Below are 56,076 nucleotides of genomic sequence, written 5' to 3'. Positions count from 1 at the left end.
GGGTTGCTCGGCATGATTCCGCGCAGCCAGGCCGCATATCGAGTCATTGCGACGAGCCGACGCCGTTCTTCTTGCGTTCGATATCGGCCAGCGCGGCCAGGTGGCGGGCCCGCTCCTCGGCGGCCGCGTCCCAGGCCTCCTTGCGGTTCTTGACCACCTTCGCGGGCGCGCCGACGGCAATGCTATAGTCGGGAACGTCGCCCTTGACCACGGCGTGGGCGCCGAGCACACAGCCACGGCCCACCCGGGTGCCGCGCAGCACCGTCACCTTCGCCGCGATCCAGGTGTCCGGGCCGATGCGCACCGGGCTCTTCACGATGCCCTGATCCTTGATCGGCATCGTGATGTCGTCCATCTTGTGATCGAAGTCGCAGATGTAGCACCAGTCGGCGACCAGGGTGGATTCGCCGATCTCGATGTCGAGGTAGGTGTTGACGACGTTGTCCTTACCGAACACCACCTTGTCGCCGATGCGCAGCGAACCCTCGTGGCAGCGGAGGGCGTTGCCGTCGCCGATATGCACCCATTTGCCGATCTCCATGCGGCCCATTTCGGGCGTGGCGTGGATCTCCACCCGGCGGCCCAGGAACACCATGCCGCGCAACACGATGTGCGGATTGGCCAGGCGGAACCGCAGCAACCGCCAATACCGCACCAGGTACCAGGGCGTGTACGCCCGGTTGGCGAGCACCCAGCGCAGCGACGCCAGCGTCAGAAACCGCGCCTGCTCCGGATCCCGGCGGCGCGAACCCCGCCAACGCGTGCGCAACGGCGCGCCCCACATGCTCGTCACGAACCTGCTCCTCGAGTCCCTCGGCCGACGGTGCCGTCCGGCGGTGTCGTCGTCGAGGTACCAGGGTACTTTCGGCCGATCCATCCCCCAGCGCTGCCCTCGATACCGCAAACGGCGCACTACCCGTGAGGCGGCGCTCCCCTCCCCGGAGCGGGGGGCTAGTCTCGTGAGGCCCGTACGAGCAGAGGGGAGAGCAGTCAGGTGCGTAGCAGCAGGCGGCGACCCGAGCGCAGCGTGCACGACCTGCCCATCGGCACCCGGAACCCGGTGCGGCGCCCGGGACTACGGGTGACCGCGGCGGTCGGGGCCGTGGGGCTGCTCGCCCTCACCGGGTGCGGCAGTACCACCCTCGACGATATTTCGGCCGGCTCCGGTAAAGGGTGGCCGTCGGCCTTCCACGACGCGCGCAACAGCGCGTCGAGCCCGGTCACCGGCTCGCGGCAGCTGGGATCGAAGTGGTCGCGGCCGATCGGCGGGCCGACCGCGGTGGCGACCACGATCGGGCCCGAGGGGCAGTTGTTCGTCACGACCCGGACCGAGGTCGACTGCGTCGGTAAGCGCGGCACCACCGGCCTGCTCTTCTCCTTCCAGATGGACACCGGGCGTAAGCGGTTCTGCAATGCGCTGGGGCCCAGCGCGATCGCCTCGGCCACGGCGGTGGACGGGGCCACGAACGTGTATGTGGGCGACGACGCGGGCGATGTCGGGGCGGTGAACTCGTTCAACGCGCTCGGGCAGCCGCGGTGGCGCACGCCGGTCGCGGGCGTGCCGGTGTCCATGCAGTTCACCGGAGACGGGAACGTGCTGTCGGTGACGCAGTTCGGGCAGGTCGACGTGCTCGCCCGGCAGACCGGCGACCGGGAAGCGGCGACGTTCCAACTGCTGGGTGAACCGGATTTCCTGAAGCAGCCGGATCTGCCCCGCCCACCCAACGGCCAGGGCATCGGCGACTGCGGGATCGGCGGGCCGCAGTGCCCGGTGGCGAACGTGTCGGCGATCGATAAGGATTCGGGCCGCTTCTACGTCACCGTCTGGCGGCCCGGCGCTCCCATTGCGTCGCTGGTCGCCCTGCGTTACGAAGGCAAGCAGATTCGGCAGGAGTGGAGTGCCGACATCCTCACCGGCGGCAGCGCCACCAGTCCGACCCTGTCGGCCGACGCCGAGACGGTGTATGTGGGCGACAACAGCGGTCGGCTGATCGCCGTCGACACCGCCGATGGGCATACGAAATGGACGCACCCACTGGGCTTCTCGCCGCGTGGGGCGGTCTCCGCGCGGGACGGACTGTTGATACCCGGCGGCGACGACGGGCATCTCATCGCGCTGCTCGACAAGGGTGACCGTGCCGAGATCGCCTGGGAGCGTAAGGATCTGGAGTTGCGTGGGCGTCCGGTGCAGACCGCCGGGGACACCGGTTACGTGGTCGCTCCCATCGGAGACGGCCTGCACCTGGTCACCTTCGACACCCAGAACGGCAAGACCATCGCCTCCACCCTGCTGCACGGTGCCCAGGGCACGACCTCCGGCCTCGCGATCGGTGCGAAGGGTGAAGTTGTGGTGACCACCCGCATCGGCGAGCTGTTCACCTTCGAACCGGAGAAGTAGCGACCCACCTCGCCCAGTTGCGAAGTGTCAAGTGGCGGGTGGGGTTTCGCAGAGGAAGGCCGTGGGGGTGCGGCCGATGCGGGTGATGATCAGGGTGTGGGGCGTGGTGCCGCGGGGTTTGAGGCGGGTGCGCAGGGCGTCCGGATCGAGATCTACGCCGCGGGTGAGGATTTCGAGGGGGCCGCAGTGGCGGCGGTGCAGTTCGGCGCGCAGGGGTTTTTCGCGGAAGTCGAGCCGGTCGAGGATGCGGAAGCCGCGGACACCGTCGGGGACGCGGTCGCCGGTGAGATAGGCGATGCGCGGATCCAATTGCCACAGGCCGTGTTTCGCGGCGTAGTGGCGGACCAGCCCGGCGCGGACCACGGCGCCGTCGGGGTCGATGATCCACTGTCCCGGCTCGCGGTCCGGGATCTCGTCGGGTTCGGCGTCGGTAATGGTCCAGGAGGTGCCGTCGGAGGACAGGACGCTGGCGCGGCGGGTGACGCCGAGTGCCGCGAGACCGGCGGGCCACAGGCATGCCTCGCGCACGGAGCCGTCCAGCGAGACGACCTCCACCTCTCCCTCCCGGGCCATGCTGTCGAAATCCAGACCGGGAGCGCACTTCACGACCAGTTCACGGCCCCAATAGGCCTCGATCAGATCGGGTAGCGGAGGTTGCAGTTTCGCCGGATCGTAGGTGCGGCGGCCGTCGGCGCGCCGGGCGGGATCGGCGATGACGACGGTCTCGGTGCTGCAGGGCTTCAACGCATCCGCCTGGGCCAGCAAGACGTTCCGGGCACCGGCCAGGTTGTGTGCCGCCATCGCCAAGCGCACAGCGTCCAAATCGCTGCCGATCACTGCGGGGCAGACCCGGTGCAGCTCTGCGATTTCCGCACCGATCGAACAGGTCACGTCGTGCACCGCCCGCCCCGCCAACCGCGCCGCCCGATGCCGCGCCACCGCACTCGGCGTCGCTTGCTGCAGCGCATCATCGGTGAACAGCCACTCCCCCGCCGCAGCCAGCTTCGTCCCCGCACGCCGCCGCAACCGCACCGTCTCCACCAGGGCCCCGGCCCGCTCACCATGCTCGCGCCGCACCCGATCGAGGTCCCGCACCAGCGTGGCGGAGGTCAGTGCCAGGCGATCCACTTCGGCCAGCGCCGCCTCCCCGGCCGCGCTACCGAGATAGGCAACATCGTCTCGCGAAAACCGGTAGGCCATTACGGCTTCCGCTCCCCGCACCGATGACCGGCCGGTGAACCCCGGTGGAAATGGCTACAGCACACTACTTTTCGGCGGAGCCGGGCTTTACGCCGGTGATCATGGCGTTGTAGAAGAACTGGCGGGGGACGACATGCTTCATGACCTTCTCGTCGAGCCAGCTCAGGCCCAGCCAGGCGCGGTACTGGGCCATGCGGTAGCGCCAGGTGAGCTTCTCGGCGGGGACGGCGGCCTCGAAGGTGCGCACCGGCCAGCCCCACAGGGCGGCGGCGAACTCCTCGGTTTCGGCGTGCACGTCGACCGCACCGGCCGAGCGGGCCATCGCCTCCAGATCGGTGGGGTCGAAGGTGTGCAGGTCCACGACGGCCTCGAGGGCGGCCGCGCGCGAGGATTCGTCCAGTTCCTCCTGCGGACGCCGCCATTCCCGCAGGAACGGCAGCTTGGTGACCTCGGTGGTGGCTTTCCAGGTGTACTGGCCCAGCTTGCGGGCGTAGAAGTTGCCGATGGTGGTCGGCTCGCCGGCGAAGACGAAACGCCCGCCCGGCTTCAGCACCCGCAGGCATTCCTTCAGCGCCAGCTCCACGTCCGGAATGTGGTGCAGCACCGCGTGCCCTACGACGAGGTCGAAGGTGTCGTCCTCGTACGGGATGGTCTCGGCGTCGGCGACGCGGCCGTCGACATCCAGGCCGAGGTGTTCGGCGTTGCGCAGCGCCACCTTCACCATGCCCGGCGACAGGTCGGTGACCGAACCGCGCTTCGCCACCCCCGACTGCATCAGGTTCAGCAGGAAGAAGCCGGTGCCGCAGCCGAGCTCCAGGGCCCGCTCGTAGGGCAGCGGGGCGTCCGGCACGACGGCGTCGAAGCGGCCGCGGGCATAGGCGATACAGCGCTCGTCGTAGGAGATCGACCACTTGTCGTCGTAGGTCTCGGCTTCCCAGTCGTGGTAGAGGACCTGGGCGAGCTTGTTGTCGGCGAGCGCGGCCTGGACCTCCGCCTCGGTGGCGTGCGGGTTCGGCGCGGGGTCGTCAGGACGTGCGGTCATGGTGGCACAGCGTACTCGAGCGGCAGAGAACGCCCGCTCAGCGGCCCATGAATTCGGCCGCACCCGGGCCGTCCGCCAGATAGGAACGTGTTCCTATGCTGCGATCTTCGGTGGTGAACAGTTCCGCCCATTCGGTGCGGGCCCGATCGTGGCCGTGCGGACCGGCCTCGAAGACGCGCTTGGCGGCGGCGAGGGCCCGCGCGGGGCCGTCGGTGAACTGACGGGCCCACCGCAGCGCTGCGGTGTAGACGTCGTCGGGTGCGACCACCTCGTCGGCCAGGCCGATGGCGGCCGCCTCGTCCGGATCGACGAACCGCCCCGTGTACACCAGGTCCTTGGCCCGTCCGGGCCCGACGAGCAGGCTCAACCGCCGGATACCGGCCAGCGGGATCAGCCCTACGCGGATCTGCGGCAGGCCGAGCTTCACGTTGTCACCGATGATGCGCCGATCCGCACCCAGCGCCAGCTCCAGCCCGGCTCCCAGGGCGTAGCCACTGATCGCGGCGACCGTCGGCTGCGGTAGCCGGGCCAGGCAGCCCAGCGCGGCCTGGAAGTCGTCGGCCATCCGCTGGGCCTGCTCGGGCGTCACGCGAGCCAACTCCGCCACCTCATCGCCCGCGCTGAACACGCGCTCGTCGCCGTAGACGATGACCGCACCCACCTCCGCGTCCCGCCCGATCCCCTCGGCCGCCTCGGCCAACTCCCGCGCCACCTGCAGATCGATCAGATTCATCGGCGGCCGCGCAAAACGCAGCACGGCAATCCCCGCCTCGACGCGGTCCACGGTCACGAATTCGGCCACGACGGACGAGCCTAGCGGTCCCGGCATCCGCCGGGACGACAGGAGGTTGGGCGGCGGGATGACAGGAGGTTCGACGTATCTCGCCATCCCAGCGGAGTCACCACCACTTCCGGTCCCAGCGGAGCGACCACCGCTTCCCGTCCCAGCGGAGCGACCACCACTTCCCGTCCCAGCGGAGCGACCACCACTTCCCGTCCCAGCGCAGCGACCACCACTTCCCCGTCATCCCGGCCCCCAGGGCCGGGATGACGGGGTCTCGCCGTGACAGGAGGTCGTCAGTTCGGGGGCTGGGAACCGCGCAGGCGCATGTCCTTGGGGAGGTCGGTGAAGTAGCGGGTGCTGTTCGGGAACTGCAGGCGCGGGGTGCCGTCGACGGTGGCCAGTTCGGGCATGATCGGTTCGATCGTCGGGGTGGCGGCGAGAATGTCGGCGGTGGAGGTGAATTCGGACAGGGCGGTGAGCTGGGACCAGGTGGGTGGGAGTAGGACGTCGAGGCCGGTGCGCCAGCGGTTCAGGGCCTCGGCGGGAGTGCACCAGCGGACCTCGTGCGCCTCGGAGGTTGCGCCGTCGGCGCGTTGGCCTCGGGGCAGGACGGCGAGGAAGAAGCGGGTGTCGTAGCGGCGTGATTCGACCACCGGGGTGATCCAGTTGGCCCAGGGGCGCAGCAGATCCGCGCGCAGGACCAGGTTTTCCCGGGTGAGGAACTGGCCCAGCGACAGCTCTCGGCGTTCCAGTTGCTCACGGGCCCGGCGATAGGCGGCGGTGTCGGAGACCACGGTGTCGGCGGTGGGTCCGGCCAGCAGCACGCCACATTCCTCGAACGTCTCGCGCACGGCGGCACAGACATGTGCCTGCGCCCGCGCCGCGTCGATTCCGAACCGCTCCCCCCACCACGCGGGACCCGGCCCGGCCCAGGCGATCTCGGCCTGCGCATCCGAGGCGTCGACGCCACCACCGGGGAATACGGTCATCCCGGCCGCGAACGCCATCCCCTTGACCCGCCGCTGCAGAAACACCTCCGGCCCCGATGCGCCGTCGCGCACCAGCATGACCGTCGAGGCATCCTTGGGCACAGCAGGCACCGAATCGGTCTCGGCCACAGTCTCGCTCACACCTCGCACCCTAACGTGTGCTTGGTTGGATGGCCGCTCGCGCCGCTGCACAAAGCTAGGCGAGCAACGCTAAGACACCCTTAGCCACGCTAGAGGCCGAGGTCGGCGCGATCATGTACGGCGGTGGCGGCCGAAGCGGTGGGATCGGCGGGCGAAGTAGCGGCCGTCGATGCGGTCGAGAGTGATGGATTGGCGGAACGCCTCGCTGAGATTTTCGGCAGTGATCACGTCTTCGAGCAGGCCCTGGGAGACGACACTGCCTTCGTTGAGAAGCAGAGCATGGGTGAAGCCGGGCGGGATTTCCTCCACGTGATGGGTCACCAGAACCGTGGCGGGGGCGTCGGGGTCGGCCGCGAGATCGCCGAGCTTCTCGACCAATTCCTCGCGACCCCCGAGGTCCAGGCCCGCGGCGGGCTCGTCGAGCAGCAGCAGTTCCGGATCGGTCATCAATGCGCGCGCGATCAGCACCCGCTTGCGCTCCCCCTCGGACAGGGTGCCGTAGGCGCGGTCGGAAAGATGTTCGGCACCCAGGCTTTCCAGCATGTCGATGGCGCGATCGGTATCGATATCGTCGTATTCCTCGCGCCAGCGCCCCATCACCGCATAACCGGCCGACACCACCAGATCGCTGACCTTCTCGTCCAGCGGCACCCGGCTCGCCACCGCGGCCGAGGACATGCCGATGCGCGGGCGTAGCTCGGTGACGTCGGTGCGGCCCAGCGTCTCCCCCAGCAGATTCGCCGAACCGGAGGTCGGATGCATTTCGGCGGCGGCCATGCGCAGCAGGGTGGTCTTGCCGGCGCCGTTGGGGCCGAGCACGACCCAGCGTTCGTCCAGCTCCACCTGCCAGGTAACCGGACCGACCAGCGTATGGCCCGAACGCCGGACGGTCACGTCGTTGAAATCGATGAGCAGATCGGGATCGGGTTGCGGCACGGGCTCCATCTTGGCCCACGCGCGGGAATCGCTGCCAATGTGGTCGGTTTGCACGATACGTGTCATAACCTGCCGCGGCGCTGTCCGGGCGCGAATTCGTTGTCCGGCCGGTGTGATTCGTCACGCTCGCCCGGAGGCGGCGAGCGGAACAGCCGCCCCAGCACCAGCGCCGCCGGAATCGAGCACACGACCCATACGCCGAGCACTATCCACAGTGTCGTCATCTCCGTGGCACCTCCGGAAATCGTGCACCCGATACTCCTCCACGACGGGCCCCGCGTCGACCACGCGGCGCAGGTGCGTCACCGATAGCCGGGAGCAACCGCGATCACCGTCATCGAACCGGGCGCGACCTCGGTGAAACCGGCATCGCGGACAGCGGTCGCCGAGCCGTCGCGGACCCGGTCGCACCATGTCGTCCACTGCCGCGGTGCGGCATCGCGGACCGCGCACCGGTAACCACGCAGCGACCATGCGTAGGCGTCCTCCGCCGACAACGCACCGGCCAACAGCATGCTCGCGTGCCCGACCTGCGCGGCCGCCTTACCCAGTGTCATACCCAATGCCGAATTCACCCACAGTGTCGGCAGATCGGGGCCGATCGGATCGGGCTCGTCGTGTTCGAGGTCGGTGCCGCCGATCTGCAGCTTCCGGATGCGGGAGTCGACCTCGCCCACCGGGCCGGGCACCAGCGCCCGCGCCTGGGCACCGGCCACCTCGACGGTCACCCCGTCGACCTCGGTGGCGGCCAGCCATTGCGCGCCGCGGGCCCGCCGCGCCACCTTCCGGATCCGCGACCGCTTCCAGGTCAGATAGCGCTGCTCCCATTCCCCGTCCGGCCCCACCCGCGGATCCAGACACAGCGCGACCACGGCGGAGGCGGCGGCCTCGAGCAGCGCACTGCGCCGCGGCGGGTCGGCCCTGGGAATGTGCAGCACCATCTGCATGGCCTGCACCTGGGCGGGATCGTCGGGATCACCCCCACCCCCGTAGCCGCGCGCCAATTCGGCATGCCGCGCAAGGAATCCCGCGTCCATGCCGGTTGCCACTTCGGGGGTCGGACTACTCACCGCCCCAGCCTATCGTTCCCCCGGCGAACGACCGGCTACCCCGTGATGTGGAGGGTGACCGCGAAGGTTTGGGAAGGTTCGACGCCCTGTTCCCAAGGGCGGAGGTAGCCGAGAGAGAGTTTGGTGGTGCCGGGGGTGGTGGCGGTGAAGGTCCAGACCGAGGTGCCACCGACCCCTACCGCGTTGTTCGGATTCGGGTCGGGGCGGTAGTCGGGGTCGTCGTTCTGTTTGACGATCTTCTGGTCGAGTTCGCGGACCTGCCACTGATATCCGGTGGTCGGGTTGGTGGGCAGGGAGACCGTCAGCTGCTGGCCGACCGCCAGGGAGATTTGTTTGCCGTCGGAGTCCGCGCCGAGATGGACCGGTCCGGCCGCGGCGGAGCTGCTCGCCGCCGCGGAAGACGATTTCTCGTCGGACTTCCCGGAATCGTTGTTCCCGCAGGCCACCAGCGTCAGACCGAGCACAAGCACCAGCAGAGGGGCACGCATCCTGTCCTCCCGATCGTCGGAGCCGAGCACGCTGCGCTCACCCTACCGACGGAAGCTGCGGCGATCCGGGATCGAGGAGGGCTTGCCCGTCGTGTCTCAGTTCAGCGGGACCCGCCGCAGCAGGCCGTCGCGGGCGTCGGCGGCCTCGACCTCCTCGCGGGTGACGCCCAGGATGAACAGGACCGCGTCCAGAAAGGGGTGCGACAGGGCGGCGTCGGCCACCTCGCGCAGGGCCGGTTTGGCGTTGAACGCGATTCCCAGCCCGGCGGCGTTGAGCATGTCGATATCGTTGGCCCCGTCGCCGACCGCGACGGTCTGCTCCATCGGCACCCCGGCCTCGGCCGCGAAACGGCGCAGCGCCACCGCCTTGCCCGGGCGGTCCACGATCTCGCCGATCACCTTGCCGGTCAGCTTGCCGCCCACCACTTCCAGCGTGTTGGCCTGCACGAAATCCAACTCCAGATCGTGCGCCAGTGGCTCGATCACCTGCCGGAATCCGCCGGAGACCACACCGCAGCGGAAACCCAAGCGGCGCAATGTCCGAATGGTGGTCCGCGCGCCCGGGGTGAGCTCGATGGTCTCGGCCACCTCCTCGATCACCGTCTCGTCCAGCCCGGCCAGGGTGGCGACCCGCTGCCGCAGCGATTCGGCGAAGTCGATCTCGCCGCGCATGGCCGCCTCGGTCACCTTGCGGACCTCGTCCTCGACCCCGGCGTGCGCGGCCAGCATCTCGATCACCTCACCCTGGATGAGGGTCGAGTCGACATCGAACACGATGAGCCGCTTGGCCCGCCGCGCCAGCCCGGCCCGCTCGACGGCCACGTCGATATTCACCTTGGCGGCGACCTCGGCCAGCGCGGTGCGCATCCGCGTCTCCGCGACCTCGGAGGACGGCGCGGTCACCATCAGCTCCAGCCCCGTCACCGGGTAGTCGGCGATACCGCGGATGGAGTCGATGTTCACGTTCTGCTCGGCCAGCTTGCGCGCGACCATGCTGAACGCCCGGGCGGTCACCGGACTGCCCAGCACCACCACCGCATGCGTCGAAAGCCGGGCACCGGCCACCGAATTGGCGCCGATCTCCACATCGACCTGCATACCGACGGTCGCCATGGCGTCCTCGAGCTGATCCTGCAGCCCCTCCGGATCGTCCGGGCAGGTGACCAGCACACCCAGGGTCAGCCGACCGCGGATCACGACCTGTTCGACGTCGAGCAGGCTGACCCCGTTGCGCGCCAGCGCCGCCAGCAGCACCGAGGTCACGCCCGGCTTATCGGGACCCGTGACAGTGATCAGCACCGTCGTCTCGGACGCGCCCAAATCGAAAACTCCGTTTCTCGTGCGAAGGACCTCATTGTCTCAGGCGGATACCGGGGCTCCGCATGCCACCGTTATCGGGGGCCCGAAACCGCGCGCGGCGGCCGTCTCGAAAGACGGCCGCCGCGCCGGACAGGTTTCCTGCTAGCCCGAAACCTTCTCGAGCTCCTTGACTTGGTGCGACTTCGAGCCCCAGCCCACGTGGGCCTCGGCCCGCATCCGCTCCACCATGTGCGGGTAGTGCAGCTCGAACGCCGGACGCTCGGACCGGATGCGCGGCAGCTCGTAGAAGTTGTGCCGCGGCGGCGGGCAGCTGGTGGCCCATTCCAGCGAGTTGCCGTAGCCCCACGGATCGTCCACGGTCACCACCTCGCCATAGCGGTAGCTCTTGAAGACGTTCCAGATGAACGGCAGCGTCGAGGCACCGAGGATGAAGGCACCGATCGTGGAGATGGTGTTCAGCGTGGTGAAACCGTCGGTCGGCAGGTAGTCGGCGTAGCGGCGCGGGAAGCCTTCCGCACCCAGCCAGTGCTGCACCAGGAAGGTGGTGTGGAAGCCGACCATGGTCGCCCAGAAGTGCCACTTGGCCAGGCGCTCGTCCATCATGCGGCCGGTCATCTTCGGGAACCAGAAATAGATACCGGCGTAGGTGGCGAACACGATGGTGCCGAAGAGCACGTAGTGGAAGTGCGCGACCACGAAGTAGGAGTCGGACACGTGGAAGTCCAGCGGCGGGCTGGCCAGGATGACACCGGACAGACCACCGAACAGGAATGTGACGATGAAGCCGACGGAGAACAGCATCGGCGATTCGAACGTCAGCTGACCTCGCCACATGGTGCCGATCCAGTTGAAGAACTTCACACCGGTCGGGACCGCGATCAGGAAGGTCATGAACGAGAAGTACGGCAGCAGCACCGCACCGGTGGCGTACATGTGGTGCGCCCACACCGCGATCGACAGCGCCGCGATGCCCAGGGTCGCGTAGACCAGGGTGGTGTAGCCGAAGATCGGCTTACGGCTGAAGACCGGGAAGATCTCCGACACGATGCCGAAGAACGGCAGCGCGATGATGTACACCTCGGGGTGGCCGAAGTACCAGAACAGGTGCTGGTAGAGGATCGCGCCACCGGTCGCCGGATCGTAGATGTGCCCGCCCAGGTGCCGGTCGTAGGCCAGCGCCATCAGCGCGGCGGTCAGCAGCGGGAAGGCCAGCAGCACCAGCACGCTGGTGACGGCGATGTTCCAGGTGAAGATCGGCATCCGGAACAGGGTCATACCCGGGCAGCGCAGACAGACCACGGTGGTGAGCATGTTGACACCACCGAGGATGGTGCCCAGACCGGACACGGCCAGACCCAGGATCCACAGGTCGGCGCCGACACCCGGGGAGTGCACGATATCCGACAGCGGGGTGTAGGCGGTCCAGCCGAAGTCGGCAGCGCCACCGGGGGTGATGAAGCCGGCGGTCGCCATGGCGGCGCCGAACAGATACAGCCAGTAGCTGAAGGCATTCAGGCGCGGGAAGGCGACGTCGGGGGCGCCGATCTGCAGCGGCAGCACGATGTTGGCGAAGCCGAACACGATCGGTGTCGCATAGAACAGCAGCATGATCGTGCCGTGCATGGTGAACAGCTGATTGAACTGTTCAGGAGACAGGAACTGCAGGTGCGGCCGCGCCAGTTCGGTACGCATGAGCAGCGCCATCAGGCCGCCGATCATGAAGAACGACATCGACGTCACCAGGTACATCACCCCGAGCACCTTCGGATCGGTGGTGGTGACCATCTTGTAGATGAACGAACCCTTCGGACCCAGCCGGGGTGGATACGGCCGTGTCGCTTCCAACTTGGGGACTGGCTGGGGCTCTACAGCAGTCACTGATCCTCCTGAAGGTGTGCCTTCTGGTCGTTGTCGTACGCACGGCTTCCGGTGTCCGGATCGGCCCACCGGACCGGGTGTCCGGTTCGGCGCACGGCGAACGACGGGTGGCTTGCGCTACGACGAATCGTAATCGGTGCTGCCGCAAGCATCGCGCCCGGTCCTACTCTGTGTCGTAATTGGAGGTCGTCTGTGTCGCGATTGGGCCGGGCCGACGGCGTGTGTACCCTTCCCCGCATGCCGGTGATCGAGGTCGACCCCACCCGCAACTTCCCAGCTCGCGACCGCGGCCGCACTCGGCGGCTACGCATCGGCGCGATCGGGGTGGCGGCCGTGGTGGCGTTGCTCACGGCCTGCGCCGCGCCCGACGACGACCCCAGCATCGTGCGGACCACCACCAAGGTCGCCGGTGCGTCCGTGGTCGGCATCGAACGCGACACCCGCAAGGCGTGCGCGCTGCCCACCGCCCCCGATCAGGCCGCGGGCACGCACGATGCAGGCGGAACGCAGGTTCCGGCCGACCCGAAACGCATCGTCGTGCTGGACACCGCGGCCCTGGATGCGGTGTGCGCGGTGGGATTGTGGGAGCGGGTCGTGGGCGCGGCCACGCTCGACGGGACCAGCCCGCAGCCCTCCTATCTCGGCACCGGCGTCATGAAGATTCCCAGCGTGGGCGGGATCGGCAGCGCGGATCCGGCGAAAATCGCGGCGCTGCAACCGGATCTGATCCTCGGCACGACCGCGGCGAATGCGGACGCGCTGCGCGGGATCGCACCCACGGTCCTGGTGGGCGCCGCGCCCTGGCAGGCACAGTTCGACGCCTTCGCCGACGGTATGGACCGCGCCGGAGCCGCCGGCAAGATCCTCGACGACTACCGGACCACCGCCCGCGAGACCGGCACGGCGATTGCGGCGAACTTCTCGCAAGCGTCGGTCCTTCGCTTCACCGCCGAGGATCTTCAGGTCCTCGGCGACGACAGTTTCGCGGGCCAGGTGCTCGCCGACACCGGCGTGCAGCGGCCCACCGCGCAGCGCGGACCCTCCTACGACGTGGACAGCCTGGCCACCGAGGACGACCGGGCCAAGGTCGAGGGCGACATCGTCTATGTGATGTTCGACGGACCGGACGGCACATCCCACGGCGAGAGCGTGATGAAGGGCAAGGACTGGAAGAAGCTCGGCGCCGTGAGCGATCGCCGCGAGTTCGCCGTCGACGACACCATCTGGCACGGTTCGGGCGTCACCGCCGCCCGCGCCCTCCTCGAGGATCTGCGCACGACCCTGAACGGGTACGTCACAGACTGATCGGGCATCGCTCAGCTATCCTGAGAGAAATGCGGCGGTGGGGCTCGCCGCTCCGGACATCGGAACAACCGTGGCGCTCGTGCCACCAACAGTCCCTACCCGATGCAGGTGCGCCTGCGATGAATCGAGTAGGAGATCTGTGTGACTACACAGCTGGCCCGGGAGCCGATCGATCCCGATCTCGTACGGCCGTGGCGGGAACCGCTGCGCGAGAGCGGCCCGGTGCTGGGCGCGATCGCCGTGGGCGGCAGCATCGGCGCGCTTGCCCGCTACGGGCTGTCGCAGCTGTGGCCCGTTCCGTCCGGAAGCTTCCCGTGGGCAACCTTCACCGTCAATGTGACCGGTTGCTTTCTCATCGGCGTGCTGATGGTGCTCACCACCGAGGCGTGGATAGCTCATCGGTTGCTTCGACCGTTTCTGGCTGTCGGCGTGCTCGGCGGTTTCACCACCTTCTCCACCTATGCGGGCGAAATGCGAAGCCTGTTGCAGCCCGGCACGGTCGGGCTCGCCTTCGGATATCTGGCGGGGACGCTGATCTGCGCCCTGCTGGCCACGCTGCTCGCGGTGCGGGTCACCCGCGCGGCGTATACGGCCCTGCGCCGCCGCGTGATTCGCAAGGGCGTCGCATGACCGTGCTGCTGGTCGCCCTCGGCGCCGCGGTCGGCGCGCCGTTGCGGTATCTGGTCGATCGGGCCGTGCAGCTGCGTCACGACAGCTGCTTTCCGTGGGGCACCCTGCTGGTCAACATCACCGGCTGCCTGGTACTCGGCGTCCTCACCGGCGCGACCGTCTCCACACCGGCATTCGCCCTGGCCGGGACGGGTTTCTGTGGGGCATTGACCACCTACAGCACATTCGGTTACGAGACGATCCGCCTGACCGAGGAGCGCAACTATCTCTACGCCGCACTGAATGTGGCGGTCAGCGTGATCGCCGGACTCGGCGCGACCCTGCTGGCCTACACCACCGCCCGGGCCCTGATCGGCTGAGCGTCACGGCTGCTCGCGCCCCCGCCGCGGGCGCAGCGCGTAGGCGGGGACCAGCTGATCCACCAGCTGCAGCGCCGGGCGGCCGTCGGCGTACGGGACGGAGAAATTGACCCGGCCCATCCAGTCACCGTTGAGCGTCGGCACCCAGTGCGTCAGGGTGCCGGGGCGCTCGCCGGTCATATCGAGCCCGGCACCGTTGATGTGGCGGGGCATGCCGGGATCGCGGATGAGGATGGCGTCGAGCCGGACCCAGACCGGTTTCGGCGGATGGACGAGCGCACGGTAGTAGTAGCCCGTCTTATTCGGGTACTGCAGCTCGGGCTCGGTGCCTTCGGTCCGAGGAACCTCGCCATCCTCGTTCGAACACATATTCGAATTCTAGCGAGTGTTCCATGACGTGTCCTACACCGGTCGCAATCTCCGTCGTTGATGCACATGCAGCAGGTCGACCGGGTAGGCTCGATGGGTCGCGACGGACCGAAGTCCGTTTCGGCACGGGTGGCCGAAGGAGAGCGGGCCGCCGTTGCAGCGACGACCCGCCCGATCATGGACTATCCGTCCATGACCTTCCGGATGACCCACACCACGGCCCCGACGACTGTGACGACAGACCGCACGACAGTCCAGTCGCACGGGGCCTTCCGGTTCTTCCGGCCCTTCTTCTCGTGGTTCACCACGAGCCATTTCCTTCCTGGGCGCGCGTTCGGACCTACGGCTTTCGAAGGGGTGAGCGCGTCCCTCGGAAGGAGATGGCAAGGGAAGGCTAGACCCGCGGTTCATTCGCCGTCTACGCATACCCGCGGATCCGAAAAAAGTGGACGAACACCGTCGCGGGGGGTATAAGCGAACACTTTCGCAGATCATCCATGGCAATTCGCTGGTTAACGGCCTGTTAGTCGAAAGTGCCTGCGAGACAAACCAGTTTGTTCTTACTTAGCCACATCATCGAGGGTCTCGACACGACCGCCCGGATCGCACGCGTCGAGCGAACTCCGAGTTCCCAGGCGCGACAGGGCGAAAGCCGATGATCTTCGAAACATCCTCGTGGCCAACGAAAGACATGTCACCAACCCGGTCGGCGAATTTGCACGCACCGATGCAATTGCATTTGCATATACAAAATTTGCTGGCGGGCATACCGTTTCGGCCCTCCGCATGCCACACTCGTGGTGTGCAACACTGGCACCAGCACTTCGAGCAGCCCCTTGCGCAGGACACTGCACGGCCGCCCGCGCCCGCAATTCTCGCGGGCCCGATCGCCACCCGGATAATCCTCGGCGCTCGAATGCGGGGGCTGCGCAAGGCCTGCGGCATCAATCAGGAGACCGCCGCCGCGGTGATCGGCGCCTCGCCGTCGAAGCTCAGTCGCCTGGAATCGGGACACACCCGATTCCAACGGTGCGACCTCACAAGACTTCTCGCGTACTATCGCGTCGTCGACCCCGCGGCGCAGGCCGAATTCCTCACTTTGGCCCGGCGCGGCAACCTCCCCAGCTCATGGCGCGAGGACAGCGACTGGCTGCCCGACAATTTCGAGATCCTGCTCGACCTCGAGCAGATAGCCCACGGTATCCGGTGCTACGAACAGGCGGTCGTACCCGATCTGCTGCAGACCCCAGGCTATGCCCGAGCCGTGCTCCGGCTGGCCCACCCGAACTGCACGGCCGAGGAGATCGAGCGCAGGGTCGATCTGCGACTGCGCCGCCAGCAACTGCTCACCGTGCCGGATGCCCCGCGCGTGTGGTTGCTCGTCGAGGAGTCCGCACTGCGGCGCCCGTACGGCGGGCAGGCCGTCTGGCGCGCCCAACTCGACCGGATCGCGCACCTGATCCACCTGCCGCACATCACGGTTCAGGTGGTTCGTGATACGGCCGGCGGTCCGGCGATCGTCGGCTACGGCTTCACCCATCTCCGCTTCGCCCAACCCGACCTGCCGGACCTGGTCTGCCTGCAAACCCCCACCCGCGCCCTCTACGTCGAGGACGAGGCCGACAAGGACAAGCACCTCATGATCGCCGACCGGCTGGCCGGTGTCGCGGATTGGCCCAGGGAGACAGCGGACCTGATCACCGCGATCCGCGAGGGCAGGCCACTGCCGGAACGCCGCGGCACCGCGGGCTAGTCTCAGGGACCACCCGGCAGTCGGCGGCGGCCGGTGCGAAGGTCGGTGGCCAGATCCTCATATCCGATCGCCAGCTCCGCGAGCCGTTCCCAAGCATCGAACAGATCCCAATCCCCGGAGCTGGCCAGCGCCGCATACGCGCACGCGGTGTACTGGGCGAGCCGGTCCACCACCGCACCCATCGTCTCGGTATGGACCGAGGCGCCGCCGCACGCAGGCGGCAGATGGGCGATCACCCACCGATCGACCTCTCGCACCAAACATGTTCGCTCACGGTCGATCTCGTCGACGTCACCCCCCACCGCACTCAGCCGCCGCTCATGCAACACGGTCAATTCGTGGGCAGATCGCAACAGCGGATGGTCGCCCTGTGCACCGCTTCGACAGGCTTGCAGGAGCAGATGTTTCGGCGGAAACGGACTGTTCGACATCACGATTCCCGTCCCGTGACCCATGAGAGCCTCACCTCGCAATCACGCCGCCGGCCCGCACGCGGGACATTCGGCAGGCGAATCCCCGGGATGCAAGTGCCCCATCTCGATCAGCCGAATCCAGCAGAACCGTTTCATGTCACAGGTATCCAGCGTGCACTCCGCATGCCGTTCATGGCGCAGCTCGATATGCATCCGCTCCGGCGACATCGCATTTCCCGGAATGCGGTGGTGCATATCCGAACTACTGGACTTACGACCGACTACTGGCAGGCCATCCGAAATCACTTCCATCACCTCCAATTTCGCTGTGCTGATCGATCCACCGGTAGCCGGGGCCTGCGCCACCCTCCACAGGAAGATGATTGGACTTCGCTGTATCCGAAGGCGGTTGGTACATCCCGGCTACCGGGGGTTGTCCCAAGTAATACTCCTGTCCCCTGCCAGCCTGGAAGATCCAAGCTGGCCTTCCAGCTACACCTATGCCAAACTTTCAGACTAGCTACGTTTAGGCTTCACGCTTCCAAACCGGATACTTCCAAAATCCAGTTCCTTCACTAGCGAGGCTAAGCAATGGCTGGATCTACCCTTGCCGCAAGGGCTCTCGGGCGCCTCCTGGCGCAGTACCGCGAACGTGCTGGGCTGACCAGGTACGCGGCGGCTCAGTTCGTCGACACGTCACAACAAACCGTCGGCCGCATCGAGGACGGCGTGAAAGCAAAGGTGGGTGACCTCTGGATCAATACTTGGGCAGATGCCTATAAATGCACCGCCCCGGAACGCCGGACCCTACTCGCGCTGGCCCACGACCTTCGTACAGCCCAGAAGAGTTGGTGGCGGGGATTCGCGGACGAAATCCCAACGGATTTCAATCACTACCTGAGCCTGGAGGATTCGGCGAACAGGCTGACGATCTGGGCTACGAATCTCGTACCGGGTCTGCTGCAGACCCCCGACTATCGTCGCGTGCTCGCCTGGACGGAGAACCCGACCTGGACACACGACGAAGTCGAGCGACGAGTCCAGGTCGCTACGAATCGCCAACAGCGCCTGCAAGATTCCAAATTCCGGCTGATCGTGCTGTTGTCCGAGGCGGTTCTGTACAACCAGGTGGGCAGTGATGCCGTGATGGAGGAACAGCTGACCCAGCTGGCCAGCCTATCCGAGCTCTCGAACATCACCATCGGGATTGTCCCTTTCAAGGCCACGAATCCCATAGGCCCCATTGTGTCTTCGTGCACGCTGCTGGAGTTCCCGATACTGGCTTCCACCAAGTCGGAAGAACCCCCCGTCGTCTATGTGGAGGGCTACGTCGGTGACCTCTACCTGGAGAGTGAGGGGGATGTCAAGCAATATCGGGATGCTCTAGGCCGCATCGGACAGGTAGCGTTGGATCCGACGCAGTCCAGGCAACGCATCCTGGCGGTAGCGGAGGAGTACAGAGGGTGAATATTGACCTGTCCGGGACGCGGTGGTTCAAGAGCAGCCGAAGCAAAGACACCAAAGCGTGCGTAGAGGTGGCTCACTTGGGCGGGGGCATGGTCGGCATCCGCGACTCGAAGAATCCAGACGGCCCAGCACTGGTCTTCTCCTCCGTCGAATGGGATGCGTTCACCGCTGGTGTCAAGGACGGCGCGTTCGACCGCGCCTGATCGGGGCAGATGACAGGTGAAGGCCGCCCGCGCGATTCGCGATGCGGGCGGCCTTCGGCGTCGCACGGCGGGTACTGCCCGATCACTCGCCGGTCGACGCGGTGGTCAGTCGAAGGCCACGGTTGCCGGGACCGTCGCGTTCGCCAGGCCTCCCTGGGGGCCGCAGGTGGTCTGCGGCAGCCCGTTCACCGCTGCCGTGATGGCGTCACCCGCCAACTTGCCATCGGTCACGGTCGCAGAGAACGTCATGCCCGAGACCTCCCACGAGACGGTGCTGGTGGCGCCCGTCGACCAGGTGATCGTTCCGGTGCCGTTGCCGCTGGGCGAGACGCCGCACGGGAGGAAGATATTCGGGGTCGCGGTCGCCGAACCGGATCCGGCGAGGGTGCCGGAGGTCAGGTCGGGATTCCGGCCGTTGGGGGACGTGCAGTCGCGGAGATTGCCGCCGATCTGCGCGTCGGACCTGCCGCCTGCCACCAGCGGCGGCTGGAAGGCGATGCTGACCGACGCCGAGCAGCGCAGATCTCCCTCGGCGGCCTGAGCCGGGGCCGCCGGAAGCGCTATCAGTGCCGCGGCGAGCGGCGCCGTTCCGGCCATCAGAGTCAAGGCTCGTAAATTTCTTGGTGCCATCGTCATACCTCCTGCTGTGTTGCTCGGAGGATTCGCACCGCACGCTCGGCGAGCACGCTCCTCCGAGAGGATCTCAAGGTACAACGCGCCGAACTACGCAGGAGTGAAGAATGGCTAGCCTAACTCAAAGGGACGCTTAATATTTCGTGATCATGATGTACCCGGTTGACGAATTTTGTTGCATCGCAACCACTTACATAATGCATGACCTTGAAATAACAACCCCTACTCGAAAGCCGTTGTCCAGCATCGATCTTGCTGGCACACAGACGACGGCGGCGGGAGAATCCGCCGCCGTCATTCGTCATTGCGGCAGGCTTGTGGCCGGAATCAGAACTCCCAGTCCTCGTCCTCGGTGTTCACGGCCTTGCCGATGACGTAGCTGGAGCCCGAACCCGAGAAGAAGTCGTGGTTCTCATCGGCATTCGGGGACAGCGCCGACAGGATGGCCGGGTTGACCTCGGTCTCGTCCTTGGGGAACAGGCCCTCGTAGCCGAGGTTCATCAGGGCCTTGTTGGCGTTGTAGCGCAGGAACTTCTTGACGTCCTCGGTGAGGCCGACCTCGTCGTAGAGGTCCTGGGTGTATTCGACCTCGTTCTCGTACAGCTCGAACAGCAGCTCGAAGGTGTAGTTCTTCAGCTCGTCACGCTCGGCCTGGGACAGCTGCTCGAGGCCCTTCTGGTACTTGTAGCCGATGTAGTAGCCGTGCACCGCCTCGTCGCGGATGATCAGGCGGATCAGGTCGGCGGTGTTGGTGAGCTTGGCGCGCGAGGACCAGTACATCGGCAGGTAGAAGCCGGAGTAGAACAGGAAGCTCTCGAGCAGCGTGGAGGCCACCTTGCGCTTCAGGGGCTCGTCACCGCGGTAGTACTCGAGGACGATCTCCGCCTTGCGCTGCAGGTTGGGGTTCTCCTCCGACCAGCGAAAGGCGTCGTCGATCTCGCGGGTGGAACACAGCGTGGAGAAGATCGAGCTGTAGCTCTTGGCGTGCACCGACTCCATGAACGCGATATTGGTGAGCACCGCCTCCTCGTGCGGGGTCAGCGCGTCCGGGATCAGGCTCACCGCACCGACCGTGCCCTGGATGGTGTCCAGCAGGGTCAGGCCGGTGAACACGCGCATGGTCAGCTGCTTCTCCTGCGCGTTCAGCGTGTTCCACGACGGAATGTCGTTGGACACCGGGACCTTCTCCGGCAACCAGAAGTTGCCGACCAGCCGGTCCCAGACCTCGGCATCCTTCTCGTCGGGTACTCGGTTCCAGTTGATCGCAGACACTCGATCGATCAGCTTCACGCCCCGCTCACTCACCCTTCTCACCTCGCCGGACCTTGCGGATTTCGCTCACCCAGAACACTACTACTAGTGTCCGACAACCTTGTGCAGCACAAGACCTTGTGTCTTCGCGCTCCTGCGAGAATGCCGACGAGCGTGGGGTGATCCACACGCCCGCACCCCCACGCATGACGGGTCATCGGATCCTACAGCGGCGAAATCCGCTCAGATGCCCAGCACGAGTTTGGCCGTCGTGAAGTAGATGACCAGGCCTGTCGCATCCACCAGCGTGGTCACCATCGGCGCGGAGATCACCGCCGGATCGATCCGCAGTTTCTTGGCCAGCAGCGGCATCGTGCCGCCGATGGTGGCCGCCCACCCGCAGATGACGATCAGCGTGAGGCCCACGACCACCGCGATCTGCGCCCCGACGAAGATCGCGCCGATGATCATGCCGACCAGCGCCAGCATCGAGCCCAGCACCAGGCCCACCCGCAGTTCGCGCCAGATCACCCGCAGCAGATCCGAGACCCGCACCTCCCCGACCGCCAGGGCGCGCACGCACGAGGTCGCCGCCTGCGCGCCCGCATTGCCACCGGCGCCGATCAACAGCGGAATGAACAGCGCCAGATGCGCGGCCTGCGACAGCGTCGCCTCGAACATATCGGTGACCGTCACCGTGAGCGTCGCCGCCACCAGCAGCAACAGCAGCCACATCGCCCGATACCGGGCCAGCTGAAATACCTTGGCGGCCATGTAATGTCCGGCCCACGGCGCGGCGCCGGCCTGCCGCGCGACGTCCTCACTGTCGGCGGCCTCGATCACCTCGACGGCGTCGTCGATGGTCAGCAGACCGACGAGGCGGTCCTCGCTGTCGACCACCGGCAGGTTGATGACATTGGTCTCGCGCATCAACCGGGCCGCCTTCTCCGCCGAATCGGTGGCGCGGGCGAAGACCGGTTCGGTGACGACCAGATCGGCCACCATGGACTCGGGGGCGCTGAGCACCAGCTCGCGCAGCTCCACGATGCCGATCAGCCGACGGCCGCCGTCGACTACAGGCAGCGTGTACACCGTCTCCGCGCCCGCGCCCTTCGCGCGCACCATCCGCAGCGCCTGCTCGACGGTCAGGGCCCGGGGCAGCGCCACGACCTCCGGCGTCATATAGCGGCCGACCGAACCCTCCGGGTAGCCGAGCAGGGCGGCGGTCATCCGCCGTTCCCGCGGGCTCAGGCCCGCCAGCACCTTCTTGGCCACCTTGGCGGGCGCCTCGCGCAGCATGCGGGCCCGGTCGTCGGGGTCCATGCCCTCGATCAGCTCGCGGAAGCTCTGATCCCGCAGGCCGGTGAGGATCTGCTGCTGATCGACCGGTTCGAGCTCCTCGAACACCGTCAGCGCCCGGTCCTTGTCGAGCAGGCGGAAGGCCATCCCTGCGTGCAGGGCGTCCATGCGCGCCAGCTCGTCGGCGATCAGGTGCGGTGGATGCTGGTCCAGCCACTGCAGCGTGGCGTCGACACGGCGATCCTCGACGATGCCGCGCAGCGATTCGGCGGGCGCGGTCTCGGGGGTGAGCGTGGGAACGGCAGTGGACAGATCGGTAGGCGACATGGCAGTCCTCGGCACGAGCGAGTCGATGGTGAACGGATCGAAACACCGGATCACACCGCGAGGCACCGACCCCGCCGCTGCCGAATTACCGGCCGAATGCGGGGAGGGTGCCGCGCGGCCTTCGACTAGGAGGTTCGCTACGCACAGCAACCCACCTCCTCATCCTCGGCCGCTCGACAAAACGCCGCCCGCCCCTCGGCGAACGCTGCCACCTGCGGAATCGGCGAACCACCGCAGCTGACGCACACTCTCTGCACGCAGTTTACTGCTCAATCACTTCCGACGCGCCGCCGGGGCGAAATCGTCGATCGAGGCGGGCGGGGCGGGGCGGGTCGCACCGCGGGCAGCGTGACGATCATGGTGAGCCCGCCGCCCGGGGTGTCATCCGGTGTGAGCCCGCCGCCCATGGCTTCGACCAACCCGCGGGCCAGGGCCAGTCCCAGGCCGATCCCGGTCTGGTTGTCGCGATCGTGCAGCCGGTGGAACGGCTGGAAGATCCGTTCCCGCTGCGCCGCCGGGATTCCCGGGCCGTGGTCGATCACCCTGATCTGCACCGCATCGTCGAACGCGCTCGCGGTGACCAGGACCCCGCTGTCGCCGGGCGCATAGTGCAGCGCGTTGCGGATCAGGTTGGTCAGCGCCCGATCGAGCAGGGCCGGGTCCACCGCCGCCTGCGGCAGTTCGGCGGCCGCGCGCATCCGCACGGCGATCGCGGCCGGACCCAGGTCGGCGATGGTCGACTCCAGCATCTCGGTGACATCGACCGGACGGGCCGCGACCGGGAGCGTTCCGGCGCGCAGTCTGCTCAGCGCCATCAGGTTGTCGACCAGCCCGTCGAGTTTGCGCAGCGACACCGACGCCACGTCGAGCAGATCGCGGCGCTGGTCCTCGCTGGGGTGCACGTCGTCGCTGGCCAGCCCGTCGACGGCGGCCAGCGCGGCGGCCAGCGGCGTGCGCAGATCGTGCCCCATGGCCGTCAGCAGCGCGGTGCGCACCCGATCGGTCTCCGGCACGGCACCCACCGCGTCGACCGGACCCACGGCGCTTCGGGACCGCCGGATCACGCGTTCGATCAGCGCGTCGAGCACCGCACCGGCCACCAGATAGCCGACCAGGAGCAGCACATTCTCCGGATCGGCCACCGCGAACGAATGGATCGGCGGCGCGAAATAGTAAGCGAGCAGCAGAAATCCGGCGACGCTCGTGATCAGCGCCGGAAGCCGCCCACCCACCAGCGACACGGCGGCGACGGAGAACAGGAAGACGAGAATGTCGCCCAGCAGCGACAGCTCCGCGCGCAGCGCGACCAAGATCCCGGTCAGCACCGGCAATGCCACCGCGGCCACCGCGAATCCGGCCGCGCGCCGCCGCCAATCCACCGGCGCCACGTATCCGCGCCCGATCCCGGCCAGGGCGCCCAAGCGCGCGGTCAGTGTCGCTCTCACGGTCGCCTCCCTGGCACGGCTCGCACGGCCGACGCGACGGGCGGTGCCCTCCTCGCGCCGCAGCACCGGCGTCATGCCGGGCCACCACCATCCTGACCGGCGAGAACGCCTCGATCACGCACCCGAACGAAATCCTGACGGAGTGTTGATGCCGAAATAACGGACGAGCCGGACATGCCGCCGAACGCGGTGACGACGAGGGGCGCCTCCGGCGAGACCGGAAGCGCCCCTGGCACAACGATTTTCTACAGCATGCAGCTCACGCAGCCCTCGACCTCGGTGCCCTCCAGCGCCATCTGGCGGATGCGGATGTAGTAGAGGGTCTTGATGCCCTTGCGCCAGGCGTAGATCTGAGCCTTGTTGACGTCGCGGGTGGTGGCGGTGTCCTTGAAGAACAGCGTCAGCGACAGGCCCTGGTCCACGTGCTGGGTGGCCGCGGCATAGGTGTCGATGATCTTCTCGTAGCCGATGTCGTAGGCGTCCTCGAAGTAGTCGAGGTTGTCGTTGGTCATATAGGGCGCCGGGTAGTAGACGCGCCCGATCTTGCCTTCCTTGCGGATCTCGATCTTCGACGCCACCGGGTGGATGGAGCTGGTGGAGTGGTTGATGTAGGAGATCGAGCCGGTCGGCGGCACGGCCTGCAGGTTCTGGTTGTAGATGCCGTGTGCCATGACCGAGGCCTTCAACTCCCGCCAGTCGTCCTGGGTCGGGATGTGCACGCCGGCGTCGGCGAAGATCTGCCGCACCCGGTCGGTCTTGGGCTCCCACGCCTGATCGGTGTACCTGTCGAAGTACTCACCGCTGGCGTACTTCGACTCCGGGAAGCCGCCGAAGTACTGCCCGCGCTCGATGGCGAGCTTGTTCGACGCCCGGATCGCGTGATAGGCGATCGTGTAGAAGTAGATGTTGGTGAAGTCGACGCCCTCGTCCGAGCCGTAGTAGATCCGCTCGCGCGCCAGGTAGCCGTGCAGGTTCATCTGGCCCAGGCCGATGGCGTGGGATTCGTTGTTGCCCTGCTCGATCGAGGGCACCGAGTAGATGTGGGTCTGATCCGACACCGCGGTCAGCGCCCGGATCGCGGTCTCCACGGTCTTGCCGAGGTCCGGCGAGTCCATGGTCTTGGCGATGTTGAGCGAACCCAGGTTGCAGGAGATGTCCTTGCCCACTTTGGCATAGGACAGATCGTCGTTGTAGATCGACGGGGTGGAGACCTGCAGGATCTCCGAGCACAGGTTCGAGTGGGTGATCTTGCCCTTGATCGGGTTGGCCCGGTTCACCGTGTCCTCGAACATGATGTACGGGTAGCCCGACTCGAACTGCAGCTCGGCGATGGTCTGGAAGAACTCGCGGGCGTTGATCTTCGACTTGCGGATGCGCTTGTCGTCGACCATCTCGTAGTACTTCTCGGTGACGTCGATATCGGCGAACGGCACACCGTAGATGCGCTCGACGTCGTAGGGCGAGAACAGGTACATGTCCTCGTTGCGCTTGGCCAGCTCGAAGGTGATGTCGGGAATCACCACGCCCAGGCTCAGCGTCTTGATGCGGATCTTCTCGTCCGCGTTCTCGCGCTTGGTGTCGAGGAAGCGGTAGATGTCGGGGTGGTGGGCGTGCAGGTACACCGCGCCCGCGCCCTGCCGCGCGCCGAGCTGGTTGGCGTAGGAGAACGAATCCTCCAGCAGCTTCATGATCGGGATGACGCCCGAGGACTGGTTCTCTATCTTCTTGATCGGCGCGCCGTGCTCGCGAATGTTGCTCAGCAGCAACGCGACTCCGCCGCCGCGCTTGGACAGCTGCAGCGCCGAGTTGATGGAGCGCCCGATGGACTCCATGTTGTCCTCGATGCGCAGCAGGAAGCACGACACCGGTTCGCCGCGCTGCTTCTTGCCGGAGTTGAGGAAGGTCGGGGTGGCGGGCTGGAAGCGGCCCGCCATGATCTCGTCGACCAGTTCCCGGGCCAGCTGCTCGTCACCGGCGGCCAGGGTCAGCGCGACCATGCACACCCGGTCCTCGAAGCGCTCCAGGTAGCGCTTCCCGTCGAAGGTCTTGAGGGTGTAGGAGGTGTAGTACTTGAACGCGCCGAGGAAGGTCGGGAACCGGAACTTCTTGGCGTATGCCTGCTGGAACAGCTTCTTCACGAACGCCCGGCTGTAGCGGTCGAGGACCTCGGGCTCGTAGTAGTTCTCCTCGACGAGGTAGTCGAGCTTCTCGTCGAGGTTGTGGAAGAAGACGGTGTTCTGGTTGACATGCTGCAGGAAGTACTGGCGCGCGGCCTCGCGATCCTTGTCGAACTGGATCTCGCCGTTCGGACCGTACAGGTTCAGCATCGCGTTGAGGGCGTGGTAATCCAGGCCCTCGGTGGCGGAGGAGTCGCTGCTCACCGGACGCTCTAGGCGGGCCGTCTTTCCGGCCGGTGCTGTTGTCGTTGCCAAAACAATCCCAATCCCTCTCGGACGCGCTCGACGTCCTCGGCGGTTCCCATGAGTTCGAAGCGATACAGGTAGGGCACCCCGCATTTGCGTGAGATCACTTCTCCCGCATAGCAGTACGTATCGCCGAAGTTGGTGTTGCCGGCCGCGATGACGCCGCGCAACAGCGCACGATTATGCGGATCGTTGAGGAACTTCGCCACCTGTCGGGGCACGAATTCCTTGTCGGATCGACTGCGACCCAGGACATGCTTACCGCCCCCGTAAGTAGGGCAGATCAGCACGTAGGGTTCGTCGACGCGAAGCGACTCGGCAGTGTGGAGCGGAATGCGAGAAGCCGGGAGACCCAGCTTCTCGACGAAGCGGTGCGTGTTCTCCGACGCGCTCGAGAAGTAGACCAGATTCGGCACCGGTACCACTCCCCCTTTCTCGTCGGCGGGCGATCAGACTGTCACCATGCCTGCGCTGAGGCCCTCTCTGCCTTAGCTAAGGCCCTCGCATGCCTGCGCTAAGGCTTTCGCATGCCTGCGCTAAGGCTTTCGCATGCCCGAGCTAAGGCTTTCGCATGCCTGCGCTAAGGCTTTCGCGTGCCTGAGCGCGAAGCGATCAGGCCGCCGCGGACACCAAAGACTTGATACGGTCGGGGCGGAAGCCGGACCAGTGCTCGTCGCCGGCGACGACGACGGGGGCCTGCAGGTAACCCAGCGCCATGACGTAGTCGCGCGCCTCGGGGTTCTCGGAGATGTCGATGACCTCGTAGTCCACACCGGCCTTGTCGAGGGCCCGGTAGGTGGCGTTGCACTGAACACAAGCGGGCTTGGTGTAGACGGTGATGGTCATAGGTGTCCCTCTCTCCTTGCCTTGTCCGGTATGCAGTGCACGACTGAAAGCAAGATCCCACGTAACTGCGCAAACCCCTGGAAGTGGTCCGGAACCCCCAGGTCGCGTGACCGCGACCGACTCGGAGCCCGCGTCGTCCTCCAGTGCCGTAGACACTACACCTAGTGGCCGACAGATTCATCCAACACGACATGTTGCGAGTCACAAAGGTGAAATTCGATCGGCGTAAGTACCTGGACAGTCGATTCGCAACCCGACACGACAGTGGCACAGATCACGATTTCGTGTCACAGCTCTCTCCCAGCAAACTCTCCTGCCCCACTCGTCACAGCCGCCCCAGGAGTCCCCCGACACACAGAAGGGCCGCCCCGCCCACCATGGACGAGACGGCCCTCCTCCAGCGTGTCGTCAGCCCTGACGAGCCTTGAACCGCGGCTCCTTCTTGTTGATCACATACGTCTTCCCCCGCCGCCGCACCACCTGCGCCCCCGGCTTGTCCTTCAACGAACGCAACGAGTTCCGCACCTTCATGCCAATCACCTCCGAAATGAAAACGATTTTCATAGTCTATACATTCCGAGAGCAGTGAAAGACCCTCGCCCCGGCGCTGGCGCGCCGGGGCGAGGGAACCAGAAGCACCGCCGAGGCGGGAAACGGGAGCGCTACGCGGGAGACGGGTGCACCACGTGTCAGGCGGGAGCACCACGCGGGAACGGGAGCACCACGCGGGAACGGGTGCACCACCCGGGAAACGGGTGCACCACCCGACAGACGGGAGCACCACGCGACAGACGGGAGCACTACCCGGGAAACAGGAGCACCACCCGGCAGACGGGAGCACATTCGGGAAACGGGAGCGCCACAAGGACCTGCGGCCTTCCCCAACCTCAATTCGCGACTGCGCCGCTACTGCATCCCTGTCCCCGGCGCGCCAGCGCCGGGGACAGGGCACGAACATCAAGCAGTGACGCTCGCCCGTGCCGCTTCGACCAACTCGTGGACGGCGGCGGCCAGTTCGGTGAGGGCCTCGGCATCCTCGCGGGGGTGGGCCTCGGCGAAGCGCTGGCTGATGGTGCCGAAGTGCAGGTGGGCGCTCTCCACCACCGAGGCGCCGGCGACGTTGAGGGCCTTGACCGTGTCGCCATGTGACCACTTGGCGGCGTTCTGGCTGATCGAGGCGCTGATCACGGCGGAGGGCTTGGCCTTGATCGAGCCGGAACCGTAGGGCCGCGATGCCCAGTCGATCGCATTCTTCAGCGCGGCCGGGATGGTGCCGTTGTACTCCGGGACGAAGAACAGCAAACCATCGGCGGCGGCGACGGCCTCGCGCAACGCGGTCGCCGTCGCGGGCTCGCTACCGGCAACGTCGATGTCCTCGTTGTAGAAAGGGATGTCGCCGAGGCCCTCGAAGATGACGACCTCGACGCCCTCCGGGGCGGTCTGCGCGGCCGCCTCGGCGAGCTGCCGGTTGAACGACCCGGCGCGCAGGCTACCGACGAGAGCGAGAAGGCGAGTCTGGGACATGGTCACTCCTTGTGCAGTGGGCGGTGGGTTCCGCTGTCATGTCACAATAACCGGACCATGGTCCGCTTCATTCCCCGCCGCTAGGTAGTCCACTGTGAGCCGTGACACATCAGAGCCGCCCACGTCGCTTCCGATCGAGGCGATCTCGAGGGCGCACCCGCACAGCGAGCTCGGCACACCGCTGCCGGTGGCCGAGCCCGCCGAGCGCAGCGACGCCGCCCGCAACCGGCAGTTGCTACTGGACGCCGCCGAACAGCTCGTGCGCGAGCACGGTGCCGACGCGGTCACCATGGACGCGGTGGCCAAGCGCGCGGGCGTGGGCAAGGGCACGGTGTTCCGCCGCTTCGGCAACCGCGCCGGGTTGATGAGGGCGCTGCTGGACCAGTCGGATCGAAAACTGCAGGCCGCCTACATCTTCGGGCCGCCGCCGCTGGGTCCGGGGGCGCCGCCGGTGGAGCGGCTGGTGGCATTCGGACGGGCCCGGCTGGCCGATATCGAGGTGGAGGGCGAGGTGCGCCGCGCCGCCGACGAGCACGGCCGATTCGCCTCGGCGCCCTACAACATCGCCAAAACGCATGTGGTGCTGCTGTTGCGGCAGGCCAGGGCGCACGGCGAGATCCCGCTGCTGGCCGATACCCTGCTGGCCGCGGTGGACGCCACGCTGGTGCTGCATCAGATCCAGGCCCTCGGCTACACCCTCGATCAGATCGGCGATCACTGGGAACGGTTGGTCCGCACGCTCGCGTCGCCGCCCCCAGTAAAGTGACGATCATGGGGAATCTGCGCGAACGGATCATCGCCGAATTGGGTGTCCAGCCGGTCATCGAGCCGAAGGTGGAGGCGCGCCGGCGCATCGATTTCCTCAAGGACTATCTCAGGTCCACGCCCGCAACGGGTTTCGTGCTCGGCATCAGCGGCGGCCAGGACAGCACGCTGACCGGACGGCTGTGCCAGCTGGCCGCCGAGGAACTGCGGGCCGAGGGCCGCGAGGCGACCTTCGTGGCGGTGCGGCTGCCCTACGGCGTGCAGGCCGATGAACAGGACGCGCAGATCGCGCTGCGGTTCATCCGCCCGGACCGCTCGATCGAGGTGAACGTGAAGCCGAGCGCGGACGCCGTGGCCGCGGAATCGGCGCTGGGGCTGCGTGAGCTGCTGGTCGAACAGCCGCAGCTGCGGGATTTCGTGCGCGGCAACATCAAGGCCCGCGAGCGCATGGTCATCCAGTACTCCATCGCGGGCCAGCTGAACCTGCTGGTGGTCGGCACCGACCACGCCGCCGAGGCCGTCACCGGCTTCTTCACCAAATACGGCGACGGCGGCGTCGACGTCACCCCGCTCACCGGCCTCACCAAACGCCAGGGCGCGGCCCTGCTCCAGGAACTGGGCGCCCCACCGAGCGTCTGGCAGAAAACCCCCACCGCCGACCTCGAGGACGAACGCCCCGCCCTCCCCGACGAGGTAGCCCTCGGCCTCAAATACGCCCAAATCGACGACTACCTCGAGGGCAAAGACGTCCCCCCGGAAATCTCCGCCCGAATCGAGTCGATCTTCCACATGACCCGCCACAAGCGCGCCCTCCCCGCCACCCCCTTCGACACCTGGTGGCGCCCCTAACCCACCCCACCCGCACCCCTTACCGACACCCGCACCCCCTCCAGCGCCTGAAACGAGTGCGCCTGCGAAGAAAGGGTGCGGCTGCCCTAGACCCCGGCGGGAGCACACCAACCCAGTCGCACCCCTTGTGTGCAGCCGCACCCCCTCCAGGGCCTGTAACGGGTGCGGCTACGAAGAAAGGGTGCGGCTGTCGTGGGGCCGGCGCGAGGGGGCGGTGCTCAGGGTGGGTCGACTTCGGTGAGGCGGCGGTGGAGGAAGTTGCGGACCTGGGGGTTGGTGGTTTGGGTGAGGGCCAGGCGGTAGTGGGTGGCGGCGGCGGGATACTGGCCCGCGCGGCGGAGTAGGTCGGCGCGGGTGGTGGCTACCAGGTTTGTTCCGGTGAGGCGGGGGTGGTCGGCGATTTCGTTCAGGGCTGCCAGGCCCTGGTCGAAGCCGTGGAGGAAGCCGACGGCTACCGCGCGGTTCACCAGTACGGCGGGTGAGGTTGTGTAGTGCAGTAGTTCGTCGTAGGCGGAAACCACGGCCTGCCAGTCGGTTTCGGCGAAGCTGGGGGCGATTGCATGTGCTCCCGCGATCCGCGCCTGGGCCAGATACGGTCCGCTGCCGCCCTGTTCGGATGCCGACACCAGACAGCTCAGGCCCGCCCGGATCTTGGCCCGGTCCCAGCGGGAACGGTCCTGCTCCTCCAGCGGCACCAGTTCCCCTGCGGCGGAACGCCGTTCGGCGCGGCGGCTGTCGTTCAACAGCATCAGCGCCAGCAGGGCGCGGGCCTCCGGTTCGTCCGGCAGCAGCCCGCACAGCAGCCGACCCAGCCGAATTGCCTCGTCGCACAGCTCGTCCCGCACCGCCGAGGGCCCCGACGTCGCGAAATAGCCCTCGCTGAACACCAGGTAGATGCACGACAGCACGCTCGGCAGCCGTTCGCCGAGCAGATGCGCGGGCGGCACGCGCAGCGGAATCCCGGCCTGCCGGATCTTCGCCTTGGCCCGGCTCAACCGCTGTGCCACGGTGTGTTCGGGCTGCAGAAAGGCCCGGGCGATCTCCGCGGTCCGCAGCCCGCACACCAGCCGCAGGGTCAGCGCGACCCGCGATTCGGCGGACAGAGCGGGATGACAGCAGGTGAAGATCATCCGCAGCTGGTCGTCCGGGATCGGTGACACCTCGGGTTCCTCGGTCGGCGCGGCCTCTCGGCTCGCGGTGTATTCCTTTGCCGCCCGGGCGGATTCACGCCGGAGGCGATCCAGGGCGCGGTTGCGGGCCGCGGTGGTGATCCAGGCGCCCGGATTGGCGGGCGGACCGGAGGCGGGCCAGGTGCGCAGCGCGTCGGCGAACGCGTCCTGGACCGCGTCCTCGGCCAGGCCGATATCGCCGACCAGGCGGGCGACGGTGGCGAGGGCCCGGCCGAATTCGGCCCGGTAGACGTCGTCGAGATAGTCGGCCGAGCCCATCGCGTCAGTCGTCGAGATCCACGATCCGGCGGACCTCGGTGCGCCCGGTGGGACCGATCGGGATCTGCGCGGCGAGATCGATCGCCTGTTTCTCATCGCGCGCCGCCAGCACGTACAAGCCATCGACGATCTCCGCGGATTCGGCGAACGGCCCGTCGCTGAGCAGCAATTCACCCTCGCGCACCCGCACGGTGGTGGCGGTCGTGGGCGGATGCACAGCGCCCCCGCCGCGGATGGCCGCCCCCGCCTTCTCGGCGAACCGTTCGTGTTCGACGATGGCCGCCTTCCACTCCGGAGTGTCGGGCACGATCACCGCCTCGGGCTTCTCCCACAGCAGCGCGAGCCAGCCGTCCGCGCCGAGGTCCTTCGGTGCGTCCCACTGCACCATCGGCCGCACCTCCACCGTGCCCTGCTCCGCCGCGGGCAGCTGCCGCGCGAACTGGATGGCATCGTCGAGATCGGCACAGTCGAAGACGTAGAAGCCGCCGACCACCTCGGCCTGTTCGGTGAACGGACCGTCGGACACCAGGGTCTCGTCCTTCGGCCGCCGCAGATGGACCGCCGTGGCCGCCGGATACAGCGCGTGCCCGCCCGCGACCGCGCGGCCTGCCCGCTCCTCGAATTCGGCGTAGCGCGCGACCTCGGCGGCGAATTCCGGGGTGTCGGGCCCGGGGGTCGAGCCGTCCTCGCGTGCGAACATCAGCGCCAGGTAGTGCATGTCCGTCATCCTTCCTCGTCGCGGAGGAGTCCGGTACTCCTCTCACCCTGACGACGAACGCAGGTGCGCAGTTTCTACATCGGCGGCGAAGATTTTTTGGGCTGTTCGCGCGTTGCCGGAGGGATATCCGCCTATCCGCCCGCGAAAGGTGGCAGCACGTCCACACGGGAGGTGAGCGGGGTGGCCCCGTCTCGGGTGAGTTCGTCACCGACGAGGAATGCGCAGACCTTCAGCATCGGGTCGAGGCCGGGACCGTACGTGGTGGTCAAGGTCCGGCGCAGATCGGCGATGGTGGCGTCGGCGGGAAGGTCGAGCCGTTCGCTGTCCTTGCCGACCGCGTCGGCGATCGCGGCGAAATAGCGGACCTCAACCACCGATGGCTCCCATCGTTCGTTCCGGGGGCACGAAGCCGTCGGCGTCGATGCCGTGCCCGGCCCATTTGTTCCACATCGCGCCGCGCCACAGGGTGGCCAGCTCGTCGTCGCTCGCACCCGCCCGCAGCGGCGTGCGCAGATCGTATTCCTGATCGCTGAACAGGCAGGAGCGGATCATGCCGTCGGCGGTCAGGCGGGTGCGGTCGCAGTCGCCGCAGAATTTACGGGTCACCGACGCGATGATGCCGACGGTGGCCGGGCCGCCGTTCACCAGCCAGTTCTCCGCCGGGGCCGCGGGATCGGGGCGGCCGATCTCGGTCAGGGTGAACCGTGTGCCGAGCACATCCAGCAGTTCGGCGGCGGTGACCATATTCGCCCGCGCCCATTCGTGGTCGGCGTCGAGCGGCATCTCCTCGATGAACCGCAGCTCGCACCCCTCGTCCAGGCACCACTGCAGCAGATCGGGTGCGCCGGACAGGGTTTCGCGCATGAGCACCGCATTCACCTTGACCGGGGCCAGGCCCACCCGCTGGGCGGTGCGGATTCCGGCCAGCACCGACTCGAGCCGGTCACGGCGGGTGAGCCGGGCGAAACCGGTGCGGTCGACGGTGTCCAGGGACACGTTCACGCGGCCCAGCCCCGCGCGCGCCAGCGCGGCCGCGCGATGCTCGAGGCCGACGGCGTTGGTGGTCATGGCCAGCGGAACCTCGGGCACGGCGGCGCGGCAGCCGGCGATGATCTGCTCCAGGTCGCGGCGCATGAGCGGCTCACCACCGGTGAACCGGACCTCGTGCACCCCCAGCTCGCGCACGGCCAGCGCGACGACCCGCACGATCTCCTCCGCCGAGAGCAACTCGTCGGCGGGAATGGCGGGCAGACCCTCCTCGGGCATGCAGTATGTACAGCGCAGCGAGCACTTCTCGGTGATGGACACCCGCAGGTCGCGGGCCACCCGCCCGAAGCGATCGACCAAATAGGGAGTGTCGGGCCGCCCGTCGAGCCGAGGCTGCTTGCCTCGCACAGCGGGAATGCCCATCACAACCACGGTCACGGCACCCATTATTGCCACCTTCGCCGACATGTGCTTCGGAGGAAGCTACGAACCTGGCCCGCACCTGCGGCGATTAGGCTGGCGGCATGGATACCCGGCCCGCTACCGCCACGGCCCGGTCGGTCGACGACCACCGCCGGCGCGTGGAGCAATTGCTGCGCCCGCTCGCGCTGCGCGATGTCGACGACGTCGCGATGACCGATGCGCTGGGCCGATTGCTCGCCTCGGACGTCCGGGCGCCGGTGGACCTACCGGTGTTCCGCAATTCCGGGATGGACGGATATGCGGTGCGTGCCGAATCGGTGGCCGTGACGCCGGTGACACTGCCGCTGGCCGGAGTGGTTGCGGCCGGGCAAGCGGGGCAGACGCCGCTGCCCGCGGGCGCGGTGATGAAGGTGATGACGGGTGCGCCGATCCCGCCGGGCGCCGACTGCGTGGTGCCGGTGGAGGACACTCGCGCCGACGACACGACCGTCACCATCGAGCGCGGCCGCACGGCGGGTGATTTCGTCCGGGAACCGGGGACCGATGTGCGCGCGGGGGACCTGCTGGTGTCGGCCGGGACACTGCTCGCACCCCGGCACATCGCGGCACTGGCGGCGGTCGGGCTGGCCACGCTGCCGGTGTTCCGGCGCGTGCGGGCGGCCGTGCTCACCACCGGCGACGAGCTGATGCCCGCCGGTACGCCGTTGCAGCCCGGGCAGATCTACAACTCCAACGGCATCGCGCTGGGGGCCGCGCTGGCGGCCAACGGTGTCGAGGTGGTCTCGGTCGAGCACAGCCGTGACGATGCGGCGGAGTTCGGCGCGAAACTGTCCGCGGCCGTCGAATCCGCCGATGTGGTCTTCACCTCCGGCGGGGTGTCCAAGGGCGATTTCGAGGTGGTCAAGGACGTGTTGGCCGCGCGCGGTGGGGAATTCGGCGCGGTGGCGGTGCAACCCGGTGGGCCGCAGGGGGTGACGGTCGTCGACGGTGTTCCGGTGCTGAGCTTCCCGGGCAACCCGGTGAGCACGATGGTGTCGTTCGAGGTATTCGCCCGGCCCGTGCTGCGCGAGCTGTCCGGCCTGCTGACGATCGCGAAAGCCGATGTGACACTGCTGGATTCGGTGCGCTCACCGGCGGGACGCAGGCAGTTCCTGCGTGGTCGGCTGGCGGCCGACGGGGTGGCGCTGGCGTCGGGACCGGGATCGCATCTGGTGGCCGCGATGGCGCAGGCCGATGTGCTGATCGATGTTCCGGCGGAGACCACCGAACTGGCGGCGGGCGCGATTGTGAAAGTCTGGGAGCTATGAGCGAGTTGTCGCATGTCGATGCCGAGGGCCGCGCACGCATGGTCGACGTGAGCGCCAAATCCGACACCACCCGGGTCGCGGTCGCCGCCGGGGAGCTGCGCACCACCGCCGAGGTGGTCGAGCTGGTGCAGGCCGACGACATGCCGAAGGCCGACGTGCTGACCACCGCCCGCCTCGCCGGGATCTCGGGCGCGAAGAAGACCTCCGAGCTGATTCCGCTGTGCCATCAGCTGGCGCTGTCGTCGGTGCAGGTGCACTTCGGTTTCACCGAGGAATCCATCACCATCGAGGCCACCGCGAAGACCAAGGGGCCCACCGGAGTCGAGATGGAGGCGCTCACCGCCGTCGCCGTCGCCGGGCTCACCCTGCACGACATGGTGAAAGCAGTGGACCCGGCAGCCGTGCTCAGCGGTGTGCGGCTTCTGACGAAAGACGGTGGCAAGCACGGCCATTGGGAACGCCCCGAGGGGCACCCCGGAGACACTGAGGCGCAAGCTGTTTCGCACTCGCACGTCGCGACCGTGAGCCGTGAAACCGATGCACAGCACGCCCGCGATGCACAGCACACCCACGCCCCGACCACAACCACGGGCCCAGCCACAACCACGGGCCCAGCCACAACAACCACCACGTCCGCAGCCCCGGCTGCAGCGACAGGCCCGGCCGCAACCGCAGAAGGCTCGCGGACTGCCGTGGTCGTCGTCGCGTCCACCGGCGCGGCGGCCGGTACTCGCGTGGACAAGACCGGGCCGGTACTCGTGGAATGGCTTGTCGGACGCGGTTTCTCGGTGCGCGGGCCGCTGGTGTACGCCGACGCCGACATCGCGGCCGGGCTCGCGGATGGTTTGAGCGGCGAACCGGGCCTGGTGATCACCACCGGCGGCACCGGCGCCTCTCCCACCGACTCCACCCCCGAGGCCACCTTGGCCGTGCTGGACCGGGAACTGCCCGGCGTGGCCGAAACCATTCGCCTGCGCGGCACCGCCACCTTCCCGCTGGCCGCCCTCAGCCGCGGCGTCGCGGGTCTGGCGGGCCACACGGTCGTCATCAACCTGCCCGGCTCGCCTGGCGGTGTGCGTGACGGGATCGCCGTGCTGGAACCCCTGCTGGACCACCTGCTGGCCCAGGTCGCCGGAGGAGGCAGCCATGACTGACCCGGTCCGCTCGGCGCGCATGAGCGATCAGCCGTTGCGTCCCGACGAGGTCGAGCAGGCGGTGACCGGCCCGGAATACGGCGCGGTGGTGGTCTTCACCGGCAAGGTCCGCAATCACGATGGCGGGCAGGCGGTCTCGGCCCTGGAATACTCCGCACATCCGCAGGCCGAACAATTCCTGCGGCGCGTCTGCGCCGAGGTCGCCGAATCCTCGGGCCTGCCCGTCGCCGCCGTTCATCGCGTTGGCGACCTCACCGTCGGCGATCTCGCCATCGTGGTCGCCGTGGCCGCACCACACCGCGCCGAGGCCTTCACCACCTGCGCGGATCTGGTCGACCGGATCAAACACGAGGTCCCCATCTGGAAGCGCCAGCTGTTCGCCGACGGCCTGTCGGAGTGGGTGAACGCCTGCGGGTGACGCCGCTTGTCGCGCAGACCGTTCGACGCCATGATCGGATGATGACACCCTCGAACGAGGCGCTCACCGTGACGCCACGCGCCCACTGGGTCCTCGGCTATGCGGAGGCGGTGGCCCGCGAGCGCGCGCACACCGGCGTCGGGCCCGAGCACATCCAGTTGGCCATCCTGTACAACCCGTACTCGATACCCACGAAGGTGCTGGCCGTCACCGGAGTCGAGCCGGACGCCATCGCCGACACGTTGAGCGCGGCGATGAACTCCCCCGACTACCACCCACCGATCGAGCATCATGGAACCCTCATCGCCGCAGGCAATATCGCCCGTGCGTTGAAGCACGAGTTCATCGGCGTCGAACACCTGCAACTGGCGATCCTGGGCAATCGCGAGTGCCTGGCCACCCGAGAGCTGGAGCGAGCGGGAGTACACCCCGGCGACTTCGAGGAAGCCCTCCGGACGAAAATACGTGCCTACCGTTGACGGAGGCGAAGTCCGCTGCAGCAGAGGCTATTCCAGTGCGGAGTGGACGCGGGCGGCCTCGCGGCGGGCATTCGGGTTGATCCGGCCCTGGCGGGAACCGGCGAGCTTGGCGGCGATGTGGTCGCGAACCATGATGGGTTCGTAGGCGTAACCGTCGGCGCCGATATGGCTGGGCAGGGTGGCGATCACCGCGTCGGCGTTGCCGTCGTGGAAGAACGCGGCCGAGCGACGGCGCCTGATCGTGCCGTCGACCAGTGGCGGTTTCACCCGATGCAGGGTCGACAGCCACCGATCATTGGTGAGGCGGGCGGTCAGATCGCCCAGATTCACCAGCAGCGCACCGGGTTCCGGGACCACGTCGTGCCAGCGGCCGTCGCCGCCGAGCACCTGCAGGCCCGGGACGCGATCGGCCCACAGCACCGTCACGATGCCGAAATCGGTGTGCTCGCCCATCCCGATCAGCTCGCCCACCTCGACCCTGGTGCCCGGGGGCAGCGCATAGTTGTTCATGCGCAGCACATCGATCGAATGGTCGGTGAGGGCGGAGAAGAAGTCCGGCTCCAGTCCGAGCGCGGCGGCGAAAATGGTGGTGAGCGTGCGGGCCACCCGGGCGGCATGGCCGAAGTAGGTCTGGACCGCGGCCTCGAAACCGTCGACGTCGGGCCATACATTGAGGCCGTAGTCGTCCTCGGACAGTCCCAGCCCGGCGAACGACCGGGCCTCGACACCCACATTGAACGCCTCGAAGAAATCGTTCATCCGCGCGGCCGATTCGATACCCACGGTCAGGCTCAGCGACTCGCTCTTGGGCGGGCTGTAGCCGCGATTGGCACCGGTGACGCGGTAGGAATTCTTGAACTCCGGTGCGCTGCCGAAGAGCCCGTCCATGGCCCGGGCAAGCCCCGCCTGCACGTCGTCGGGGATGCCGTGACCGAGAATCTGCAGGAAACCCACGTGGGCGCAGGCGTCATCCACCTCGCGCACCACGCGATCACGCTCGGCGTCGGTACCGCCGCCGACGAAGGCGGTGATATCGACGACGGGCACCTCGAACGCATCAGGCTGCGACGGCGTCATTGGATTCTCCTGCGGCAGTCGTTGTTTCGGCCGTGGTGCGGCGGGCGAAGACGCCGACCCGGGTATGGTTGAACAACATATTGAGCGCGAAGGATGTGACCGCGGCGAGGGTGATACCGCTGGTGAGCAGGATCTGCGCGGCGGACGGGAACTTGTCGAACATACCCGGGGTGAGGACGGGTATCAGGCCCACACCTATCGACACCGCCACGATCGTGAAGTTCACCCGATCACCGAGATCGGCCTTGCGCAGGGTATCGATGCCGACGACGGTGATGGTGGCGAACAGCACCAACCCGACGCCACCGACGACGGGGCCGGGTACGGCGGCGACCACCGCACCGAACCGCGGAAGCAGGCCCAGCACAACGAGAATCACGCCGCTGACCGCGGTCACATAGCGGCTGAACACCCGCGTGGTGGCGACCGCGCCGACATTCTGATTGAAGATGGTGTCGACGAAGGAGCTGAACACACCGGCAAGCACCGCCGACACCCCATCCCCGGCCAAACCGCGCGCGATATCGCCGCGTCCGAGCCGCTTTCCGGTGATCTCGCTGATCGCCAGCAGGCTGGCCGTCGATTCGGCGAACACCACCGCGATCGCCACGCTCATCGCCACCACACCGGCGATCGGAAACTGCGGTGCACCGAAGTAGAACGGATGCGGCAACCCGAACCAGGCCGCCCCCGACACCTCGCCCAGCTGCATCAGCCCCAGCGGAATCGCCAGCACCACACCGCAAATCAGCGCCACCAGCACCCCCAGCTGCGACCACACGCCCCGGGCCAGGCAGGTGAATCCGACCGCGATCGCCAGCACCACCGCGGCAACCGCGATACGGGCCGGGTCACCGAACGAGGCGTCCTGCGGATCGGTGCCCACGACCAGCCCGCCCGCGACCCCGATCAGCGAGATCCCGACCACGGTCAGCACCGTGCCCGACACCAGGGCCGGAAAGAACCGCACGATCATCGCGAACGGCCAGGCCAGCGCGACACCCACCAGGCCGCCGATCAGCATCGACCCGTACACCGCGGGCAGGCCGTACTCTTTCGCGATGAGGATCATCGGGGTCAGCGCCACGAAGGTGGCTCCGCAGATGATCGGCAATCGAGCGCCCACCGCCCGGCCGATCCCCAGGCTCTGCACGACGGTGATCACTCCGGCCACCAGCAGGTCGGCGCTGATCAGAATGCCGATCGTGGGCCGGTCCAGCCCGACGGCCGCGCCGAAGACCAGGGGTACGGTGACGCACCCGGTATACATGATGAGCACGTGCTGGATGCCGAAAAGCAGCAGCTGCGACATCGGCAACCGGGCGTCGACGGACTGTGGTGTTGCCATGGGGACTCCGTCCGAGCAGGAGGATCGATCACTCGATCCTCACGGTAGAGCGCCCGCCGGGAGGCGGGAATTGTCCGAAAAACCAAAACGAGGGTGGGCCGGCGCGCCGGATTTGGCGGCCCTACAGGCCCGGTCCGGCCCGCGGTGGGCCAGAGTGAACACCGAGCAATCGTCGAGCTTCCCGCGAGGCACAGGAGTGAGCATGTCCGATCCGACCGGCAAAATCGTCCTCGGCCCGAATCAGTACGGCAAGGCCGAGAACCGGGTGGTGCGCATCTACCGTGACACCGACCGGCACGAGATCCGTGACCTCAATGTGTCGTCGTGTCTGCGCGGCGACTTCGGCCCCGCGCATGTGGACGGCGATCAAGCCACGGTGCTGCCGACCGATTCGCAGAAGCAGACCATCTACGCCTACGCCAAGACCCACGGCGACGGCAGTATCGAGGACTACGGCTCGGCGCTGGCGCGGCATTTCGTCGACGACATCGCCCCCGTGCGCTCGGCGCGCATCGAGATCGAGGAGTACTCCTGGGAGCGGGTGCAGGCGCAGGGCCGCCCGCACGACCACACCTGGACGCGCACGGGGCCGGAGGTGCGGATCGCGGCGATCACGGTGCAGGGTCGCGGGCCGGAGCGGCGCGAGTGGGTGATCGGCGGGGTCAAGGATCTGGTGATCCTCAAGTCGACCGGATCGGAGTTCGAGGGCTTCCTCACCGACCCGTTCACCGTGCTCGAGCCGACTCGGGACCGGGTGATGGCGACGAGCCTGGTGGCGCGCTGGCGTTTCGCCACCACACCCGCCGATTGGGACGCCACCTATGCCGGTATCCGGGCGGTGCTCGTGGAGAGGTTCGCCCTGTTGCAGTCGAAGGCGTTGCAGCAGACGCTGTTCGACATGGGCCGGGCGGCACTGGAGGCGTATCCGTGCCTGGCCGAGATCCGGTTGTCGGCGCCCAACAAACATCATTTCTCCTACGATCTCGCGCGATTCGGCATCGACAACTCCGGCGAGGTGTTCCATGCCGACGACCGTCCCTACGGGCTGATTCAGGCGAGCGTGCTGCGCGAGGACGCGCCCGACGCCGGAATCTCCTGGGACCCTTACACCGGCGCGGTGTAAGCGCTGTGTTCTATGGCCTCGCTCCGCTCGGCGTGTTCGCGGCCCCTGAGGCTCGTTTCTTCCCTCCTCCGCTCCTCCGCTTCGCTCCCCCGCTCCGTCAGTCCAGAAACGAGCCGGGCCGCGAACAGGCTTGTACCGCCAAGTAGAGGTCCAAGCGGTCGTCCAGGCGGCCCAGGTCGCGGCCGGTGAGTTCCTCGATGCGGCCGATGCGGTAGCGAACGGTGTTGAGGTGCAGGTGCATTCGGTCGGCGGCCTGCCGCCACGATCCGGCGCAGCCGAGGAAGACCTCGAGGGTGCGCAGCAGTCCCGCGCCGGTGCGGCGGTCGTAGTCGACCACCGGGCCGAGCACGCGCTCGGCGAAGCGGCGCTGCAGCTGGTCCGGGATCGTGGTGAACAGGCCGACGGCCGAGTCGACGTCGGCGACCCGGACACCCACCGGCTCGTCGTCGGTCGCGACCGCCGCGGCGACGGCGGAAGCGGCTGCGCCCGAGGGAGATTCGCCGCTGCGGCAGGCGCTCACACCGACCCGCAACCGTGCACCGCGCAGAACGGGGGCCAAGCGAGCGAGTCGACCGCGCAATGCGGCTGCGATGTCCTGCTCGGTCCCCGGCATCCACGCGACGATGCGGCCCTCCCTGTCGACATCCGTGCGGCAGCCGGGCAGGACGTCGTGGGCCAAGACGCGCAAGGCATCTCGGCTCACGACCGCCGATTCGCCCCGGCGCACATAACCGAAAGATGGTGCGACGCTGTCGATCGGGTCCGTTTCCACGAACTCCGCCCAGCGCCTCGAGCCCGCAGCACCTCGATCGGGCGCACCGACGCGGCCCGGCGCCGATCCCATCGGCTCCGCCGAACGAACCGGGGCCGTCCTGATGCCGGGCTGCACAAGCCGGGTGCTGCGGCCGCGCATCGGCGCGCCCCTCTCGGATGCGAGGTCGGGACGTCCGATTCCGGCAGTGGGATCGGCCGGCGGGCGTCCGGACGCGCCGAGCGACTCAGCAGCCTCGAAGACGGCGACGACCTCGTCGGAGGCGGGCTCGGCGGGGACGAGGTCGGCCATCTCCCAGCGCAGGCGCAGTCGTTCGACGTGGCGCATCCGGTACAGCTCCGTGACGGCGGCCAGGTCCGCCCCGAACTCGTCTTGCTCATCGGCTCCGGAGGTGTCGCGAATCACCAAGTACCAGCGCGAGATTCGGTCGCCCAGCCGTCCGCCGACCGGCCACACCCGATATCCGCCGGGCAGCGCCAGCGGGAGCCGAGGCGCCGACGCGGCCGCGGCGACCACGGCATCGATCTCCGTCTCCGACAGCGGGCTGGTCCCGGCCACCTCCATCCCCGTGGCGGTCAGCAACCACACCGAAACGCCGCAGTCGCGGGCGAATTCGGCGACCAGCTGGTGGATGTCCTGTCCGTCGGCCACCGCCGCCAGCAGCCGACGCTGCCGGGCGAGCCCGGATTTCGCGCGGCGCACCCGCAGGTCGGCATGGCGTCCGGCCAGATATTCGATGATGCCGCTGAACGGCGTGGTCTCCGGGGCCGCCAGCAGCGGCAGCCCGTGCCGGGCGCAGGCCGCCACCACATCGGCCGGGACGTGGCCGTGCAGCGATTGGCCCGCCGCCACCGCGACCGCCCCGGCGCGCGCCAGCAGGCCGATGTAGCGGTCACTGTCGTCGGGGCCGCGCCGCCACACCAGGCCGGTGCAGACCAGCGCGCCCGGGGTGACGAACGGCGTCGGGTCGGGCATATCGGTGACGCAGGCGCGCACCACGGCCCGGCCCAGCGCAGCGGCGTCACCGTGCAGCAACCGCAGGCTCAGCGGCTCCTCCACCAGGTCCCGCACCAGCACGGCACACCTCCGATCATCGGTAAGGACGTGCCGTCACCGTAGAACCGTGGTATTTCGCCGCTGTTTCGGCAATGTCACACAGGCCCGGCGGGAGCTACTCCGGGATCTCGGCGTATTCGAGGGTGTCGCTGAGTTCGCGCGGGACGTAGTGCCACACTCCCAGCAGGGTCTCGTCGTCGAGCGGGTCGGGGCCGATATGGGCGGTGTCGCGCAGGCGCGCCGTGACGGCCTCGGTGTCCAGGCCGGAGCCGATGAGCACCAGACAGGTCTCGTCGTCCGCGCGGGACGAGCGGGCGGGTTCGAAGACCAGATGGCGGCCTACCATGTGCAGCAGGAACTTTCGGTACTCGCCGCGTACGGCGAAGCTCACCTGCCCCTTCGCCCGGAACAGGCCGGTGGGCGGGTTCTCCAGAAATTCGATCAGCCGCCGGGGGTCGAGTTCGGTTGTGCTGGTGAAGGATACGCTGTCATAACCGTCGTGGAGATGATGGTGACCGTCGCCGTCGTGGTGGTCGTGAACGAACAGTTCGTCGAAACTGAGCTGTTCGGCGATCGGCGGTGCGGGGTGTTCGGGCGGGTCGAACAGCAGATGCGGGTCGATGCGGCCGTGCGTGGTCGCATGTATCGGCACCGAACCCACCAGCTCGTGGATCTCCCGCCGCAGCCCCGCCAACCGGTCGGCGGGCACGCGGTCGGCCTTGTTGAGCACCACCAGATCCGCCAGCCGCAGGTGGGTGGCCAGTTCCGGATGCCGGGCGCGGCTGTCGTCGAAGTGTTCGGCGTCGACCACCTCGAGCAGGCCGCCGTAGTGGATGCGCGGGTTGTCGCTGCCGATGACCATGCGGATCAGATTGCGGGGCTCGGCCAGACCGCTGGCCTCGACCACGATCACATCGATGCGGTTGCGCGGCTGTGCCAGGCGGTCGAACATATCGTCCAATTCGTTGACGTCGACCGCACAGCACACGCAGCCGTTGCCGAGCGACACCATGGCATCGACCTGCCCCGCCACCAGCATGGCGTCGATATTGACGGCGCCGAAGTCGTTGACCACCACCCCGATCCGCGCATCCCGCTGCCGCAGTAGATGATTCAGCAGCGTCGTCTTCCCGGCTCCGAGAAATCCGGCCACGATCAGTACAGGAATGCCCCGATCCACCCGGCCCACCTTACCGCCCGCCACCACCGGGCTATCTGGCCACCGCAGGCGTCCCCACCCTGCCCGGTCGGAGGTGGGGACGTCGGTGACCTGCGCCCGTGGCAGGGGCGCTACTTCACCCAGGGGGAAATGAGCGTGGCAACCAGGTTGTAGGCCAGGTTGATCAATTCGGAGTTGACCACGTCGTCGCCCAGGCCCAGCGATTTGGCCAGCGGCAATAGCATACGCATGGCCGTCGTGGCGAGCGTCCCGACCGCCGCCGCGGTATCGGGCTGCCCACCGGCCCCGGGCTGGGTCTGCGTACCCGGCAGCGGCGAGGTGCCGGGCCCGGTCGCACCGGGCTGGTTCTGCGAGTAGGCCCCCGGCGTCCCACCGGGTGCCGGTACCACATAGCCGGGAGCGGTGCCATTCGGCTGCGGGAGCGTACCGATCCCCGGCGAGCCGTCCGGCGAGGTCCGCGCCCAGTCCCGCGGATCGGCAGGAATCGAGCTGTCGGGCGTGGCCGATGCGCTCGGCACGGCACCGGGCGACGCGGGCACAGCGCCCTGCGGGCCCATCGGGACCACCTGACCGTTCGTCCCCTGTGCGGACACTCCCGGCACGGCCTCCACCTGCGCCCCAGGCACCGAGTTGGCTTGCGTCCCAGGGCCGGAGCCCGCCTGCGCCCCGGGCACCGCACTCGTCGGCGCCCCAGGCACGGCACCTGCCTGCGAACCGGGCACCACATTCACCTGCGAACCGGGCACGCCGTCCGCCTGCGTCCCGGGCACGGCGCCCGCCTGCGCTCCAGGTACCGCATTCGCTTGCGCCCCAGGCAGGGCGTTCGTCTGTGCGCCGGGCACCGTATTCGACTGCGAGCCAGGCACACCGGACGCCTGTGCCTCGGGTACCGAATTCACTTGGGCCCCAGGCACGGCCTCAACCTGCGAACCGGGCACCGAATTCGCCTGCGCTCCAGGTACACCGGTCGCTGTTCCAGGCACGGCGTTCGGCTGTGCACCGGGGGCCGTATTTGTCTGCGCACCAGGCACCGCGCTCGTCTGCGAACCGGGCACGCCGTTCACCTGCGCCCCGGGCACGGCGCCCGCCTGCGCTCCAGGCACCGAATTCGCTTGCGTCTCAGGCACGGCCTCAACCTGCGAACCCGGCACCGAATTCGCCTGCGCCCCAGGCACGGCCTCAACCTGCGCTCCGGGCACTGGGTTCGGGTGTGCGCCGGGGGCCGGATTTGCCTGTGCGGCGGGCGCGCCGTTTACCTGTGTTCCAGGCAGGGCGTCGGGCTGTGGGCCGGGGAGCGAATTCGCTGGTACTGCTGGGGGTTGGGGGGCCGCGGCGCGGCCGTCTGCCGAACCTGTGGGGGCGGGGGTGCCGGGGAGGGGGATGTTGAGGAGGTAGCTGACCAGGCCCGTTGTGATGGTTATGGCGTGTTTGAGCTGGCCGTCGGGGGATTCCAGGAGTTTGGCGTCCTCGGAGTTGGCGCCGTTGCCCATCTCCAGGAAGACGTCGGGCACTTGCGTCAATGCGGGACCGGCGACGTCGGCACGGGTCTGCAGGCCGTCGACGGTTCCGCCGTAGTCGGCGGCCTGGAAACCGGCCTGGCGGTAGGCGTCGCGCATCACCTTGGTCGCGGCCAGGCCCGCGCCGGACTGTGCGCGGTCGGCCGCGGCGTCCGGGATCGGCAACTGGGGCACGATGAGGTGGAAACCTCGCGCCTGGGCCGGTGCACCGTCGGCGTGAATGCTGACGGCGAGATCGGCGCCGGATCGGTTGGCCGCGGCGGCCCGCTCATCGATGCAGCCGCCCCAGCCGGTGTCGTCGTGACGGCTGAGCACCACCCGCGCGCCCAGCGCCTCCAGCGACTGCTTGACCAGCTGGGACACATTCCAGTTGATGGTGTGTTCCGGCACGCCGTTCACGGTGGTCATGCCGGTGGTCTGACATGCCTTGGTCCCGCCGCGGCCGTCGCCGACGGGGCGATCGAGATTTTCGGTGTGGTTGGGCCCCTGATGGCCGGGATCCAGGAATATCGTCTTACCAGCGAGCTTGCTCGCCATATCCGGCGACGAGGGCGCGGCGGAGGTGACCGCCGGGACCAACCCGGCGGCGGTGGCGAAGGCCGCCAGCGCGGCGGCTAGGGAAAGACCGGACCTGATGACGCTTGGCTGCTTCATGTGCGGACGGCGCACCCGATTGGGGCGCCCCTCCCTTCCCACTAGTAACATCAAACCCAGTGGTTCACTCTGACAACGTCAGTATCACACACGGGAGGGGGTTACCGAAGCGGTACCGCCGATCGGGTGTGTCGACGATGGCGGCAGTCAGATGTTCCCGCTGGTCAGCCGAGAAAAATTCAGGCCCCTAGGGGTAACTTCCGCAGTGACCGCAGCGCGTAGTGCACGCGCGTCTTCACCGTCCCGACCGGAACTCCCAGGTCGGCGGCCACATCCTGATAGGCCCGGTCGTGCAGGATCACCTGGATGACGGCATCGCGCTGCGGATCGGGCAGGCCGGCCAGCAGATCGGCGACCAACATCGCGTCGGCGAGCGCCTCGGTGAAATCCGGCCGAGGCCACCGCAGATCGGCCCATTCCTCGGCCTCGTCCCAGCTGGTTTCGGCCGGACGTACCGCTCGCATGCGGGAGATATCGGTCAGCACGTTGCGCTCGATCGACAGCAGCCAGGTGCGAACGCTGCCCTTGCCGGGGTCGTAGGTGGCACAGGCCCGCCAGGCTCGCAGCAGGGTTTCCTGCACCGCATGCTCGGCCAGGCCGGCATCGCCGAGCCGGTGCACCGCCCGCCAGTGCAGCAGTCCTTGGTCGGTGGCGAGCACCGCGGCGAGCCCGGCCTCGGTGCACAGTCGCGCGCAGCGCGGGGAGCACGGGGGAACGCTGGCGCGGGAGGCGGGCCGTAGACCACTCATGCCAGGAATATCGCGGGAACTCCCCCGAACGACATCGGCTCGCGCAGCGAAATTTTTCGATTCCGCCGAATCGGGCCAATTGCGCGCCCACTTCTGATAGACCCACTCCCGGAAGACGCGGGGAGCTTCCGCGGGCTCGGACGATACGGGTCCGCACGCTAGATCGAGGAGGACCGCCGTGCGTGGACGCACGCTTGCGATCGCGGGAGCCATGGCGTCCGCGGCAACATTGTTCGGATCCGGAATCGCCGCGGCCGACCCGGCGACGACCATCCCCGGTGATGGGCTGTATCGGGTCGGTGTCGACATCCAGCCCGGTATCTATCAGGCGGCCGGGTCCGACGACCCGGACCACGGCTGTTACTGGCGGCGCATGCGCCACATCATGCAGCCCGGCGACTACAACGACCCGAACCACTACATCATCGCCAGCGACTTCACCCATACTCGCCCGGTCCGCACCCTGATCAAGCCCACCGACGTCGCCTTCGAAACCACCAACTGCGGCGCTTGGGTCATGGTTCCGCCGCCCCCGAACACCGGCTCCTACGGTCCCGGAGGGATCTTCGGCAGCGAGTACTGAGTCCCGGCCGAAAGCGCGCCGGGAACGGGTGGGTGGCCACGCAGGGATGGGGGCCCCAACCCGATGTGAGCGTTAACAATGCCGCGGTGTACTGTCCGGCCGAGTCCTTCAGCACCGACGGAGGTTGTCTTGGCGCTGCCCGTGCCCGCCCGCAGAACACTCGCCGACGGCCGGGAGATTCTCTACTTCGATACCGAGCCGGTGCCCCGGACCGCCCTCGATCAGCGGGATCTGCCGCCGACCACCACACATTCCCAGACCCGCTTCGATCCGCTGCTCGGCGAGTGGGTGGTGATCGCCTCCCATCGCCAGACCCGCACCTTCCTGCCGCCGGCCGATCTGTGCCCGCTGTGCCCGTCCACCGCGCAGCGGGCCACCGAGATCCCCGAATCCGATTACCAGGTGGTGGTTTTCGAGAATCGGTTCCCGTCGCTGGCGCAGGATGTGCAGGCCGCCGCGGCCGAGACGGTGACCGGATCGCCCCTGACTCCGCTGCGCGAGGGCTTCGGCCGCTGCGAGGTCGTCTGCTTCACCAGTGACCACAACTCCTCGTTCGCCCAGCTGGATGCCGCGCGGGCACGGCTCGTGGTGGATGCCTGGGCGCAGCGCAGTGCCGAACTGAGCGAACTCGACGGAGTCGCCCAGGTGTTCTGCTTCGAGAACCACGGCGAGGAAATCGGGGTGACGCTGTCGCATCCGCACGGGCAGATCTACGCCTACCCGTTCGTCACACCCCGCGTCGCCAAGATTTCGGAGAATCTCGCGACCTACCGAAAGGCGCACGGCGCCAACCTGTTCGGCGATCTGCTGGCGACCGAACGAGCGGCGGGTCTGCGGGTGGTCGCGGCGAACGAGGAGTGGACGGCCTTCGTGCCGCCGTTCGCGCGCTGGCCCTACGAGGTGCAGCTGTACCCGCATCGCCGGGTCGCCGACCTCCCCGATCTGGACGACGCCCAGCGCGACGCCTTCGCCACGCTGTATCTGGATGTCCTACGGCGTTTCGCCCACCGATTCGACACCCCGATGCCCTATATCTCGGCCTGGAATCAGGCACCGACCCCGAAATCCGGCGCACCGCGCGAGGATTGGTGGCTGCACCTACAGCTGTTCTCGATCCGCCGCGCCGCCGGGAAGCTGAAGTATCTGGCCGGATCGGAGTCGGGCATGCAGGTGTTCATCAGCGATACCACGCCGGAGACGGTGGCGGCCGAATTGCGGGAGGTGCGGTGAAGGGGGTCTGGGTGGCACCCGGCCGGGTCAACATCATCGGCGAACACACCGACTACAACGGCGGCTATGCGCTGCCGATCGCGCTGCCACACGTCGTGACCTGCACGGCCGAGACGACCACCGACGGACTGGTCCGCGTGTCGTCGCGCCAGCATCCCGACGACCGGGTGCGCCTGCCCCTCACGGAGGTGGCCGAGGCCGACATCGCCGGATGGGCCCGCTACCCGCTCGGCGTGGTGCACGAATACCTCCGGCGCGGTCGTGCGATCCCGGGGGTGACCCTGCATCTGGACGGGGCGGTACCGGTCGGCGCGGGCCTGTCGTCGTCGGCCGCGGTGGAGTGCTCGGTGGCCATCGCGATGCGCGATCTGTTCGCCCTCCCGATCACCGACTCCGATCTGATCGATATCGGCCGCGCCGCGGAGAACACCTACGTCGGGGCCGCCACCGGCACCCTCGACCAGTCCGCCTCCGTGCTGTGCACGGCCGGGCACGCGCTGTTTCTCGACTTCGCCACCGGCGAGCGGGCCCAGGTGCCGTTCGACCTGGCCGCCACCGGAGCGGAATTGCTGGTGGTCGACACCGACACCCCGCATCAACTCGCCGACGGCGGATACGCCCGGCGGCGGCAGGAATGCGAACAGGCGGCCGCGGCGCTCGGGGTGCGGTCGTTGCGCGAGATCACCGATGTCGCGGCGATAGCACGCCTCACCGATCCCGTCCTGCGCCGACGTGCCCGGCACATCGTCACCGAGAATGCACGGGTGCTCACCGTCGTCGAGATGTTGCGCGACGGCCGCGACCCCCGCCGGATCGGGCCGATTCTCACCACCGGCCACGCCTCGCTGCGCGACGATTTCGAGATCTCCACTCCCCAGCTGGACACCGCGGTCGAGGCCGCGCTCGCGGCCGGTGCGCACGGCGCCCGCATGGTGGGTGGCGGATTCGGCGGCAGCATCATCGCACTCACCGATGCCGACCGAACCCGGCACATCGCGGCGGCGGTCGAGAAACGGTTCGCCGCAGCGGGTTTCACTTCTCCCCGAACCTTCGTCGCAGTGCCTTCGGCGGGCGCGCACCGCGTGTCCTGAACGCCCCGGGTTAATAACGAATTCGGTCCGAGATATTGCGGTTCGGCGCTCTTTGTATCGCCACAGTCGAATTATATTGCGAATTCGGCGAATTGAATCCGGCGGCATCGACAAACAATTGTAATGACAACCCTCCGCGCGATCCGGGAATCGATAGGACGACTCAAGCTCCCCCAGCAACCGAGCGGCTGCCGAATCGTCGCAGCTGGCGAGCATGCCTATCGCCACTCTCCGCCGATTCGGCACGATGCGGCAACCCGGTCGGCTTCCGTCGACCGGTACGATCCGCCCGTACCTCGCAGCGCCCGGCCGTCGGGCCATTCTGCGAATTCAGCGAACGCCCTAGGGAATTGGAAGACCGGCCGGTACGGTGAGAATGCGATAGGCCGGACCGCCGAGGGGAACCCTACCCAATAACGCCGGCTGATCCGGAGATCCAGGTCGATACCCATCAGGATTCCCGACCCCCTCCGAATGACGTCGTCGTACGTCTGCAATCCTCGTTGGGAGGTACTCATGTCCGATCCATATGCCGCCGTGGCGGCTCAACTCTCCGACACAGCTTGGCGCAAGTCCAGTTTCAGCGGCCCCGACGGCAACTGCGTGGAATGCGCACAACTGCCCGACGGCACCGTGGCCGTCCGAAACAGCAATAGTCCCGAAGCCGGCGTGCTGGCATTCACCCGGCCCGAGCTGGCCGCCTGGATCCTCGGCTGCCGTGCCGGAGAATTCGACGACCTGGCCACCTGAGCGGATGCGCGAGTCGGGCATTATCGTCATGCCATGACCAGGCGCAGGATTCTCATTAGCGGTGCGAGCGCGGGACTCGGAGCGGGTATGGCCCGCGAATTCGCGGCTCGCGGCCGTGATCTGGCTTTATGCGCCCGCCGCGTCGACAAACTCGAACAATTGCGTGCACAACTGGTGGCCGATCACCCCGGAATCACCGTGGCGGTGCGCGGGCTCGATGTCGACGACCATGCCGCGATTCCCGGGGTGTTCGCCGCACTGCGTGACGAACTCGGCGGCCTGGATCGAGTGATCGTCAACGCCGGGCTCGGCAAGGGCGCCCGCCTGGGCACCGGCCGCGCCGACGCCAATATCGCCACGGCCACCACGAATTTCGTCAGCGCTCTGGCCCAGGCGGAGGCCGCGTTGGAGATCTTCCGCGCACAGCAGGGCGGGCATCTGGTGTTGATCTCCTCGGCGAGCGCGGTCCGCGGGATGCCCGGCAAGAAGGCCGCCTATGCCGCCAGCAAGGCGGGACTGTCGGCACTCGGCGAGGGGCTGGCGATCGAATTGCGCCGCGGCCCCATCGCGATCACGACCGTGCAACCGGGTTTCATCGCCACCGATATGTCCGCCCGCGCCGGCGACGCGAAACTGGTGGCGCCGCTGGACAAGGGCGTGGCCTCGATGGTGCACGCGATCGAACGCGAGGTGGTTCGCGCGACGGTGCCGCCGTGGCCGTGGCGTGCGCTGGGCGTGCTGCTGCCGCTGTTGCCGCGCGCCGCGATGGCCCGGCTCGGCTGAGCCGTTACCCGACAGGTAATCGACCGGCCCCGCGGCATACGGCAGGCTCGACGACATGATCGAGACCGAGATGATCGATGCCGAGGGCACCCAGCTGTTCCACACCACCATGCCGTTCACCGAGAAGCTGGGCGTCGAGGTGCTCGAGCACGGCCCGCAGGTGGTGCGCAGTCGGCTGGCCTGGGACGAGAGCCTGTGCACCCTCGGTGGCGTCCTGCACGGCGGCGTGCTGATGTCGCTGGCGGATGCGACCGCGGCGGTATGTGCCTACCTGAACCTGCCCGAGGGTAAACAGGGCACCACGACCGTGGAGTCGAAGACGAATTTCCTGCGGGCCGTGCGGTCCGGCCATGCGACCGCCACCGCGAAACCCCTGCACACCGGCCGCAGCTTCATCGTGGTGGAGACCGAAATCCACGACGACGTCGGCACACTCGTCGGCAAGGTCACCCAGACCCAGGCCGTGCTGTAGTCGGATACGCTCGGCGGCGTGGCGAAGTTCAAGACGTGGGACGGGCTCGAGCTGAACTATCGGGAGTGGCCCGGCGACGGGATACCGGTGGTGCTGCAGCACGGCATCGTCGCCGACACCAATGCGAACTGGATGAGTGTCGGCGTCGTGGCGGCGCTGCAGGCGGCGGGCCGCCGGGTGATCTCCCTCGACGCCCGCGGGCACGGCCGATCGGACAAACCTCATGAGCCACAGCGGTATTCGTGGTCGGCGATGGCGGCCGACGTGCGGGCGCTGTTCGACGAACTCGGCCTGGATCGCGTGGCCCTGGTCGGGTATTCGATGGGCGGGATCATCGCCCTGCTGGTCGCGGGGTCCGACGAACGGGTGGCCGAGCTGGCCGTCGGTGGCATCGGTTGTGGCGTGGTGGATGTCGGCGGTATCGATCACCGCGTGATCAGCGCCGAACAGCTGGTCGAGTCGATGCGCGGTGATGCTGCCCGGGTGCCACCGCCCGGTTCGATGTTCCGCTTCCTCGCCGAGGCGATCGGCGCCGACCTCGACGCCATCGCCGCGGTGGCCACCGGCCTGAACGAGGCGCCGATTCGTGACCTGTCGGCGATCAGGATGCCGACGCTGGTCCTGGCGGGCGCCGACGATCCGTATGCCGCCGAACCCGAAAGGCTCGCCGACGCCCTGCCCGACGGCCGTCTCGCCGTGGTGCCCGGCGACCATCTCACCGCCGTCGCCGACCCCGGATTCCATTCGGCGCTGGTCGAATTCCTGCGCTGACCGGTAGCGCCACGCCACTGATCGGCCGCCGACACGTCCGAGGGCCGTACCGGCTGCCGGGCGAGCGAGATACCGTAACCGCGTCGCCGCACCACAGTCCGGGAGGAATCATGCCCGACGGCTTCGGCACCGTACGCCGCGCCCGCACCGCACTGTCCGATCGTCTTGCCGCGCTGCGGGCGCCGGTCCTGCCCGCACCCTCGCCTACGCAGACGATCGCCGCACGGCAACGGTTCTTCGGCGCGGACGTGATCGACGCGACGACCGGGCAGGTGCGGCCCGATCGGGTCGTCGTGTCCTGGTTCGGCTGTGCGAGTTTCGCGGTGGCGATGGGTGGCACCGTGATCCTGCTCGATGCCTGGGTGCCGCGCGGCGCGACCTCCGGCTACGTCCCGACCACGCCCGCCGAGGTGGCGGCGTTGCTCCCCACCGCGATCTTCATCGGGCACGGCCACTTCGACCATGCGGCCGACGCCGGGCCGATCGCGCGGGCCACGGGGGCGGTGGTGTACGGCACGGCCGAACACTGTGCCGCCGTGCGCGATTCGTTCGGCGGGGCGGTCGGATTCCGGGGTGTGGAGTTGGGTTCGGCCCACTCCACGCCCGGCGACCGCTACGACCACGAGGTGGCCGAGGGGTTGAGCGTCACCGCGATTCGGCATCTGCACTCGGCGCCGACCCGCCGCGACGACGGGCCCGACGGCTCCCCCGCGGTGCGGCCGGTTCCGTGCGTCGGCGATATCCGCACCTATCCGCCCGGTGTGGCCGAGGCCGCCCACCTGCTCGGCCATCTCACCGACGCGGAGGGCGGCTCGCTGCTGTACCAATTTCGCACGGCGGCCTTCACTCTCACCTGGCACGACTCGTCCGGCCCGCTGCTGGACAAGGCGCCGCGGGTGCTGGAGGTGCTGCGCGGTCTGCCCGCCAGCGATCTGCACCTGGGCGCGATTCAGACCTTCAACCAGTACACCAACGGCCTGCGCGATCCGCGCACCTACATCGAGGCGTTGCGCCCCAAGGTGTTCGCGCCCAGCCACCACGACAACTGGCTGCCGCTCATGACCTCTCGCGCCACCGCCTATCGCGAACCGCTGGAGGCCGAGCTGGCACGCATTCCCGCGGATCGGCGGCCGGAGCTGCGTATGCTCACCGATCGCGAGGACTACCTGTCCCCTGCCCGGCTGAGCTTCGCCGTCTGAATGCAGACTGCCCCTTCAATGGGCTGATTTCGACGGCATCGAACCGACGCGCCGGACCGACCTCAGGGCCCGATCACAACGGCGTCGGCACGGACGCATCGATGCTGAGCATCACCCGGCCGAGATTGCGCCGCGTCTCGATCGATTCGAGCGCCGCAGCGGCCTCGTCGACGCCGAACACCCTGTGTCGAGGGCGGATCTTCCCGTCCAGCAGCAGTTTCCACAGCTGGTCCCGATAGCCCTGAATCACATCGGGCCGGGTGCGGCCGAGCAGACCGACGGAGAACCCGGTGACGGTCTTCAGATCGGCGAGCAGACCGCCGGTATCGACGCTGCCGCCACCGGCGCTGAAGGCGACCAATCGACCGTGTGGCGCAAGGATTTCCACACCGCGCCGCACCAGATCACCCCCGACACCATCCAGCACGACGTCGACACGGTCGCCCCACGGCTGGTCGTAGGTCACCACCGCATCCGCCCCGCAGTCGCGCAGGAATTCGGCCTTGTCCGCCGAACCGGCCGCGCCCACCACCCGCCGGGCGCCGAGCGCCTCGGCGATCTGCACCGCGAGGTGGCCGCTGCCGCTGGCGGCCCCGGTGATCAGGATCGATTCGCCCGCGGCGAACCGCCCGGCCCGCAGTGCGCCCAGGGCGACGAGACCACCGCGGACGACGGCCAACCCGTCCGCCGGGTCCACACCGGCAGGGATCTCGGTCACCAATTGCGGTGCGGCGAGGGAGTATTCGGCGTAGGCGGATTCGAAGACGATACCGCCGACCTCCTTGCCCACCCAGCCCTCGTCCGTCCCGGGCCCGACCGCGATCACGGTCCCGACCACCTCGGCCCCCGCTTCGGCGGCGCTGCCCGAGCGAAGTGTGCGGAGCAGGCCGAGGTGGACGCCGACCAACCGGGTGCGGATCAGCAGCTGCCCGGGCCCGGGCACCGGCCGCGGCACCTCGATGACCTCCGGCCGAGGGGAGAATTGAATCTTGTGCACTGACCGCACCTTTCGAGTGTCGAGCGAATTCCTGGGCTGTTGCTAGTGGGGTCAGCAGCTGTTGCGCGGCAGCATGACGGCCTCCCTTCGACGAAAGTTACAACGAGCGTAACTTTATGTCGAGCCACCTGAGTTGGTCAAGGGTAAATTTACTCCCGTGGTAAATTTCATCGCGTGAGCTCACCTAGCCCCGGCCTGCGGGAGTCCAAGAAGCGCGAGACCCGGCAGTCGATCTCCGACCACGCCACCCGCCTGTTCATCGAGCGCGGCTTCGAGGCGACGACCATCGCCGAGGTGGCCGACGCCGCGCGGGTCGCGAAGAAGACGGTCACCAACTACTTCCCCCGCAAGGAAGATCTGGCGATCGACATCCACGCCGAATTCGTCGCCTGGTTGGCCGACACGGTCACCGCACGCCCGGCGGGTGTCTCGGCACTCACCGCGCTGAAACGCGAATTCCTCGCCGCGGCAGAGCGTTTCGACCCGCTGGCCGGATTCTCCGGACCCGAGTTCTGCCGGATGATCGCCGACAGCCCCACCCTCACCGCACGCCTGCGCGAACTGCACGACCTGCGGGAGCAGGCGTTGGCCGAGGTGCTGCCCGGTGACGACATCCTGCGCCGCGCCGCCGCCGCGCAACTCACCTCGGCCTATCGCCTGCTGTTCGGTCGCGTGCAGGAGCTCACCCTGGCCGGCCTGCCGCGTCGCCGCATCGCAGAGACCGTGATCGAGGAGGCGAACCGCGTATTCGACCTGCTCGCACCGGCGCTCGGCGACTACGCCGTGGCGTGATCAGGCCACAACGGTCTCCAGCGCCGCGACCAGGTCGGCCGCGCGCGGGTCGAGGCTGCCCTCGACAATGTGGTTGGTGACGTAGGCGAAGGCGATGCCGCGGCGCGGATCGGCGAAGGCGAGCGAGCCGCCGCGGCCGGGATGGCCGAACGAATCCGGTCCGCCGAGGGTGAATTCGGCGGTCGGCAGCATGTAACCGGAGGCGTAGGCGTCCGGAATCAGCATGACGCGGTCGATGCCGCTGGCCTGTTCCCGGGTCGCATCGGCCAGGGTCTCGGCCGATAGCAGCCGCAGCCCGTCGACCTCTCCGATCAGCGCGGCATACATCCGGGCCAGGCCGCGCGCGGTGCCGATGCCGTTGCTGGACGGGATTTCCGCGGCCTGCACGGCGGGAGCGTCGAAGTCGGGGTCGGGCGGTTCGGTCACGGCGAACGCGCGGTTGGTCAGCGAATCGGGATCCTGGGCCGCGGCGAACATCTCGCGCAGGTGCTCGGGGACCTGATCGATCGAGATCGCGGTCGGATCGGGTTTGGGTGCGAAGACCAGGCGGCTCACGCGCTCGCGCTCGGCGCACGGCAGGCCGATGAAGAAGTCCATCCCCAGCGGGCCGGCGATCTCCTCGGCCACGAACCGCCCCACCGAGCGGCCCGACACCCGCCGGATCACCTCGCCCACCAGCCAGCCGAAGGTCCGGCCGTGATAGCCGTGCGCGGTGCCCGGGGTCCACACCGGCCGCTGTGCGGCCAGCGCCTCGACCATCGGATCCCAGGCCAGCGCGTCCGACAGCGGAACGGGTTTGTCCAGCACCGGCAGACCCGCCTGATGCGACAGGAGCCACCGCACGGGGATGTCACCCTTGTCCGCGGCGGCGAACTCCGGCCAGTACCGGGC

General features: G+C 68.0%; 60 protein-coding genes (2 of these 60 running past the window's edge). 23 read left to right on the top strand and 37 right to left on the bottom strand.

Annotation, left to right across the window (positions count from 1 at the left end):
* Both IU452_RS31010 and IU452_RS31005 read right to left on the bottom strand, forming a co-directional pair.
* On the bottom strand, positions 1 to 47 hold the 5' end (the start) of the coding sequence (locus IU452_RS31010) for a DUF1697 domain-containing protein (protein ID WP_195112750.1). It extends 496 nt beyond the left edge of the window; only the first 47 of its 543 coding nucleotides appear in the window; its start codon is at positions 45 to 47; the stop codon falls past the left edge of the window.
* Positions 44 to 784 carry an acyltransferase gene (locus IU452_RS31005; protein WP_195112848.1) on the bottom strand — a complete coding sequence of 247 codons (741 nt, stop codon included), beginning with the start codon at positions 782 to 784 and terminating at the stop codon, positions 44 to 46. Before IU452_RS31005 ends, IU452_RS31010 begins: the two co-directional genes overlap by 4 nt.
* 276 nt (positions 785 to 1,060) lie before the next feature.
* On the opposite strand from IU452_RS31005, the gene IU452_RS31000 reads away from it, so the two are divergent.
* The gene (locus IU452_RS31000) at positions 1,061 to 2,398 is read left to right on the top strand and encodes a PQQ-binding-like beta-propeller repeat protein (RefSeq protein WP_195112847.1); all 1,338 of its coding nucleotides are present in this window, start codon (positions 1,061 to 1,063) and stop codon (positions 2,396 to 2,398) included.
* A 27-nt stretch (positions 2,399 to 2,425) separates the two neighbouring features.
* On the opposite strand, the gene IU452_RS30995 is transcribed toward IU452_RS31000, so the two are convergent.
* From IU452_RS30995 to ctaD, 11 genes are all read right to left on the bottom strand, one after another.
* Positions 2,426 to 3,598 carry a THUMP-like domain-containing protein gene (locus tag IU452_RS30995; protein ID WP_195112749.1) on the bottom strand — a complete coding sequence of 391 codons (1,173 nt, stop codon included), beginning with the start codon at positions 3,596 to 3,598 and terminating at the stop codon, positions 2,426 to 2,428.
* A gap of 64 nt (positions 3,599 to 3,662) precedes the next feature.
* The gene (locus IU452_RS30990; protein WP_195112748.1) at positions 3,663 to 4,640 is read right to left on the bottom strand and encodes a class I SAM-dependent methyltransferase; all 978 of its coding nucleotides are present in this window, start codon (positions 4,638 to 4,640) and stop codon (positions 3,663 to 3,665) included.
* Between the two features lie 37 nt (positions 4,641 to 4,677).
* Positions 4,678 to 5,442 carry an enoyl-CoA hydratase-related protein gene (locus tag IU452_RS30985; protein ID WP_195112747.1) on the bottom strand — a complete coding sequence of 255 codons (765 nt, stop codon included), beginning with the start codon at positions 5,440 to 5,442 and terminating at the stop codon, positions 4,678 to 4,680.
* 97 nt (positions 5,443 to 5,539) lie between these two features.
* Positions 5,540 to 5,668 carry a hypothetical protein gene (locus IU452_RS39040; RefSeq protein ID WP_267467683.1) on the bottom strand — a complete coding sequence of 43 codons (129 nt, stop codon included), beginning with the start codon at positions 5,666 to 5,668 and terminating at the stop codon, positions 5,540 to 5,542.
* A 49-nt stretch (positions 5,669 to 5,717) separates the two neighbouring features.
* Entirely contained in the window at positions 5,718 to 6,491 is a 774-nt protein-coding gene (locus IU452_RS30980; protein WP_228819095.1) for an NUDIX hydrolase, read from the bottom strand.
* A gap of 174 nt (positions 6,492 to 6,665) precedes the next feature.
* Positions 6,666 to 7,499, bottom strand: a complete 834-nt coding sequence (locus tag IU452_RS30975; protein WP_195112846.1) for an ABC transporter ATP-binding protein — start codon at positions 7,497 to 7,499, stop codon at positions 6,666 to 6,668.
* A 53-nt stretch (positions 7,500 to 7,552) separates the two neighbouring features.
* Entirely contained in the window at positions 7,553 to 7,714 is a 162-nt protein-coding gene (locus tag IU452_RS30970; RefSeq protein ID WP_195112745.1) for a hypothetical protein, read from the bottom strand.
* A gap of 78 nt (positions 7,715 to 7,792) precedes the next feature.
* Positions 7,793 to 8,527 (bottom strand): aminoacyl-tRNA hydrolase, encoded by a 735-nt coding sequence (locus IU452_RS30965; RefSeq protein WP_195112845.1) that lies wholly within the window; start codon positions 8,525 to 8,527, stop codon positions 7,793 to 7,795.
* Between the two features lie 68 nt (positions 8,528 to 8,595).
* Positions 8,596 to 9,048 (bottom strand): protease inhibitor I42 family protein, encoded by a 453-nt coding sequence (locus tag IU452_RS30960; RefSeq protein WP_195112744.1) that lies wholly within the window; start codon positions 9,046 to 9,048, stop codon positions 8,596 to 8,598.
* Positions 9,049 to 9,144: 96 nt separating this feature from the next.
* Complete coding sequence (gene serB / locus IU452_RS30955; protein ID WP_195112743.1) at positions 9,145 to 10,368, bottom strand: phosphoserine phosphatase SerB; 1,224 nt, start codon at positions 10,366 to 10,368, stop codon at positions 9,145 to 9,147.
* A gap of 141 nt (positions 10,369 to 10,509) precedes the next feature.
* Positions 10,510 to 12,246 carry a cytochrome c oxidase subunit I gene (gene ctaD, locus IU452_RS30950; protein WP_195112742.1) on the bottom strand — a complete coding sequence of 579 codons (1,737 nt, stop codon included), beginning with the start codon at positions 12,244 to 12,246 and terminating at the stop codon, positions 10,510 to 10,512.
* Positions 12,247 to 12,483: 237 nt separating this feature from the next.
* Here ctaD and IU452_RS30945 point away from each other — a divergent pair, with 237 nt between their 5' ends.
* From IU452_RS30945 to crcB (IU452_RS30935), 3 genes are all read left to right on the top strand, one after another.
* Entirely contained in the window at positions 12,484 to 13,551 is a 1,068-nt protein-coding gene (locus IU452_RS30945; RefSeq protein ID WP_195112741.1) for an ABC transporter substrate-binding protein, read from the top strand.
* Between the two features lie 141 nt (positions 13,552 to 13,692).
* Positions 13,693 to 14,181: a fluoride efflux transporter CrcB gene (crcB, locus tag IU452_RS30940; RefSeq protein WP_324192924.1), complete on the top strand. Its 489-nt coding sequence runs from the start codon at positions 13,693 to 13,695 to the stop codon at positions 14,179 to 14,181.
* Positions 14,178 to 14,540, top strand: coding sequence for a fluoride efflux transporter CrcB (gene crcB, locus IU452_RS30935; protein ID WP_195112740.1), 363 nt, complete (start codon positions 14,178 to 14,180; stop codon positions 14,538 to 14,540). Before crcB (IU452_RS30940) ends, crcB (IU452_RS30935) begins: the two co-directional genes overlap by 4 nt.
* 3 nt (positions 14,541 to 14,543) lie before the next feature.
* Here crcB (IU452_RS30935) and IU452_RS30930 read toward each other — a convergent pair whose 3' ends face one another.
* Positions 14,544 to 14,909 carry a hypothetical protein gene (locus IU452_RS30930; RefSeq protein WP_195112739.1) on the bottom strand — a complete coding sequence of 122 codons (366 nt, stop codon included), beginning with the start codon at positions 14,907 to 14,909 and terminating at the stop codon, positions 14,544 to 14,546.
* A gap of 802 nt (positions 14,910 to 15,711) precedes the next feature.
* On the opposite strand from IU452_RS30930, the gene IU452_RS30925 reads away from it, so the two are divergent.
* Entirely contained in the window at positions 15,712 to 16,662 is a 951-nt protein-coding gene (locus tag IU452_RS30925; RefSeq protein ID WP_324192923.1) for a helix-turn-helix transcriptional regulator, read from the top strand.
* A 2-nt stretch (positions 16,663 to 16,664) separates the two neighbouring features.
* Here IU452_RS30925 and IU452_RS30920 read toward each other — a convergent pair whose 3' ends face one another.
* Positions 16,665 to 17,015, bottom strand: coding sequence for a DUF4254 domain-containing protein (locus IU452_RS30920; protein WP_228819050.1), 351 nt, complete (start codon positions 17,013 to 17,015; stop codon positions 16,665 to 16,667).
* A 120-nt stretch (positions 17,016 to 17,135) separates the two neighbouring features.
* Positions 17,136 to 17,441: a hypothetical protein gene (locus IU452_RS30915; RefSeq protein ID WP_195112738.1), complete on the bottom strand. Its 306-nt coding sequence runs from the start codon at positions 17,439 to 17,441 to the stop codon at positions 17,136 to 17,138.
* Positions 17,442 to 17,666: 225 nt separating this feature from the next.
* Here IU452_RS30915 and IU452_RS30910 point away from each other — a divergent pair, with 225 nt between their 5' ends.
* Complete coding sequence (locus IU452_RS30910; protein WP_195112737.1) at positions 17,667 to 18,542, top strand: helix-turn-helix domain-containing protein; 876 nt, start codon at positions 17,667 to 17,669, stop codon at positions 18,540 to 18,542.
* Positions 18,539 to 18,745, top strand: a complete 207-nt coding sequence (locus IU452_RS30905) for a DUF397 domain-containing protein (RefSeq protein ID WP_195112736.1) — start codon at positions 18,539 to 18,541, stop codon at positions 18,743 to 18,745. The genes IU452_RS30910 and IU452_RS30905 overlap by 4 nt, the downstream gene beginning before the upstream one ends.
* A gap of 105 nt (positions 18,746 to 18,850) precedes the next feature.
* Here IU452_RS30905 and IU452_RS30900 read toward each other — a convergent pair whose 3' ends face one another.
* The 9 genes from IU452_RS30900 to IU452_RS30860 all read right to left on the bottom strand — a co-directional run bounded on the left by IU452_RS30900 (position 18,851) and on the right by IU452_RS30860 (position 28,493).
* Entirely contained in the window at positions 18,851 to 19,342 is a 492-nt protein-coding gene (locus tag IU452_RS30900) for a hypothetical protein (RefSeq protein WP_195112735.1), read from the bottom strand.
* A 363-nt stretch (positions 19,343 to 19,705) separates the two neighbouring features.
* On the bottom strand, positions 19,706 to 20,668 hold the full coding sequence (nrdF, locus tag IU452_RS30895) for a class 1b ribonucleoside-diphosphate reductase subunit beta (RefSeq protein ID WP_195112841.1): 963 nt from the start codon (positions 20,666 to 20,668) through the stop codon (positions 19,706 to 19,708).
* A 204-nt stretch (positions 20,669 to 20,872) separates the two neighbouring features.
* Positions 20,873 to 22,255, bottom strand: coding sequence for a magnesium transporter (gene mgtE, locus IU452_RS30890; RefSeq protein ID WP_195112734.1), 1,383 nt, complete (start codon positions 22,253 to 22,255; stop codon positions 20,873 to 20,875).
* A 269-nt stretch (positions 22,256 to 22,524) separates the two neighbouring features.
* Positions 22,525 to 23,700 carry a sensor histidine kinase gene (locus tag IU452_RS30885; protein ID WP_195112733.1) on the bottom strand — a complete coding sequence of 392 codons (1,176 nt, stop codon included), beginning with the start codon at positions 23,698 to 23,700 and terminating at the stop codon, positions 22,525 to 22,527.
* Positions 23,701 to 23,945: 245 nt separating this feature from the next.
* Complete coding sequence (gene nrdE, locus IU452_RS30880; protein ID WP_228819090.1) at positions 23,946 to 26,027, bottom strand: class 1b ribonucleoside-diphosphate reductase subunit alpha; 2,082 nt, start codon at positions 26,025 to 26,027, stop codon at positions 23,946 to 23,948.
* A 62-nt stretch (positions 26,028 to 26,089) separates the two neighbouring features.
* Complete coding sequence (gene nrdI / locus IU452_RS30875) at positions 26,090 to 26,539, bottom strand: class Ib ribonucleoside-diphosphate reductase assembly flavoprotein NrdI (RefSeq protein ID WP_195112731.1); 450 nt, start codon at positions 26,537 to 26,539, stop codon at positions 26,090 to 26,092.
* 196 nt (positions 26,540 to 26,735) lie between these two features.
* Entirely contained in the window at positions 26,736 to 26,969 is a 234-nt protein-coding gene (locus tag IU452_RS30870; RefSeq protein ID WP_195112730.1) for a redoxin NrdH, read from the bottom strand.
* Positions 26,970 to 27,377: 408 nt separating this feature from the next.
* A complete protein-coding gene (gene ykgO / locus IU452_RS30865) occupies positions 27,378 to 27,500 on the bottom strand; it encodes a type B 50S ribosomal protein L36 (protein ID WP_036504093.1) in 123 nt (40 codons plus the stop codon).
* A 426-nt stretch (positions 27,501 to 27,926) separates the two neighbouring features.
* Positions 27,927 to 28,493, bottom strand: a complete 567-nt coding sequence (locus IU452_RS30860) for an NAD(P)H-dependent oxidoreductase (RefSeq protein ID WP_195112729.1) — start codon at positions 28,491 to 28,493, stop codon at positions 27,927 to 27,929.
* Between the two features lie 142 nt (positions 28,494 to 28,635).
* On the opposite strand from IU452_RS30860, the gene IU452_RS30855 reads away from it, so the two are divergent.
* A complete protein-coding gene (locus IU452_RS30855) occupies positions 28,636 to 29,259 on the top strand; it encodes a TetR/AcrR family transcriptional regulator (protein WP_195112840.1) in 624 nt (207 codons plus the stop codon).
* Positions 29,260 to 29,264: 5 nt separating this feature from the next.
* On the top strand, positions 29,265 to 30,107 hold the full coding sequence (gene nadE / locus IU452_RS30850) for an ammonia-dependent NAD(+) synthetase (RefSeq protein ID WP_195112728.1): 843 nt from the start codon (positions 29,265 to 29,267) through the stop codon (positions 30,105 to 30,107).
* Between the two features lie 218 nt (positions 30,108 to 30,325).
* On the opposite strand, the gene IU452_RS30845 is transcribed toward nadE, so the two are convergent.
* The 4 genes from IU452_RS30845 to moaA all read right to left on the bottom strand — a co-directional run bounded on the left by IU452_RS30845 (position 30,326) and on the right by moaA (position 33,698).
* The gene (locus IU452_RS30845) at positions 30,326 to 31,555 is read right to left on the bottom strand and encodes an RNA polymerase sigma factor (RefSeq protein WP_195112727.1); all 1,230 of its coding nucleotides are present in this window, start codon (positions 31,553 to 31,555) and stop codon (positions 30,326 to 30,328) included.
* 4 nt (positions 31,556 to 31,559) lie between these two features.
* Positions 31,560 to 32,282, bottom strand: coding sequence for a YciI family protein (locus IU452_RS30840; RefSeq protein WP_324192922.1), 723 nt, complete (start codon positions 32,280 to 32,282; stop codon positions 31,560 to 31,562).
* Between the two features lie 122 nt (positions 32,283 to 32,404).
* A complete protein-coding gene (locus IU452_RS30835) occupies positions 32,405 to 32,647 on the bottom strand; it encodes a MoaD/ThiS family protein (RefSeq protein ID WP_195112726.1) in 243 nt (80 codons plus the stop codon).
* Positions 32,640 to 33,698, bottom strand: a complete 1,059-nt coding sequence (gene moaA, locus IU452_RS30830; protein ID WP_195112725.1) for a GTP 3',8-cyclase MoaA — start codon at positions 33,696 to 33,698, stop codon at positions 32,640 to 32,642. The genes IU452_RS30835 and moaA overlap by 8 nt, the downstream gene beginning before the upstream one ends.
* An 86-nt stretch (positions 33,699 to 33,784) precedes the next feature.
* On the opposite strand from moaA, the gene glp reads away from it, so the two are divergent.
* The 4 genes from glp to IU452_RS30810 are packed head-to-tail and all read left to right on the top strand — an operon-like array spanning position 33,785 to position 37,041.
* The gene (glp, locus tag IU452_RS30825; RefSeq protein ID WP_195112724.1) at positions 33,785 to 34,990 is read left to right on the top strand and encodes a gephyrin-like molybdotransferase Glp; all 1,206 of its coding nucleotides are present in this window, start codon (positions 33,785 to 33,787) and stop codon (positions 34,988 to 34,990) included.
* Complete coding sequence (gene moaCB, locus IU452_RS30820) at positions 34,987 to 36,144, top strand: bifunctional molybdenum cofactor biosynthesis protein MoaC/MoaB (RefSeq protein ID WP_195112723.1); 1,158 nt, start codon at positions 34,987 to 34,989, stop codon at positions 36,142 to 36,144. The genes glp and moaCB overlap by 4 nt, the downstream gene beginning before the upstream one ends.
* The gene (locus IU452_RS30815; protein ID WP_195112722.1) at positions 36,137 to 36,562 is read left to right on the top strand and encodes a molybdenum cofactor biosynthesis protein MoaE; all 426 of its coding nucleotides are present in this window, start codon (positions 36,137 to 36,139) and stop codon (positions 36,560 to 36,562) included. The genes moaCB and IU452_RS30815 overlap by 8 nt, the downstream gene beginning before the upstream one ends.
* A gap of 41 nt (positions 36,563 to 36,603) precedes the next feature.
* A complete protein-coding gene (locus IU452_RS30810) occupies positions 36,604 to 37,041 on the top strand; it encodes a Clp protease N-terminal domain-containing protein (protein WP_195112721.1) in 438 nt (145 codons plus the stop codon).
* Positions 37,042 to 37,068: 27 nt separating this feature from the next.
* Here IU452_RS30810 and IU452_RS30805 read toward each other — a convergent pair whose 3' ends face one another.
* Both IU452_RS30805 and IU452_RS30800 read right to left on the bottom strand, forming a co-directional pair.
* Complete coding sequence (locus IU452_RS30805) at positions 37,069 to 38,118, bottom strand: isopenicillin N synthase family dioxygenase (RefSeq protein ID WP_195112720.1); 1,050 nt, start codon at positions 38,116 to 38,118, stop codon at positions 37,069 to 37,071.
* The gene (locus IU452_RS30800) at positions 38,099 to 39,466 is read right to left on the bottom strand and encodes a solute carrier family 23 protein (RefSeq protein ID WP_195112719.1); all 1,368 of its coding nucleotides are present in this window, start codon (positions 39,464 to 39,466) and stop codon (positions 38,099 to 38,101) included. The genes IU452_RS30805 and IU452_RS30800 overlap by 20 nt, the downstream gene beginning before the upstream one ends.
* 202 nt (positions 39,467 to 39,668) lie before the next feature.
* Between IU452_RS30800 and pucL the strand changes: the two genes are divergently transcribed.
* Positions 39,669 to 40,589 (top strand): factor-independent urate hydroxylase, encoded by a 921-nt coding sequence (gene pucL, locus IU452_RS30795; protein ID WP_195112718.1) that lies wholly within the window; start codon positions 39,669 to 39,671, stop codon positions 40,587 to 40,589.
* 97 nt (positions 40,590 to 40,686) lie between these two features.
* On the opposite strand, the gene IU452_RS30790 is transcribed toward pucL, so the two are convergent.
* The 4 genes from IU452_RS30790 to IU452_RS30775 form a co-directional block, all read right to left on the bottom strand.
* Positions 40,687 to 42,438 (bottom strand): helix-turn-helix domain-containing protein, encoded by a 1,752-nt coding sequence (locus tag IU452_RS30790; RefSeq protein WP_195112717.1) that lies wholly within the window; start codon positions 42,436 to 42,438, stop codon positions 40,687 to 40,689.
* A 94-nt stretch (positions 42,439 to 42,532) separates the two neighbouring features.
* Positions 42,533 to 43,597, bottom strand: a complete 1,065-nt coding sequence (locus IU452_RS30785) for a CobW family GTP-binding protein (RefSeq protein ID WP_324192920.1) — start codon at positions 43,595 to 43,597, stop codon at positions 42,533 to 42,535.
* 110 nt (positions 43,598 to 43,707) lie between these two features.
* Positions 43,708 to 45,768 carry an N-acetylmuramoyl-L-alanine amidase gene (locus IU452_RS39675; RefSeq protein ID WP_195112716.1) on the bottom strand — a complete coding sequence of 687 codons (2,061 nt, stop codon included), beginning with the start codon at positions 45,766 to 45,768 and terminating at the stop codon, positions 43,708 to 43,710.
* Positions 45,769 to 45,947: 179 nt separating this feature from the next.
* Positions 45,948 to 46,517, bottom strand: a complete 570-nt coding sequence (locus IU452_RS30775) for a sigma-70 family RNA polymerase sigma factor (RefSeq protein WP_195112715.1) — start codon at positions 46,515 to 46,517, stop codon at positions 45,948 to 45,950.
* 178 nt (positions 46,518 to 46,695) lie between these two features.
* On the opposite strand from IU452_RS30775, the gene IU452_RS30770 reads away from it, so the two are divergent.
* The 8 genes from IU452_RS30770 to IU452_RS30735 all read left to right on the top strand — a co-directional run bounded on the left by IU452_RS30770 (position 46,696) and on the right by IU452_RS30735 (position 53,396).
* On the top strand, positions 46,696 to 47,100 hold the full coding sequence (locus IU452_RS30770) for a hypothetical protein (protein WP_195112714.1): 405 nt from the start codon (positions 46,696 to 46,698) through the stop codon (positions 47,098 to 47,100).
* Between the two features lie 129 nt (positions 47,101 to 47,229).
* Positions 47,230 to 48,330, top strand: coding sequence for a galactose-1-phosphate uridylyltransferase (galT, locus tag IU452_RS30765; protein ID WP_416382390.1), 1,101 nt, complete (start codon positions 47,230 to 47,232; stop codon positions 48,328 to 48,330).
* The gene (galK, locus tag IU452_RS30760; protein ID WP_195112712.1) at positions 48,327 to 49,421 is read left to right on the top strand and encodes a galactokinase; all 1,095 of its coding nucleotides are present in this window, start codon (positions 48,327 to 48,329) and stop codon (positions 49,419 to 49,421) included. Before galT ends, galK begins: the two co-directional genes overlap by 4 nt.
* Positions 49,422 to 49,937: 516 nt before the next feature.
* Positions 49,938 to 50,171, top strand: a complete 234-nt coding sequence (locus IU452_RS30755) for a DUF397 domain-containing protein (RefSeq protein WP_195112711.1) — start codon at positions 49,938 to 49,940, stop codon at positions 50,169 to 50,171.
* Between the two features lie 33 nt (positions 50,172 to 50,204).
* Positions 50,205 to 50,954, top strand: a complete 750-nt coding sequence (locus IU452_RS30750) for an SDR family oxidoreductase (RefSeq protein ID WP_195112710.1) — start codon at positions 50,205 to 50,207, stop codon at positions 50,952 to 50,954.
* 70 nt (positions 50,955 to 51,024) lie between these two features.
* A complete protein-coding gene (locus IU452_RS30745) occupies positions 51,025 to 51,426 on the top strand; it encodes a PaaI family thioesterase (RefSeq protein WP_195112837.1) in 402 nt (133 codons plus the stop codon).
* 18 nt (positions 51,427 to 51,444) lie between these two features.
* The gene (locus IU452_RS30740; protein WP_195112709.1) at positions 51,445 to 52,197 is read left to right on the top strand and encodes an alpha/beta fold hydrolase; all 753 of its coding nucleotides are present in this window, start codon (positions 51,445 to 51,447) and stop codon (positions 52,195 to 52,197) included.
* Positions 52,198 to 52,307: 110 nt separating this feature from the next.
* Positions 52,308 to 53,396 carry an MBL fold metallo-hydrolase gene (locus tag IU452_RS30735; protein WP_195112708.1) on the top strand — a complete coding sequence of 363 codons (1,089 nt, stop codon included), beginning with the start codon at positions 52,308 to 52,310 and terminating at the stop codon, positions 53,394 to 53,396.
* A gap of 73 nt (positions 53,397 to 53,469) precedes the next feature.
* Here the strand turns inward: IU452_RS30735 and IU452_RS30730 are convergent, their stop codons facing one another.
* On the bottom strand, positions 53,470 to 54,393 hold the full coding sequence (locus tag IU452_RS30730; protein WP_195112707.1) for a quinone oxidoreductase family protein: 924 nt from the start codon (positions 54,391 to 54,393) through the stop codon (positions 53,470 to 53,472).
* Positions 54,394 to 54,567: 174 nt separating this feature from the next.
* On the opposite strand from IU452_RS30730, the gene IU452_RS30725 reads away from it, so the two are divergent.
* A complete protein-coding gene (locus tag IU452_RS30725; protein ID WP_195112706.1) occupies positions 54,568 to 55,185 on the top strand; it encodes a TetR/AcrR family transcriptional regulator in 618 nt (205 codons plus the stop codon).
* Here the strand turns inward: IU452_RS30725 and IU452_RS30720 are convergent, their stop codons facing one another.
* A protein-coding gene (locus IU452_RS30720) for a serine hydrolase domain-containing protein (RefSeq protein WP_228819046.1) crosses the window boundary here: on the bottom strand, positions 55,186 to 56,076 show its 3' portion. The gene runs 294 nt beyond the window's last position; only the last 891 of its 1,185 coding nucleotides appear in the window; its start codon lies beyond the right edge, outside the window; it ends in the stop codon at positions 55,186 to 55,188.

Source organism: Nocardia transvalensis, from assembly GCF_015477765.1.
GTDB classification, from domain to species: Bacteria; Actinomycetota; Actinomycetes; order Mycobacteriales; family Mycobacteriaceae; genus Nocardia; species Nocardia transvalensis_A.
The sequence above is the reverse complement of the archived record's forward strand: the minus strand, read 5'-3'. Positions and strand labels throughout refer to the sequence as shown.

Bases quoted from the DNA above. Each gene is read 5' to 3' on its own strand.
- IU452_RS31005 (WP_195112848.1), bottom strand. From the start codon at position 784: ATGTGGGGCGCGCCGTTGCGCACGCGTTGGCGGGGTTCGCGCCGCCGG.
- IU452_RS30995 (WP_195112749.1), bottom strand. From the start codon at position 3,598: ATGGCCTACCGGTTTTCGCGAGACGATGTTGCCTATCTCGGTAGCGCG.
- IU452_RS30990 (WP_195112748.1), bottom strand. From the start codon at position 4,640: ATGACCGCACGTCCTGACGACCCCGCGCCGAACCCGCACGCCACCGAG.
- IU452_RS39040 (WP_267467683.1), bottom strand. From the start codon at position 5,668: ATGACGGGGAAGTGGTGGTCGCTGCGCTGGGACGGGAAGTGGTGGTCG.
- IU452_RS30980 (WP_228819095.1), bottom strand. From the start codon at position 6,491: ATGCTGGTGCGCGACGGCGCATCGGGGCCGGAGGTGTTTCTGCAGCGG.
- IU452_RS30975 (WP_195112846.1), bottom strand. From the start codon at position 7,499: ATGGAGCCCGTGCCGCAACCCGATCCCGATCTGCTCATCGATTTCAAC.
- IU452_RS30970 (WP_195112745.1), bottom strand. From the start codon at position 7,714: ATGACGACACTGTGGATAGTGCTCGGCGTATGGGTCGTGTGCTCGATT.
- IU452_RS30965 (WP_195112845.1), bottom strand. From the start codon at position 8,527: ATGGACGCGGGATTCCTTGCGCGGCATGCCGAATTGGCGCGCGGCTAC.
- IU452_RS30960 (WP_195112744.1), bottom strand. From the start codon at position 9,048: ATGCGTGCCCCTCTGCTGGTGCTTGTGCTCGGTCTGACGCTGGTGGCC.
- IU452_RS30945 (WP_195112741.1), top strand. From the start codon at position 12,484: ATGCCGGTGATCGAGGTCGACCCCACCCGCAACTTCCCAGCTCGCGAC.
- crcB (WP_195112740.1), top strand. From the start codon at position 14,178: ATGACCGTGCTGCTGGTCGCCCTCGGCGCCGCGGTCGGCGCGCCGTTG.
- IU452_RS30930 (WP_195112739.1), bottom strand. From the start codon at position 14,909: ATGTGTTCGAACGAGGATGGCGAGGTTCCTCGGACCGAAGGCACCGAG.
- IU452_RS30910 (WP_195112737.1), top strand. From the start codon at position 17,667: ATGGCTGGATCTACCCTTGCCGCAAGGGCTCTCGGGCGCCTCCTGGCG.
- IU452_RS30900 (WP_195112735.1), bottom strand. From the start codon at position 19,342: ATGGCCGGAACGGCGCCGCTCGCCGCGGCACTGATAGCGCTTCCGGCG.
- mgtE (WP_195112734.1), bottom strand. From the start codon at position 22,255: ATGTCGCCTACCGATCTGTCCACTGCCGTTCCCACGCTCACCCCCGAG.
- nrdE (WP_228819090.1), bottom strand. From the start codon at position 26,027: ATGCTGAACCTGTACGGTCCGAACGGCGAGATCCAGTTCGACAAGGAT.
- IU452_RS30870 (WP_195112730.1), bottom strand. From the start codon at position 26,969: ATGACCATCACCGTCTACACCAAGCCCGCTTGTGTTCAGTGCAACGCC.
- ykgO (WP_036504093.1), bottom strand. From the start codon at position 27,500: ATGAAGGTGCGGAACTCGTTGCGTTCGTTGAAGGACAAGCCGGGGGCG.
- IU452_RS30860 (WP_195112729.1), bottom strand. From the start codon at position 28,493: ATGTCCCAGACTCGCCTTCTCGCTCTCGTCGGTAGCCTGCGCGCCGGG.
- nadE (WP_195112728.1), top strand. From the start codon at position 29,265: ATGGGGAATCTGCGCGAACGGATCATCGCCGAATTGGGTGTCCAGCCG.
- IU452_RS30845 (WP_195112727.1), bottom strand. From the start codon at position 31,555: ATGGGCTCGGCCGACTATCTCGACGACGTCTACCGGGCCGAATTCGGC.
- IU452_RS30840 (WP_324192922.1), bottom strand. From the start codon at position 32,282: ATGACGGACATGCACTACCTGGCGCTGATGTTCGCACGCGAGGACGGC.
- glp (WP_195112724.1), top strand. From the start codon at position 33,785: ATGGATACCCGGCCCGCTACCGCCACGGCCCGGTCGGTCGACGACCAC.
- moaCB (WP_195112723.1), top strand. From the start codon at position 34,987: ATGAGCGAGTTGTCGCATGTCGATGCCGAGGGCCGCGCACGCATGGTC.
- IU452_RS30815 (WP_195112722.1), top strand. From the start codon at position 36,137: ATGACTGACCCGGTCCGCTCGGCGCGCATGAGCGATCAGCCGTTGCGT.
- IU452_RS30810 (WP_195112721.1), top strand. From the start codon at position 36,604: ATGACACCCTCGAACGAGGCGCTCACCGTGACGCCACGCGCCCACTGG.
- IU452_RS30805 (WP_195112720.1), bottom strand. From the start codon at position 38,118: ATGACGCCGTCGCAGCCTGATGCGTTCGAGGTGCCCGTCGTCGATATC.
- IU452_RS30800 (WP_195112719.1), bottom strand. From the start codon at position 39,466: ATGGCAACACCACAGTCCGTCGACGCCCGGTTGCCGATGTCGCAGCTG.
- pucL (WP_195112718.1), top strand. From the start codon at position 39,669: ATGTCCGATCCGACCGGCAAAATCGTCCTCGGCCCGAATCAGTACGGC.
- IU452_RS39675 (WP_195112716.1), bottom strand. From the start codon at position 45,768: ATGAAGCAGCCAAGCGTCATCAGGTCCGGTCTTTCCCTAGCCGCCGCG.
- IU452_RS30775 (WP_195112715.1), bottom strand. From the start codon at position 46,517: ATGAGTGGTCTACGGCCCGCCTCCCGCGCCAGCGTTCCCCCGTGCTCC.
- IU452_RS30755 (WP_195112711.1), top strand. From the start codon at position 49,938: ATGTCCGATCCATATGCCGCCGTGGCGGCTCAACTCTCCGACACAGCT.
- IU452_RS30750 (WP_195112710.1), top strand. From the start codon at position 50,205: ATGACCAGGCGCAGGATTCTCATTAGCGGTGCGAGCGCGGGACTCGGA.
- IU452_RS30745 (WP_195112837.1), top strand. From the start codon at position 51,025: ATGATCGATGCCGAGGGCACCCAGCTGTTCCACACCACCATGCCGTTC.
- IU452_RS30735 (WP_195112708.1), top strand. From the start codon at position 52,308: ATGCCCGACGGCTTCGGCACCGTACGCCGCGCCCGCACCGCACTGTCC.